64 protein-coding genes (2 of these 64 cut by a window edge) are annotated in these 55030 nt (G+C 61.2%); 32 read left to right on the top strand and 32 right to left on the bottom strand.

Translation table 11 applies throughout. The annotated features are described in order from the left end of the window. Both QO231_RS03260 and murJ read left to right on the top strand, forming a co-directional pair. Positions 1–51: the 3' portion of a [protein-PII] uridylyltransferase gene (locus tag QO231_RS03260; protein ID WP_316773848.1), read on the top strand. It extends 2751 nt beyond the left edge of the window; only the last 51 of its 2802 coding nucleotides appear in the window; its start codon lies off the left edge, out of view; the stop codon is at positions 49–51. 103 nt (positions 52–154) lie between these two features. Continuing rightward, positions 155–1747: a murein biosynthesis integral membrane protein MurJ gene (murJ, locus tag QO231_RS03265; protein ID WP_316773305.1), complete on the top strand. Its 1593-nt coding sequence runs from the start codon at positions 155–157 to the stop codon at positions 1745–1747. A gap of 20 nt (positions 1748–1767) precedes the next feature. On the opposite strand, the gene QO231_RS03270 is transcribed toward murJ, so the two are convergent. Beyond that, a complete protein-coding gene (locus QO231_RS03270) occupies positions 1768–2454 on the bottom strand; it encodes a rhomboid family intramembrane serine protease (RefSeq protein ID WP_316773306.1) in 687 nt (228 codons plus the stop codon). A gap of 101 nt (positions 2455–2555) precedes the next feature. Here QO231_RS03270 and trpS point away from each other — a divergent pair, with 101 nt between their 5' ends. After that, complete coding sequence (gene trpS / locus QO231_RS03275; RefSeq protein ID WP_316773308.1) at positions 2556–3581, top strand: tryptophan--tRNA ligase; 1026 nt, start codon at positions 2556–2558, stop codon at positions 3579–3581. 98 nt (positions 3582–3679) lie between these two features. Next, positions 3680–4162: a VOC family protein gene (locus QO231_RS03280; RefSeq protein WP_316773309.1), complete on the top strand. Its 483-nt coding sequence runs from the start codon at positions 3680–3682 to the stop codon at positions 4160–4162. 586 nt (positions 4163–4748) lie between these two features. Here the strand turns inward: QO231_RS03280 and rpmD are convergent. From rpmD to ypfJ, 13 genes are all read right to left on the bottom strand, one after another. After that, positions 4749–4937, bottom strand: coding sequence for a 50S ribosomal protein L30 (gene rpmD, locus QO231_RS03285; protein WP_316773311.1), 189 nt, complete (start codon positions 4935–4937; stop codon positions 4749–4751). Positions 4938–4949: 12 nt separating this feature from the next. Further along, positions 4950–5522, bottom strand: a complete 573-nt coding sequence (gene rpsE / locus QO231_RS03290; RefSeq protein ID WP_316773313.1) for a 30S ribosomal protein S5 — start codon at positions 5520–5522, stop codon at positions 4950–4952. 102 nt (positions 5523–5624) lie between these two features. Then, positions 5625–5984 (bottom strand): 50S ribosomal protein L18, encoded by a 360-nt coding sequence (gene rplR / locus QO231_RS03295; protein WP_316773315.1) that lies wholly within the window; start codon positions 5982–5984, stop codon positions 5625–5627. A gap of 11 nt (positions 5985–5995) precedes the next feature. Next, positions 5996–6529 (bottom strand): 50S ribosomal protein L6, encoded by a 534-nt coding sequence (rplF, locus tag QO231_RS03300; RefSeq protein WP_316773317.1) that lies wholly within the window; start codon positions 6527–6529, stop codon positions 5996–5998. Positions 6530–6539: 10 nt separating this feature from the next. Beyond that, positions 6540–6932 carry a 30S ribosomal protein S8 gene (gene rpsH / locus QO231_RS03305; RefSeq protein ID WP_316773319.1) on the bottom strand — a complete coding sequence of 131 codons (393 nt, stop codon included), beginning with the start codon at positions 6930–6932 and terminating at the stop codon, positions 6540–6542. A 13-nt stretch (positions 6933–6945) separates the two neighbouring features. Then, positions 6946–7251, bottom strand: a complete 306-nt coding sequence (gene rpsN, locus QO231_RS03310) for a 30S ribosomal protein S14 (RefSeq protein ID WP_199024039.1) — start codon at positions 7249–7251, stop codon at positions 6946–6948. 18 nt (positions 7252–7269) lie between these two features. Then, positions 7270–7833 (bottom strand): 50S ribosomal protein L5, encoded by a 564-nt coding sequence (rplE, locus tag QO231_RS03315; protein WP_316773324.1) that lies wholly within the window; start codon positions 7831–7833, stop codon positions 7270–7272. Continuing rightward, positions 7826–8137: a 50S ribosomal protein L24 gene (rplX, locus tag QO231_RS03320; RefSeq protein ID WP_316773326.1), complete on the bottom strand. Its 312-nt coding sequence runs from the start codon at positions 8135–8137 to the stop codon at positions 7826–7828. The genes rplE and rplX overlap by 8 nt, the downstream gene beginning before the upstream one ends. 2 nt (positions 8138–8139) lie before the next feature. Next, entirely contained in the window at positions 8140–8508 is a 369-nt protein-coding gene (gene rplN / locus QO231_RS03325; RefSeq protein ID WP_013963207.1) for a 50S ribosomal protein L14, read from the bottom strand. Between the two features lie 70 nt (positions 8509–8578). Then, positions 8579–8809 carry a 30S ribosomal protein S17 gene (rpsQ, locus tag QO231_RS03330; RefSeq protein ID WP_249706690.1) on the bottom strand — a complete coding sequence of 77 codons (231 nt, stop codon included), beginning with the start codon at positions 8807–8809 and terminating at the stop codon, positions 8579–8581. Between the two features lie 13 nt (positions 8810–8822). Beyond that, on the bottom strand, positions 8823–9032 hold the full coding sequence (gene rpmC / locus QO231_RS03335; protein WP_316773337.1) for a 50S ribosomal protein L29: 210 nt from the start codon (positions 9030–9032) through the stop codon (positions 8823–8825). Positions 9033–9865: 833 nt separating this feature from the next. After that, entirely contained in the window at positions 9866–10483 is a 618-nt protein-coding gene (locus tag QO231_RS03340; protein WP_316773339.1) for a 2OG-Fe(II) oxygenase family protein, read from the bottom strand. A 151-nt stretch (positions 10484–10634) separates the two neighbouring features. Continuing rightward, on the bottom strand, positions 10635–11471 hold the full coding sequence (gene ypfJ, locus QO231_RS03345; protein ID WP_316773341.1) for a KPN_02809 family neutral zinc metallopeptidase: 837 nt from the start codon (positions 11469–11471) through the stop codon (positions 10635–10637). Between the two features lie 367 nt (positions 11472–11838). Between ypfJ and QO231_RS03350 the strand changes: the two genes are divergently transcribed. The 4 genes from QO231_RS03350 (at position 11839) to recR (ending at position 15086) form a co-directional block, all read left to right on the top strand. Beyond that, positions 11839–13587, top strand: coding sequence for a DNA polymerase III subunit gamma/tau (locus QO231_RS03350; protein ID WP_316773343.1), 1749 nt, complete (start codon positions 11839–11841; stop codon positions 13585–13587). After that, positions 13563–13970 (top strand): hypothetical protein, encoded by a 408-nt coding sequence (locus tag QO231_RS03355; protein WP_316773345.1) that lies wholly within the window; start codon positions 13563–13565, stop codon positions 13968–13970. The genes QO231_RS03350 and QO231_RS03355 overlap by 25 nt, the downstream gene beginning before the upstream one ends. Positions 13971–14035: 65 nt before the next feature. Next, positions 14036–14380, top strand: a complete 345-nt coding sequence (locus tag QO231_RS03360; protein WP_316773347.1) for a YbaB/EbfC family nucleoid-associated protein — start codon at positions 14036–14038, stop codon at positions 14378–14380. A gap of 112 nt (positions 14381–14492) precedes the next feature. Beyond that, on the top strand, positions 14493–15086 hold the full coding sequence (gene recR, locus QO231_RS03365) for a recombination mediator RecR (protein WP_316773349.1): 594 nt from the start codon (positions 14493–14495) through the stop codon (positions 15084–15086). Positions 15087–15107: 21 nt separating this feature from the next. Here the strand turns inward: recR and uxuA are convergent, their stop codons facing one another. Beyond that, the gene (gene uxuA / locus QO231_RS03370) at positions 15108–16343 is read right to left on the bottom strand and encodes a mannonate dehydratase (RefSeq protein WP_316773351.1); all 1236 of its coding nucleotides are present in this window, start codon (positions 16341–16343) and stop codon (positions 15108–15110) included. Positions 16344–16442: 99 nt separating this feature from the next. On the opposite strand from uxuA, the gene QO231_RS03375 reads away from it, so the two are divergent. From QO231_RS03375 to QO231_RS03395, 5 genes are all read left to right on the top strand, one after another. Beyond that, positions 16443–17189, top strand: coding sequence for a GntR family transcriptional regulator (locus QO231_RS03375; RefSeq protein WP_316773353.1), 747 nt, complete (start codon positions 16443–16445; stop codon positions 17187–17189). Beyond that, entirely contained in the window at positions 17186–18157 is a 972-nt protein-coding gene (locus QO231_RS03380) for a TRAP transporter substrate-binding protein (protein ID WP_316773355.1), read from the top strand. Before QO231_RS03375 ends, QO231_RS03380 begins: the two co-directional genes overlap by 4 nt. A gap of 66 nt (positions 18158–18223) precedes the next feature. Further along, on the top strand, positions 18224–18727 hold the full coding sequence (locus QO231_RS03385; RefSeq protein WP_316773357.1) for a TRAP transporter small permease: 504 nt from the start codon (positions 18224–18226) through the stop codon (positions 18725–18727). Positions 18728–18731: 4 nt separating this feature from the next. After that, positions 18732–20009: a TRAP transporter large permease gene (locus QO231_RS03390; RefSeq protein ID WP_316773359.1), complete on the top strand. Its 1278-nt coding sequence runs from the start codon at positions 18732–18734 to the stop codon at positions 20007–20009. Positions 20010–20019: 10 nt separating this feature from the next. After that, positions 20020–21084 (top strand): L-idonate 5-dehydrogenase, encoded by a 1065-nt coding sequence (locus tag QO231_RS03395; RefSeq protein WP_316773361.1) that lies wholly within the window; start codon positions 20020–20022, stop codon positions 21082–21084. A gap of 21 nt (positions 21085–21105) precedes the next feature. On the opposite strand, the gene QO231_RS03400 is transcribed toward QO231_RS03395, so the two are convergent. Together QO231_RS03400 and QO231_RS03405 are read right to left on the bottom strand one after the other, a co-directional pair. Further along, on the bottom strand, positions 21106–22257 hold the full coding sequence (locus QO231_RS03400) for an amidohydrolase family protein (protein ID WP_316773363.1): 1152 nt from the start codon (positions 22255–22257) through the stop codon (positions 21106–21108). A 185-nt stretch (positions 22258–22442) separates the two neighbouring features. Further along, positions 22443–24542 carry a TOMM precursor leader peptide-binding protein gene (locus tag QO231_RS03405; RefSeq protein WP_316773364.1) on the bottom strand — a complete coding sequence of 700 codons (2100 nt, stop codon included), beginning with the start codon at positions 24540–24542 and terminating at the stop codon, positions 22443–22445. A 123-nt stretch (positions 24543–24665) separates the two neighbouring features. On the opposite strand from QO231_RS03405, the gene QO231_RS03410 reads away from it, so the two are divergent. Together QO231_RS03410 and QO231_RS03415 are read left to right on the top strand one after the other, a co-directional pair. Then, positions 24666–27959 carry an AAA family ATPase gene (locus tag QO231_RS03410; RefSeq protein WP_316773365.1) on the top strand — a complete coding sequence of 1098 codons (3294 nt, stop codon included), beginning with the start codon at positions 24666–24668 and terminating at the stop codon, positions 27957–27959. 150 nt (positions 27960–28109) lie between these two features. Then, complete coding sequence (locus tag QO231_RS03415; protein WP_316773367.1) at positions 28110–28451, top strand: BMA_0021/BMA_0022 family TOMM bacteriocin; 342 nt, start codon at positions 28110–28112, stop codon at positions 28449–28451. A 251-nt stretch (positions 28452–28702) separates the two neighbouring features. Here the strand turns inward: QO231_RS03415 and QO231_RS03420 are convergent, their stop codons facing one another. From QO231_RS03420 to QO231_RS03445, 6 genes are all read right to left on the bottom strand, one after another. Continuing rightward, positions 28703–29500: an N-acyl homoserine lactonase family protein gene (locus QO231_RS03420; protein WP_316773369.1), complete on the bottom strand. Its 798-nt coding sequence runs from the start codon at positions 29498–29500 to the stop codon at positions 28703–28705. Continuing rightward, on the bottom strand, positions 29497–29787 hold the full coding sequence (locus QO231_RS03425; protein ID WP_316773371.1) for a putative quinol monooxygenase: 291 nt from the start codon (positions 29785–29787) through the stop codon (positions 29497–29499). Before QO231_RS03425 ends, QO231_RS03420 begins: the two co-directional genes overlap by 4 nt. Positions 29788–29926: 139 nt before the next feature. Continuing rightward, entirely contained in the window at positions 29927–30706 is a 780-nt protein-coding gene (locus QO231_RS03430) for a heme ABC transporter ATP-binding protein (protein ID WP_316773373.1), read from the bottom strand. Beyond that, a complete protein-coding gene (locus QO231_RS03435) occupies positions 30703–31779 on the bottom strand; it encodes a FecCD family ABC transporter permease (RefSeq protein WP_394356561.1) in 1077 nt (358 codons plus the stop codon). The genes QO231_RS03430 and QO231_RS03435 overlap by 4 nt, the downstream gene beginning before the upstream one ends. After that, on the bottom strand, positions 31776–32639 hold the full coding sequence (locus tag QO231_RS03440; protein WP_316773374.1) for a heme/hemin ABC transporter substrate-binding protein: 864 nt from the start codon (positions 32637–32639) through the stop codon (positions 31776–31778). Before QO231_RS03440 ends, QO231_RS03435 begins: the two co-directional genes overlap by 4 nt. Further along, entirely contained in the window at positions 32639–33691 is a 1053-nt protein-coding gene (locus QO231_RS03445) for a hemin-degrading factor (RefSeq protein WP_316773375.1), read from the bottom strand. The genes QO231_RS03440 and QO231_RS03445 overlap by 1 nt, the downstream gene beginning before the upstream one ends. Before the next feature lie 341 nt (positions 33692–34032). Here QO231_RS03445 and QO231_RS03450 point away from each other — a divergent pair, with 341 nt between their 5' ends. The 9 genes from QO231_RS03450 to QO231_RS03490 all read left to right on the top strand — a co-directional run bounded on the left by QO231_RS03450 (position 34033) and on the right by QO231_RS03490 (position 40633). Beyond that, positions 34033–34206, top strand: a complete 174-nt coding sequence (locus tag QO231_RS03450; RefSeq protein ID WP_316773377.1) for a hypothetical protein — start codon at positions 34033–34035, stop codon at positions 34204–34206. A gap of 23 nt (positions 34207–34229) precedes the next feature. Beyond that, positions 34230–34376, top strand: a complete 147-nt coding sequence (gene hemP, locus QO231_RS03455; RefSeq protein ID WP_316773851.1) for a hemin uptake protein HemP — start codon at positions 34230–34232, stop codon at positions 34374–34376. Continuing rightward, positions 34373–34858 carry a hypothetical protein gene (locus QO231_RS03460; RefSeq protein ID WP_316773380.1) on the top strand — a complete coding sequence of 162 codons (486 nt, stop codon included), beginning with the start codon at positions 34373–34375 and terminating at the stop codon, positions 34856–34858. Before hemP ends, QO231_RS03460 begins: the two co-directional genes overlap by 4 nt. 13 nt (positions 34859–34871) lie before the next feature. Further along, on the top strand, positions 34872–36134 hold the full coding sequence (locus QO231_RS03465) for an imelysin family protein (RefSeq protein WP_316773381.1): 1263 nt from the start codon (positions 34872–34874) through the stop codon (positions 36132–36134). Positions 36135–36157: 23 nt separating this feature from the next. Beyond that, entirely contained in the window at positions 36158–36433 is a 276-nt protein-coding gene (locus tag QO231_RS03470) for a (2Fe-2S)-binding protein (RefSeq protein ID WP_316773383.1), read from the top strand. Continuing rightward, positions 36399–36887 (top strand): bacterioferritin, encoded by a 489-nt coding sequence (gene bfr / locus QO231_RS03475; protein ID WP_316773384.1) that lies wholly within the window; start codon positions 36399–36401, stop codon positions 36885–36887. Before QO231_RS03470 ends, bfr begins: the two co-directional genes overlap by 35 nt. 126 nt (positions 36888–37013) lie before the next feature. After that, the gene (locus QO231_RS03480; protein ID WP_316773386.1) at positions 37014–38579 is read left to right on the top strand and encodes a di-heme oxidoreductase family protein; all 1566 of its coding nucleotides are present in this window, start codon (positions 37014–37016) and stop codon (positions 38577–38579) included. Further along, positions 38579–39559 (top strand): imelysin family protein, encoded by a 981-nt coding sequence (locus tag QO231_RS03485; RefSeq protein WP_316773388.1) that lies wholly within the window; start codon positions 38579–38581, stop codon positions 39557–39559. Before QO231_RS03480 ends, QO231_RS03485 begins: the two co-directional genes overlap by 1 nt. A gap of 3 nt (positions 39560–39562) precedes the next feature. Beyond that, positions 39563–40633 (top strand): DUF1513 domain-containing protein, encoded by a 1071-nt coding sequence (locus QO231_RS03490; RefSeq protein WP_316773389.1) that lies wholly within the window; start codon positions 39563–39565, stop codon positions 40631–40633. On the opposite strand, the gene QO231_RS03495 is transcribed toward QO231_RS03490, so the two are convergent. The 4 genes from QO231_RS03495 to dgcN form a co-directional block, all read right to left on the bottom strand. Beyond that, positions 40630–41583, bottom strand: a complete 954-nt coding sequence (locus QO231_RS03495; RefSeq protein WP_316773390.1) for an alpha/beta fold hydrolase — start codon at positions 41581–41583, stop codon at positions 40630–40632. The genes QO231_RS03490 and QO231_RS03495 overlap by 4 nt on opposite strands. A gap of 127 nt (positions 41584–41710) precedes the next feature. Beyond that, a complete protein-coding gene (locus tag QO231_RS03500) occupies positions 41711–42571 on the bottom strand; it encodes a D-amino-acid transaminase (protein WP_316773393.1) in 861 nt (286 codons plus the stop codon). A gap of 2 nt (positions 42572–42573) precedes the next feature. Continuing rightward, positions 42574–43539 (bottom strand): N-acetyl-D-Glu racemase DgcA, encoded by a 966-nt coding sequence (dgcA, locus tag QO231_RS03505; RefSeq protein ID WP_316773395.1) that lies wholly within the window; start codon positions 43537–43539, stop codon positions 42574–42576. Between the two features lie 68 nt (positions 43540–43607). After that, positions 43608–44609 (bottom strand): N-acetyltransferase DgcN, encoded by a 1002-nt coding sequence (dgcN, locus tag QO231_RS03510; protein ID WP_316773397.1) that lies wholly within the window; start codon positions 44607–44609, stop codon positions 43608–43610. A 316-nt stretch (positions 44610–44925) separates the two neighbouring features. On the opposite strand from dgcN, the gene QO231_RS03515 reads away from it, so the two are divergent. Beyond that, positions 44926–45882 carry an L-malyl-CoA/beta-methylmalyl-CoA lyase gene (locus QO231_RS03515; RefSeq protein ID WP_316773399.1) on the top strand — a complete coding sequence of 319 codons (957 nt, stop codon included), beginning with the start codon at positions 44926–44928 and terminating at the stop codon, positions 45880–45882. A gap of 73 nt (positions 45883–45955) precedes the next feature. Here QO231_RS03515 and irrA read toward each other — a convergent pair whose 3' ends face one another. After that, positions 45956–46375 (bottom strand): iron response transcriptional regulator IrrA, encoded by a 420-nt coding sequence (irrA, locus tag QO231_RS03520; protein WP_316773401.1) that lies wholly within the window; start codon positions 46373–46375, stop codon positions 45956–45958. Between the two features lie 176 nt (positions 46376–46551). Here irrA and fabA point away from each other — a divergent pair, with 176 nt between their 5' ends. Genes fabA through QO231_RS03535 form a run of 3 tightly spaced genes read left to right on the top strand, consistent with a single transcriptional unit; the run spans position 46552 to position 49132 of the window. Continuing rightward, on the top strand, positions 46552–47064 hold the full coding sequence (fabA, locus tag QO231_RS03525) for a bifunctional 3-hydroxydecanoyl-ACP dehydratase/trans-2-decenoyl-ACP isomerase (protein ID WP_316773404.1): 513 nt from the start codon (positions 46552–46554) through the stop codon (positions 47062–47064). A gap of 37 nt (positions 47065–47101) precedes the next feature. Beyond that, a complete protein-coding gene (gene fabB / locus QO231_RS03530) occupies positions 47102–48331 on the top strand; it encodes a beta-ketoacyl-ACP synthase I (protein ID WP_316773406.1) in 1230 nt (409 codons plus the stop codon). A 9-nt stretch (positions 48332–48340) separates the two neighbouring features. Beyond that, positions 48341–49132 (top strand): enoyl-ACP reductase FabI, encoded by a 792-nt coding sequence (locus tag QO231_RS03535; protein ID WP_316773408.1) that lies wholly within the window; start codon positions 48341–48343, stop codon positions 49130–49132. Positions 49133–49135: 3 nt separating this feature from the next. Here QO231_RS03535 and QO231_RS03540 read toward each other — a convergent pair whose 3' ends face one another. The 4 genes from QO231_RS03540 to QO231_RS03555 all read right to left on the bottom strand — a co-directional run bounded on the left by QO231_RS03540 (position 49136) and on the right by QO231_RS03555 (position 51833). Further along, positions 49136–50413, bottom strand: coding sequence for a tetratricopeptide repeat protein (locus tag QO231_RS03540; RefSeq protein ID WP_316773410.1), 1278 nt, complete (start codon positions 50411–50413; stop codon positions 49136–49138). Positions 50414–50521: 108 nt separating this feature from the next. After that, positions 50522–50953, bottom strand: a complete 432-nt coding sequence (locus QO231_RS03545) for an FKBP-type peptidyl-prolyl cis-trans isomerase (RefSeq protein ID WP_316773412.1) — start codon at positions 50951–50953, stop codon at positions 50522–50524. A gap of 130 nt (positions 50954–51083) precedes the next feature. Then, positions 51084–51434, bottom strand: coding sequence for a hypothetical protein (locus QO231_RS03550; RefSeq protein ID WP_316773414.1), 351 nt, complete (start codon positions 51432–51434; stop codon positions 51084–51086). A gap of 9 nt (positions 51435–51443) precedes the next feature. Beyond that, the gene (locus QO231_RS03555; protein ID WP_316773416.1) at positions 51444–51833 is read right to left on the bottom strand and encodes a VOC family protein; all 390 of its coding nucleotides are present in this window, start codon (positions 51831–51833) and stop codon (positions 51444–51446) included. 123 nt (positions 51834–51956) lie between these two features. Here QO231_RS03555 and QO231_RS03560 point away from each other — a divergent pair, with 123 nt between their 5' ends. The 4 genes in view from QO231_RS03560 to pcaD are tightly spaced (at most 36 nt apart) and all read left to right on the top strand, a layout consistent with a single transcriptional unit that may run on beyond the window. Next, positions 51957–52646: a haloacid dehalogenase type II gene (locus QO231_RS03560; RefSeq protein WP_316773418.1), complete on the top strand. Its 690-nt coding sequence runs from the start codon at positions 51957–51959 to the stop codon at positions 52644–52646. Beyond that, entirely contained in the window at positions 52643–53473 is an 831-nt protein-coding gene (locus QO231_RS03565) for an alpha/beta fold hydrolase (protein WP_316773420.1), read from the top strand. The genes QO231_RS03560 and QO231_RS03565 overlap by 4 nt, the downstream gene beginning before the upstream one ends. Next, positions 53470–54447 (top strand): threonine ammonia-lyase, encoded by a 978-nt coding sequence (locus QO231_RS03570; protein WP_316773422.1) that lies wholly within the window; start codon positions 53470–53472, stop codon positions 54445–54447. The genes QO231_RS03565 and QO231_RS03570 overlap by 4 nt, the downstream gene beginning before the upstream one ends. 36 nt (positions 54448–54483) lie before the next feature. Then, positions 54484–55030, top strand: partial view of a 3-oxoadipate enol-lactonase gene (gene pcaD / locus QO231_RS03575; RefSeq protein ID WP_316773423.1) — the 5' portion only. The gene runs 242 nt beyond the window's last position; only the first 547 of its 789 coding nucleotides appear in the window; its start codon is at positions 54484–54486; its stop codon lies beyond the right edge, outside the window.

The following is a 55030-nucleotide window of genomic DNA, read 5'->3' on the forward strand; positions in this document are numbered from 1 at the left end:
GCCAAGCTGCGCAAGGCGATTGCAGATGGTTCGGACAGGGCGGATACCTGACATGTGGTGCTGCCCTGCAGGGTTGGGTATGACCACCGCGCCCGCGTCAACGATGCGCCATCAGTACCGCAGAAGCCTTCCGCCAGTCTGAAAGGACCCGCCCTTGAAACCCATTCGCCTGATGTCAGGCTTTCTGACGGTCGGTGTCTGGACCCTGCTCAGCCGGGTTCTGGGCTTTGTGCGCGATATCCTCATCGCAGGCTGGCTGGGAACCGGGCCCGTGGCCGAGGCCTTTCTGGTGGCCTTCAGCCTTCCCAACATGTTCCGCCGGTTCTTTGCCGAAGGCGCATTCAACACCGCCTTCATCCCCCTGTTCTCCAAGAAACTGCAAACAGGTGGGAATGCCGAGACATTTGCCAATGATGCCTTTGCGGCACTGGGGTCGTTGCTGATCGTGTTCACGGTTCTGGCTCAGGTCTTCATGCCCTGGCTTGTGTTGGCGATGGCCAGCGGCTTTGCCGGGGATGAGCGGTTCGGCCTTGCGGTTCTGTTCGGGCGCATCGCGTTCCCCTACATTCTGTTCATTTCCCTTGCCGCCCTTCTGTCGGGTGTTCTGAATGCAACCGGGCGTTTTGCAGCCGCAGCGGCGGCGCCGGTCCTGTTGAATGTCATCCTGATCTCAGCACTCCTGATCGCTGAATCCGGCATCCTGAACGTTGCGACACCTGCCGAAACCGTCACAGGATCACCGCATCCCGGTATCCATCACGGTACGTTTCTGGTTTGGGGCGTCCTGGTTGCCGGTGTCGCGCAACTGGCGCTGCTTTGGTACGCGGCCGGCCGTGCGGGCTTTCGCATTCGGCTGCAACGACCCCGCCTGACACCCGACCTCAAGCGGCTTGCAATCATCGCCCTGCCGGCGATGCTGGCTGGTGGCGTGGTTCAGATCAACCTGCTGGTCGGCCGTCAGGTGGCGAGCTTTTTCGAGGGTGCGATTGCATGGCTCAGCTATGCGGACCGGCTCTATCAGCTGCCTCTTGGGGTCGTCGGGATCGCGGTGGGTGTCGTCCTGCTGCCCGACCTGTCGCGCCGCCTTGCCGCCAGCGACGATGACGGCGCACGGTCCGCGCTCAGCCGCGCAGGTGAGGTATCGCTGGCGCTGACCATTCCGTCGGCTGTCGCCCTTGTGGCGATCCCCTACCCGCTGATCTCGGTCCTGTTCCAGCGCGGGGCCTTTGACGCGACCGATGCAAGCGCGACCGCACTGGCCGTCGCCGTGTACGGGTTGGGCCTCCCTGCCTTCGTATTGCAAAAGGTGCTGCAACCGCTCTACTTTGCCCGCGAGGACACCCGAACCCCGTTTCGATATGCGGTGGTATCGATGATCGTGAACGTTGTGGTCGCCGTTTCGATGGCCTATCTGCTCGGCTATATCGGTGCCGCGATCGGCACCACGGTTGCCGCGTGGGCGATGGTGCTGCAACTGGCGCGCGGTACACGTTCGATGGGCGACGTCGCGCGATTTGACGCAAGATTTCATCGCCGGCTATGGCGCATCTGCGTCGCCTCTGCGGTGATGGGGCTGGTGCTCGTGGCGAGCGGCATGCTCCTGTCGCAAGCGTTGCACATGGCCTACTGGCGTTACCTGGCACTGGCCGGGCTGATCCTTGTGGGTATCGTCGCTTACTTCGGGGTCGGCCAACTCATCGGAGCCTTCCGTCTTGCAGATTTCCGAAACGCCCTCCGCCGCAACTGACGACTGCCGCATCTCCCGTGCTATTTGCGTTGGACAAGGCCGCGCAACCGCGCCAGTCCGCCCGGCGCGAGAACGACGGACAAACCAAACCCGGTTGCAAAGCCCGCCAGATCGGCGACCCAGTCCGGGCTGCCGCCAAACAGCAGGCCAAACACCAGCTGGATTCCCATCAGAAAGCTGATCAGGGTAAAGGCGCGCGTCTGGTTCGCCCCCACGCGCGACAGCGACATCCACAGCATATAGGTAAAGGCCCCGATCAGCCCGTATACCGGTGGAAACCCACCGATCAGCGGAGCAGGGTCATTCAGGATCAATGCATATGCCAAAGCACCACCGACCCCGGACAGCACAAAGATCACCAGAAACGCAATACTGCCAAAGACCTCGGCAACCATCTTGCCCATTGCCAGAAGGAAGACCCCAACAAATAGCGAATGGGTAAAGGAGGCATGGACAAACGGATAGCTGACAAACCGGATCAGATGCTCCGCAGGCCAGCGATGGTTCTCCATCATCCAGTCAAAAACAGCACTCGAAAACGCATAGGTCTGCATCGCGTCCAGCCGCCAGCCAACCGCCGTCGGACCGCCGATGATCCCGTGTGATCCAAGCTGGAACACCAGCTCGATCCCCATGATGAAAAAGAACATTGCCACCACCACGGGCGGCATCGGATTCACCGCGGGAACATTGCCCTGTTCATTCATCTGCCCGGACTCCTTGCGGCCTGTATTCAGCGCCTGTTGACGATACCCCGCCTCATGGGTAAGCGAGGCCGATAGGATTTGCCAGACGGGAGTTACCTGTGATGACCGAAACCAGTTTTCAACCCCGCGTTTTCTCGGGCATCCAGCCTTCGGGCGACCTGCACCTTGGCAATTACCTCGGTGCGCTGAAACGCTTTGCCGAGATGCAGGACGAAGGGATAGAGGCGATCTATTGCATGGTCGACCTGCATGCGATCACCGTTTGGCAGAACCCCGAGGATCTGCGGCGCAGCACCCGAGAGCTTTGCGCCGGATTCATCGCGGCGGGTATCGATCCGCAAAAATCCATCCTGATCAACCAAAGCCAGGTGCCCGAACACGCGCAACTGGCGTGGATTTTCAACTGTGTCGCGCGGATCGGCTGGATGAACCGCATGACCCAGTTCAAGGACAAGGCCGGCAAGAACGCCGAAAAGGCCAGCCTCGGGCTCTATGCCTATCCGTCGCTGATGGCCGCCGACATTCTTATCTATCACGCCACCCACGTGCCGGTGGGCGAGGATCAAAAACAGCATCTGGAACTGACCCGCGATATCGCGGCCAAGTTCAATCATGACTATGGGGTAGATTTCTTCCCGATCACGGAGCCGGTCATCGAAGGCACCGCCACCCGCGTGATGAGCCTGCGGGATGGCACCAAGAAGATGTCGAAATCCGATCCATCCGACATGAGCCGGATCACCCTCACCGATGATGCGGATTCCATTGCCAGGAAATTCCGCAAGGCCAAGACCGATCCCGAGCCCCTGCCCGACACGATCGAGGGCCTCGCAGACCGGCCCGAGGCCCGAAACCTCGTGAACATCTACGCGGCACTTGCCGACAAGACACCGGAGCAGGTGATCGCGGAATATGCCGGACAGCAATTTGGCCGGTTCAAACCCGCCCTCGCGGATCTCGCAGTAGACCGGATGGCGCCGATCTCCACAGAAATGGCGCGCCTGATGGCCGACCCGGCAGAGATCGACCGCATTCTGGAACTTGGGGCCACCCGCGCCCGCGAGATCACCGCGCCGATCCTGCGCAAAACCTATGATATCGTCGGCATGGTCGGCCCGACGGTCTGAGCACTGCGGCCTGTGCATCAGCGCAGGTCGGATGCGCGGTGCTCTGGGCTTACGCACCGTCCTTTCCCGATCCATAGTACCGGAGAAAGGACCCAGTCATGACCAGCCCGCTGCCCGCCGAGACCTGTATCGGCCATGTCCATCTGAAAGTCTCCGATCTTGACCGCGCCATCGCCTTTTATCGCGGTGTTCTGGGGTTCGAGGTCACCCAAAGACGCGGCTTGCAGGCTGCCTTCCTGAGCGCTGGCGGTTATCATCACCATATCGGCCTGAACACCTGGGAAAGCGCCGGGGCCACACCTCCGCCGCCGGGCCATACGGGCCTCTATCACACAGCCTTCCTGTTCCCTGACCGCGCGTCACTGGGTGCGGCGCTGAAACGGGTGCTGGACGCGGGCATCCCGCTGGACGGTGCCGCCGATCACGGCGTCAGCGAAGCGCTGTATCTGCGTGACCCCGACCAGAATGGCGTCGAACTCTATCGTGACCGCCCCCGCGCGGAGTGGCCCCGCGATGCACAGGGGAATCTGGCGATGGACACCGCCTCGCTGGATCTGGATGCGCTGCTGGCCAAAGCCTGACCTGGCAAACAGCGTTGATACGGTGTTCGGGAATTGGCTGCCGTAGGCTGCGAGAACCAGACCTGACGCTACGTTTGTGGGGCCTCAACGTGAGCAGCGAGCAATTTCTTTGCAGATTCTGCTCTCAGTGGCCTCTCCTAAAGACGCCCAGCCTGAGCCCGAGCTTCGCATACGCAATCAAAAGCCCTAAAAGCGGAGAGAAGAACCCAATGTAGCCAGTTACGTTTTCGACGCAATCGCCAAAGTCGGTTTGACCTGCCGGCAAGCCTTTGTGATCCCAAGCGTCAGCGAACACAAACGCGGACACAACCGAACTGACAAACGAGGGTACACCAAGATAAACAGTCCAAAGGATCCAATCGCGTATGAAAATTCCAGCATGCCGCAGGATTTTCCCGATTTGTGAGGTGGGACTGCTCATGTCTTAGACCTCGCTACAGGCACTCCGCATAACGATGACGCCTAGACGATTCGGCAGATATGCAAAGCCGTTCAAAGCAAACCACACGGTTTACCGAAATCACGAAAAAGAAAACGCCCCGGATTTCTCCGGGGCGGTTTGTCACTCGGTCCAGAACATCGAGGCTCAGTCGCGCTCTTCGATGATCTCGACCATGTGCGGGATGCTGTTGACCATGCCGCGTACGGAAGGCGTGTCTTCCAGTTCGCGGGTCTTGTGCATCTTGTTCAGGCCCAGGCCGATCAGCGTTGCGCGCTGTTTGGCGGGGCGGCGGATCGGGCTGCCGATCTGCTTGACGACGATGGTTTTTGCCATGTTCCCGTCTCCTTACGCTTCTGCGGCTTCGGCCACAGGCGCTTCGTCACGCTTGGGCAGGATGTCCGACACTTTCTTGCCACGACGCTGTGCGACCGCACGGGGACTGGACTCTTTGCGCAGCCCGTCGATGGTGGCCCGGATCATGTTGTAGGGGTTCTGGCTGCCGATCGACTTGGATACAACATCCTTGACGCCCAGCATTTCGAACACGGCACGCATCGGACCACCGGCGATGATACCGGTACCTTCAGGTGCTGTACGCATGACGACCTTGCCGGCGCCATGACGGCCTTCCATGTCGTGGTGCAGGGTGCGGCCTTCGCGCAGTTGCACGCGGATCATCTGGCGCTTGGCCTGCTCGGTGGCCTTGCGGATGGCCTCGGGGACCTCTTTCGCCTTGCCTTTGCCAAAGCCTACGCGGCCCTTCTGATCGCCAACGACGACGAGCGCAGCAAAGCCGAAACGCTTACCGCCCTTGACGGTCTTGGACACGCGGTTGATCGCAACCAGGCGATCTGCGAATTCCGGAGTCTCGTCGCGCTGATTGCGGCGACCGCCCCGTTGATTTGGTTCTCTGGCCATGCAGGCCTCCTGTTCTTCGGTGCTCGGCACCATTGTCTCAATCCTGGTGAGCGAGACGCCCCCGGATCATCGAGGCGGCCCCGTAGGAGCCGCCTGCAAGTCTTAGATCTTGAGGCCACCCTCGCGGGCAGCATCGGCCAATGCCTTGACCTTGCCGTGGAACAGAAAGCCGCCACGGTCGAAATAGGCTTCTTCAACGCCCGCTTTCTTGGCGCGCTCGGCGATGGCCGACCCCACCTTGCTGGCTGCTTCGATGTTGTTCTTGCCGACAACGCCCAGGTCCTTTTCGAGCGAAGATGCTGCCGCCAGGGTGACGCCATTCACATCGTCGATCAGCTGGACGCTGATGTTCTTGTTGCTGCGGTGCACCGACAGACGCGGACGTCCGGCGTTGACTTTGCGCAGTTTGTTCCGAACGCGCAGGCGGCGCTTCAGAAACAGGGTTCTTTTGCTGTTTGCCATATCCTGGGTCCTTACTTCTTCTTGCCTTCTTTGCGGAAGATGAACTCGCCCTTGTAGCGGATGCCTTTGCCCTTGTAGGGTTCGGGCTTGCGCCAGGAACGGATGTTCGCGGCGACTTGACCAACCAACTGTTCGTCAATGCCCTCCACAACGATTTCGGTCTGCTTGGGCGCGGTAACGGTCACACCTTCCGGTGCGACATAGTCCACGTCATGGGACAGGCCAAGGTTCAGCCTCAGCGTGGTGCCCTGCATGGACGCACGATAACCAACACCCTGGATCTCCAGCTCTTTCTTGAAGCCGGTGGTGACACCGGTCACGAGGTTGGCAACCATGGTGCGGGACATGCCCCACTGCTGGCGCGCCCGCTTGGAGCTGCCGCGCGGCGTGATGGTGACCACGTTGTCCTCAACACTGAGGCTCACGTCGTCGGTGGCGCTGAAGCTGCGCGAACCTTTCGGCCCTTTGACTTCAATGGTCTGACCCGACACAGAGGCGGTGACGCCGCTGGGCAGCTCGACCGGTTTCTTACCAATACGAGACATCAGACTCTCCTTAGAATACGGTGCAGAGCACTTCGCCGCCGACATTGGCGTTGCGTGCGGCTGCATCCGACATCACACCCTGAGGGGTGGAGACAATCGACACACCCAGGCCCTGACGAACCTGCGGAATGTCCTTGACGCCCATATAGACGCGGCGACCGGGTTTGCTGACCCGTTTCAGTTCACGAATGACGGGCTCGCCTTCATAATACTTCAGGCTGATCTCGATGGCCGGGTGGCCGTCGGCACCAGTGGTTTTCTCGTAACCGCGGATGTAACCTTCGTCCGCCAGCACGTCCAGAACCCATGCCCGCAGCTTGGAAGCCGGAGTGGATACGGTGGATTTGCCGCGCATCGACGAGTTGCGGATCCGGGTGAGCATGTCTGCGATAGGATCGTTCATATCTGTCTCTCCCTTACCAGCTCGATTTCACCATGCCGGGGATCTGACCGGCAGAGCCGAGATCCCGCAGCGCGATCCGCGAAATTTTCAGTTTGCGATAATACGCGTGCGGACGACCGGTCAGTTGGCACCGGTTGTGCAGGCGTGTCGCCGAACTGTTGCGCGGCAGTTTGGCAAGCTTGAGGCGCGCCTTGAAGCGCTCTTCCATCGGCTTGCTTTCGTCATTCGCGATCTCTTTCAGCGCGGCACGCTTGGCGGCGTATTTCTTCACCAGCGCTTCCCGCTTCTTTTCGCGTTCGATCATTGCTTTCTTAGCCATGTCTAATCCTTCCCGCGCTTATGAATTGAAAGGCATGTTGAAAAGCTTCAACAGCGCTTTGCCTTCAGCGTCGGTGTTCGCTGTGGTGGCGATGATGATGTCCATCCCCCAGGTTTCGTCGACCTTGTCGAAATCGATCTCGGGGAACACGATGTGTTCCTTCAGACCCATGGCATAGTTGCCACGGCCATCGAACGATTTGCCCGACACACCGCGAAAGTCGCGCACGCGCGGCATTGCGATGGTGATCAGACGATCCAGGAATTCGTACATCCGGTCGCCGCGCAGGGTCACCTTGGCACCGAGCGGCATGTCTTCACGCACCCGGAAACCAGCGATGGATTTCTTCGCGCGGGTCGTCAGGGCCTTCTGGCCTGCGATCGCGGTCAGGTCTTCCTGTGCCGACTTTGCTTTCTTGCTGTCACGAACAGCTTCTGCACCACAGCCGATGTTCAGGACGATCTTGTCCAGGCGCGGGATCTGCATGTCGTTCTTGTAGCCGAATTCTTCTTTCATGGCCGCCTTGATGCGGTCCCGGAAGTCAGACTTCAGACGCGGGGTATAATTAGCTGTATCAAGCATCGATCACGTCCCCCGTGGTTTTGGCAAAGCGCACCTTCTTGTCGCCTTCCACCTTGAAACCCACGCGGGTGGGTTTGCCATTTGCGTCGACCAGAGCCAGGTTGCTCAGCTGGATCGGCATCGCCTTGGGGATGCGACCGCCTTGGCTGGTCTGGCTTTGACGGGTGGCGCGGATGGAGATGTTGACACCTTCCACGACGGCCTTGCCGGCTTTGGGGTCGACGGAAGTGATGGTGCCTTCCTTGCCCTTGTCCTTGCCGGCCAGCACGACGACCTTGTCGCCTTTGCGGAGTTTAGCAGCCATGGTTACAGCACCTCCGGAGCGAGCGAGATGATCTTCATGAAGTTCTTCGCGCGCAATTCGCGCACAACCGGTCCAAAGATCCGGGTGCCGATCGGCTCGTTGTTGTTGTTGAGGATCACAGCGGCGTTCCGGTCGAACCGGATGGCTGTGCCATCGTCACGGCGAACTTCTTTTGCGGTGCGCACGACAACGGCTTTGCGCACGTCGCCTTTCTTTACGCGGCCGCGTGGGATGGCTTCCTTGACCGAGACGACAATGATGTCGCCGACGGATGCGTATTTACGCTTGGAACCACCCAGGACCTTGATGCACTGAACACGGCGGGCGCCGCTGTTGTCAGCAACATCCAGATTGGTCTGCATCTGGATCATGTGGTTTCTCCCGACCTTTGGGGACTGATGGTCTGCCCCAGGGTTTCGTTATGCTGTCAGAACTGTCGGCTTACGCCTCCAGAACCTCCCAGCGTTTCGTCTTCGATTTCGGTGCACATTCGATGATGCGGACACTGTCGCCCACCTTGAACGTGTTCTTCTCATCGTGAGCCCGGTATTTCTTGGACTTACGGATGGTCTTTTTCAGAACCGGGTGTGTGAAACGACGTTCCACGGAAACGGTTACTGTCTGTGCGTTGGCGTCGCTGGTCACGGTGCCTGTGAGAATTCGCTTGGGCATCTGTCAGGCTCCCTTATTCGGCATCTGTGGCCGCAGCAGCGGCCTTCTGGTTCAGCACGGTTTTCACACGTGCAGCATTGCGGCGTGCCGCGCGGATTTTGGCAGCATTTTCCAGCTGACCGGTGGCCTGTTGAAAGCGCAGGTTGAAGCTCTCTTTCTTCAGGCTGGCCAGCTCCTCGCGAAGCTGATCCGGCGTCTTGTCGTGCAGTTCCTTGGCGTTCATCGCCTTCTTCCTTTTCTCAAAACACCAGAAGGCCCCGCGAAGGGTCACCCTTGACCTGGTGGATGAATGACAAAATGCGAATCCCCCGCCAATGGCAGGAGACCGCAAGATGCCGCTCTATAAGGGGTCAGTTGTTAGGGGGCAAGCGAAAGTTATCATTCAAATGCAATCGACCGCGATTCCGCTCGGGGTAGCCACTGAAACGAACCCGTTGACACAGCGTGCCTGGTTACAGCTACTGGTCCCACACTTTTCTTGCAAGGATCACAGCATGGCCAAGACCACCTTACACCTGTTAGCAACAGCATTTCTTTTCCGCCTGTAGTGGAGCAATGAACGGTGTTATCCGCGGAGAGGGCACGCCTGTCGTTTTTGAATATGACCAGGGGATGAGTTCAGACACTTATCGTGCGGTAATAGACGGAGAGAACTTTGCTGGAAAAGCGGTCTTTGCAGATGCTCGATCAAGTACGGCTTTCGGGACCGGCGGAACCGCTAGTGTATACTCCACAAGCGGAAATCTTATTGCTACTCTGTTTGGTGACAAGGGCTCTACACTAAGATGCCAAATGAATTATGCCGACAGTTCTGGTTTCACCACCGCTGGAGGGGTGGGTGTATGTCAGCACAGCGACAATCGCATTATCGATGTAGTTTGGTAAGTCGAGGTTTTCCGAGTTTACCCAAACGCTATTGAAGCCGATCAGTTTCAGCTTTGCGGTACTCGTTGATCGATATTTCTCCTCCCACCGGTGTGAATGTTGTCAAATCAACAGCGAATTACCACTCTGTCGGAAGCTTCGATTTGCCCGATATTTCGTCAATACGAAACATCAACCCCAACCATAGTTGAAACTCACGCTGACCCGCTCGCCGTCGACCATGTTCATCGGCACCTCGTGGCGCAGCCAGCTTTCCCAGAGCAGCACGTCTCCGACTTTCGGGGTGACATAGATGAACCTGCGCATCTCCTGGCGCGCGCCTGTCCTGCGCGTGGGGGCCGCCATCATCCGGGCCGAGCGCGGGTCTTCCAGCTTGAGCGCGCTCGCCCCCTCGGGCATCGCGACATAGGTGGTGCCGCTGACTACCGAATGCGGATGGATGTGGCTGGCGTGCATCCCGCCTTCGGGAAGGATGTTGATCCAGAGGTCCTCCAGCTTCAGCGCCCGGCCATCCAGATCAAACTCCAGGTCCTCGGCAAAGGCTGCGACATGTTTGTCCAGCGCCGCAACCAGATCGGCAAATATTGGAAACCGCCACGGCAAATCGGTCAGCGACGCATAGGAGGTATAGCCCGGGTATCCGTTCTCCTCGCACCAGTCCTGCCCCGCCTCGTCATCTCCGGCAATCGAAAAGCACGAGGTTTCAAGTTCGTCCGGAGAAATCTCACCGAACTCGTTCAACGCAGCACGGTAAAGTCGGGTGACAAAGAGCGATTCAATCTGTGGCATGCGCCCTGTCTAGACGAATGGCCCGGTCATGGCGAGCGGTCCAGGCCGGGCCGGCGAAATAATTTTTTCTCGGGTATTTGAAGCCGCTTGAACCTGGACCGTTCAAGCCATGTGCGACCACAGAGCGACAGCCAGAGACCGGCGCCCGCGCTCAGAGCCGGTCGGTGCCGAACGTGTCACAGGCGGCAACGCGGCGCTTTTCATAGCCGCGCCGGAACCATTTTTCACGTTGCGCCGAGGTGCCGTGGGTGAATGTATGTGGCTGGGGCACACGACCGGCCTGCCGTTGCAGGTGGTCGTCTCCGATCTTGTTGGCGGCGTTCAGCGCCTCCTGCAGATCTCCACGTTCCATCAATTCACCGACTGCGGCGGCCCAGACGCCCGACAAGCAATCCGCCTGAAGTTCAAGCCGCACGGTGAGGGCATTGGCCTCGCTCTGCGACGCCTGCCGCCGCGCCTGGTCGACCTGGCCCAGAATTCCCACCTGGTTCTGCACGTGGTGGGCCACTTCATGCGCGATCACGTAAGCGGCGGCGAAATCACCACTCGCCCCCAGCTGTTGCGACAGCGTGGCGAAGAAGGAAAGGTCAAGATACGCCTTCTGATCCGCCGGGCAGTAGAATGGACCGGTGGCACCTGATGCCCCGCCGCAGGGGCTTTGGGTGACATCAGAGAACAACACCATGACGGGTGGCGTATAGGTCGCGTCGAATTCATCACGGAATACCTGTGTCCAGACTTCTTCGGTGGTCGCGAGGACACGGGCCGCGAATTCGGCTTCCTGTTCTTCCTGCGGGCTAGGTGTGTAGGGCTGGCTGCGGCTTGCAGGTTGCTGTGTCAGGAGCGGCGTGACATCGATACCGGCAAAATAGCCAACCGCCAGCACCAGCAACAGGCCGACGCCACCGATTCCCCCAACCGCCTTGCCACGACTGCGACCGCGCCGGTCCTCGACATTCCGGCTGCTTTTTACACCACGCAAACGCATTGTTGTCCCCCAACTCTACCCGTTATCGGTTTCATCCTAGCATTCGGTCAGGTGCAGCACAAAACCTGTCGTTGCCGACCAACCGCCTCCTGCCAATTGTAAGTCATGTGCAATGCGGACGATCAAGCCGAGAGGCGCGCCAGATACAGCGAAGGCAAGATCGTGCTCGCCAATATTAGCATCCTCGCCAGTTGGATGGAGCGCATCCGGGTGCATTTGGCCCGCAAGTCGTCTCTGGCACGTTTGAACCTGCATGGATCGCGAAAGCCGTTGCCTCGCTGTCGCGGAGGCTCTGGCCTGTCAGCCATGGACGCCACCATCGCCGCCGTCTACCTTTCACCGAAATCCGAATCCGTTAGGACTGCTCATGACCGAGACCGACGCCCCCGCCTATCAGGTTCTGGCCCGCAAGTACCGGCCCGAGACCTTTGCCGATCTGGTCGGGCAGACTGCGATGGTGCGGACGCTGAAAAACGCCTTTGCCACTGACCGGATCGCGCAGGCGTTCATCATGACCGGCATTCGCGGCACCGGCAAAACCACGACGGCCCGGATCATAGCCAAGGGCATGAATTGCATCGGACCCGACGGCACCAGTGGGCCGACGACGGAACCCTGTGGCACGTGCGAGCATTGCGTGGCGATCATGGAAGGCCGCCATGTGGACGTGATGGAAATGGACGCAGCCAGCCGTACCGGCGTCAACGACATTCGCGAAATCATCGACAGCGTGCGCTATCGCGCGGCCTCGGCCCGCTACAAGATCTATATCATCGACGAAGTTCACATGCTGTCGACCAGCGCGTTCAACGCCTTGCTCAAGACGCTCGAGGAACCACCCGCGCATGTAAAGTTCATCTTTGCCACAACCGAGATCCGCAAGGTGCCGGTGACGGTTCTGTCGCGGTGCCAGCGGTTTGACCTGCGCCGGATCGAACCCGAAGACATGATCGCCCTGCTCAAGCGCATTGCCGCAAGCGAAGCCGCAGAGATCAGCGAGGATGCGCTGGCCTTGATCACCCGCGCGGCGGAAGGGTCAGCGCGCGATGCCACCTCGCTGCTGGATCAGGCGATCAGCCACGGGGCCGGCGAAACCACGGCAGAGCAGGTGCGCGCCATGCTGGGGCTGGCGGATCGGGGCCGGGTACTGGACCTTATGGACATGATCCTCAAGGGCGATGCCGCAGGGGCACTGACCGAGTTGGGCACACAGTATGCCGAAGGCGCGGATCCGCTGGCCGTACTGCGCGATTTGGCCGAGATCACCCATTGGGTGTCGGTGGTCAAGATCACGCCCGATGCGGCCGAGGATCCGACCGTATCGCCGGACGAGCGCGCCCGGGGAAGCGCGATGGCTAGCAACCTCTCGCTGAGAGTCTTGTCGCGGATGTGGCAGATGCTGCTGAAAGCGCTGGAGGAGGTCGCCGCCGCGCCCAATGCGATGATGGCGGCGGAAATGGCGATCATCCGGTTGACCCATGTGGCGGATCTGCCCAGCCCCGAGGAATTGATCCGCAAGCTGCAGAACAGCCCGCCACCTGCGCCCGGCGGCAATGGTGGCCTTGCGCAAGGCGCACGTTCGCCTGCGGCGGGCGGGGGGGCCTCGGCTGTCGCCTCGGCCCGCGTTGGTGGCGATGGCAGAGCACAGGTCGCACCGGCGGTGGCTCCGGACAATGCGCTTGCGCGATTTCCGACGTTTGAGCATGTTGTCGAGTTGATCCGCGCGAACCGGGACGTGAAACTGCTGGTCGAACTGGAAACCTGTATCAGACTGATCAGCTATCAACCGGGACGTATCGCGTTTTCACCCACCGAGACCGCACCAACCGATCTGGCGCAAAGACTGGGGGCACGATTGCAGGGCTGGACCGGCAACCGCTGGGCGATCAGTGTAAGCGCCACCGGCGGCGCGCCTACGATCGCCGACGTTCGGGATGCAGCAGACAACGCGTTGCGGGAGGAGGCAGAGGCACATCCGCTGGTGCAGGCGGTGATGAGCCGCTTTCCCAAAGCGCGGATCACAGCGATTCGCACCCCAGAGCAGATGGCCGCCGCCGCCAGCGCCGAGGCATTGCCAGAAGTCGAGGATGAATGGGACCCCTTCGAAGAGCAGTGATCGTCCTGCTGGCGACAGCCACCCCCGCGCTGGCAGAGGTCTGTGACAAGGAACGTCCCGGATGGACACCGGCAGATGGCCCCGCCACCGGCCTCGACGAGGTGGTGTTTCATGCCACTTCGCTACCGGGTCTTGGCATCCTTGGGGCGCTGACCCTGGCACTGCTGGTTGGCGGTCGACTTTACTGGACGTTGAGCGCCCTGTTCTCCGGGGTGATCGCGCTGGCTCTCTGGACAACGCACTCTGCCCCCGATGATATCACCCTCGCCGCGATCGCCGAAGGCTGCGTCGGGCCAAAGAGCCTGTCGATTGGGTTTTTGGCCGCGATTTTCGTTGTCGCGCTACTGGGGCTGACGCGCAACTCTTCACGTCGAACAGACTGAACCTTGCCCCCGGGAGGTCGCGCCCGTATCTAGAGGGCAACACGGACACCCACAGGAGACACCACATGCTCAAAGGACTCGGCGGACTAGGCGATATGGCCAAGATGATGAAAGCCGCACAGGAAATGCAGACCAAGATGACACAGTTGCAGGAAGACATGCACAGTCAGATGGTAACAGGAGTATCCGGCGCCGGTCTGGTCAAGGCGACCTGCTCCTGCAAAGGCGAGCTGAAAACACTGGATATCGATCCGTCGATCTTTAACAGCGACGACAAAGAAGTTGTCGAGGATCTGATCCTGGCCGCGATCAAGGATGCGCAGCAAAAAGCCAGCGACAAGGCTCAGGAAGAGATGGGCAAGCTGACGGAAGGCATGGGTCTGCCCAAGGACATGAAACTGCCGTTCTAGATCGAACCCCTTGCGGGTTCGAGCGGCATGTCAAAGCAGGAAATCCTTGATTTCCTGCTTTGACATGCCTCTGGATCGTCCGCTCCCTGCCCCTGCCCCGGACCCACGCCCCATGTCCAGCACCAAAGACATCGACGACCTGATCGAGCTGATGGCCAAACTGCCCGGCCTGGGGCCTCGGTCGGCGCGGCGGGCAGTTCTGCACCTGATCCGCAAGCGGGCGTTGCTTTTGACGCCATTGGCGGACTGCTTGCAGATCGTTGCCGAGACGGCGCGGGAATGCCTCAACTGTGGCAACGTCGGCACGACCGATATCTGTGATATCTGCACGGCAGAAAAACGCGCGACCGGAGAGTTATGCGTGGTCGAGGATGTCGCCGACCTGTGGGCGATGGAGCGGTCCGGAGTATTCAAGGGGCGGTATCATGTGCTGGGCGGCACTTTGTCTGCGCTGGACGCCATCGGGCCCGAGCAGTTGCGCATTCCGCGTCTGATTGATCGGGTTGCCAGCGAAGGCATCACCGAGGTCATCCTTGCGCTGAATGCCACCATCGACGGGCAGACCACGGCGCATTACATCGCCGACGAGTTGGATGGGCAGGTGCGCCTGACCTCGCTGGCACAGGGCGTTCCGATTGGTGGCGAATTGGACTATCTGGATGACGGCACGATCATGGCCGCGATGACCGCTCGCAAGGACCTTTAGGGTCCAGCCCCTCCGCATTCGTCAGCATGGCAACCAGCCTGCGGCAACATCCGCCACGACCCGCGGTTCCAATGCGGCAATGATACCGCGCAGTTCCGCGAGGCCCTTCAAGCGTCCGATGGAAGGATAACCCGGCTGTGCCCGGCGCCCGAGATCATCCAATATGTCCTGCCCATGATCCGGACGGAACGGGATCGACCAGTCGGCACGACCTGCGGCCTTGCGGCGCGCCTCTTCTTTCAGTGCCGCTTCCACCACCGCGACCATATCGGTATCGCCTCCAAGATGTTCGGCCTCATAGAACGAGCCGCGCAGGTTTGCGGACTCTCGCTTGACGTTTCGCAAATGCAGGAAGTGGACCCGTTCGCCAAGACGCTCCATCATGCCGGGCAGATCATTGTCGGGACGTGCCCCGAGTGAACCCGTGCAAAGGGTGATCCCGCTGGCAGGAACGTCCACCGCATCCATCACCGCCTTATAATGTGCTTCGGTCGACATGACCCGCGGCAGGCCCAAGAGCGGGAATGGCGGATCGTCGGGATGACAGCAGAGGCGCAGGCCCAGGTCCTGCGCAAGCGGCACCACCTCGGACAGGAAGTCGATCAGGTGTTGACGAAGCGTCTCTTCACCCATCTTGGCGTATTCGGAAAGATGCGCGCGCACGTCCTCAAGGCTGAATGTCTCAGCAGCGCCCGGAAGCCCGAATACGATGTTAGCGGTCAGTATCTCGATATCCGCCCCGGACATTTCCGCATGGCGGCGCGCGGCGACGTCCTGCAGCGCGTCGTCATAGTCTGATGCTGCCCCCGAGCGTTTCAGCACATGCAGATCAAAGGCGGCGAAATCGATCAGATCAAACCGCATGCAGGTCGCCCCGTTCGGCAGACGCCAGCCAAGGTCTGTGCGGGTCCAGTCAAGAACCGGCATGAAGTTGTAGCAGATGACTTCGATCCCGGCCTTGGCAAGGTTCCTCATGCTCTGCTTGTAGGTGTCGATATGCGCGCGCCAGTCGCCCTGCTGCTTCTTGATGTCCTCGCTGACCGGCAGGCTCTCGACAACCGACCAGACGAGGCCCGAAGGCCGGCCATCCGGCATGGTCGCGACCTCGGCCTGCCGCCTGGCGATCTCCTCGCTTGACCAAGTATCGCCCGATGGCACGTGGTGCAGCGCGGTGACAATTCCGGTTGCACCGGCTTGCGCGACATCGGCAATGCTCACGCGGTCCTGCGGTCCGAACCATCGCCAGGTTTGCTCCATGTCTTCCTCCGACCTACGATTTGGGGAAAGACTAGCATCAATCGTCATTGCTGACTAGTATGGAAGTATGGTAACTTACTCTAGGGAGAACGTCGAATCGTGAAAACAGAGCAAAATTCGACGTGGACGCTCGACCTCGCGGCGTCGATCACACCACAGATCACCCGCATCCTGCGCGAGCGCATCATTCAGAATGACCTGAAGCCCGGCGATCAGATTTCGGAATCCGAATTGGCGCGCGGCTATGATGTCAGCCGGCAGCCCGTTCGCGAGGCGTTTATCAAGCTCGCCGATCAGGGCCTTGTCGAGATCCGGCCTCAGCGTGGCACCATCGTCACCCGTATCGGATATTTCGCCGTTCTGGACGCGCGGTTCCTGCGCGAAGCCATAGAGGCCGATATCGCCAAGATACTTGCCACTGACCCGAACGCCGCGCCGATCGCAGACCTTCGCCAGCAGCTTACTAGGCAAGTGACCATTGGTCGTGATGACCCGACCGCGTTCATGCAGCTGGACGAGACCTTTCACCGCACACTTGCGCAGGCCGCCGGAAAGGCGGGTGCCTGGAAGCAGATAGAGGGTCTGAAATCGCAGATGGACAGGGTTCGGTATCTGTCTCTCGGCGAAATCCGGGTGGACAAGCTCATTGAACAGCACCGCGCAGTGGTCGACAGGATCGAAGCCGGTGATATCGCCGGTGCCAATTCCGCCATTCGCTTTCACCTGCGCGAAGTGCTGAACGATCTGCCTCAGATCATCCAGGGCAACCAACAGTTTTTCGATCTGCCGGACGGGGACATGCCCCCGCCGGTCAATGCACCGATCCAAGGAGGAAACATCGCATGAATTCCAATTTCAAACTCACCGCGCTCGCCGCAGCCGTCACAGCGCTGGTCGCAGGGCCGCTCTCGGCACAGGACATGACGCTCAAACTGGGCCATCTGGCGAATGAAGATAACTCCTGGCACTTGGCTTCGGTCAAGTTCGGCGAAGAACTTGCGGCGCTGACCGATGGCCGGATCGTCGTAGAAGTCTTTCCCAACGAGTCGCTGGGCAAGGAGATTGACCTGATCAACGGCATGCAGCTGGGTACGGTCGACATGACCATCACTGGCGAAAGCCTGCAGAACTGGGCGCCCAAGGCGGCGTTGCTGGCGGTTCCCTATGCGTTCAAGACCATTGACGACATGGACGCCTTTGCCTCCGGCCCGATCGGCGATGAGATCAGCCAGCAGATCATCGAAAACGTGCAAATCCGCCCCATCGCCTATTTCGCACGGGGCGCGCGCGACCTGACCAGCAACCGCCCGATCACCAGCCCGGCGGATCTGGATGGGCTGAAAATGCGCGTTCCGAACGTGCCGCTGTTTGTGGATGTCTGGAAGGCGCTTGGCGCGAACCCCGGTCCGATGGCGTTCTCGGAGGTCTTTACCTCGTTGCAGAACGGCACGATCGAGGCACAGGAGAATCCGCTGGCGCTGATCCGTTCGGCGAGCTTCTATGAAGTTCAGAGCCATGTGAACCTGACCGACCACGTGCGGTCGTGGATCTATCTGACCATTGCCGAATCCACCTGGGCCAAGCTTTCGGATGATGACAAGGCCGCCGTGCTGGAAGCTGCGGCACGTGCGCAGGCCTATGAACGCGAAGTGTTCGAAAAGAGCCTCGCAGATGATCGCGCCTTTCTCGAGGAAAAGGGCATGACGTTTGTAGACGTTGACGCCGCCGCCTTTCAGAGCGCAGCCAAGGAAGCTGTTCTGGCCAACGTCAATGACGAGATCAAGCCGGTCGTCGAAGACCTGTTCTCGCAGTAGCCAGGCCAAAAAAGACCAGGCCGGCATCGTGAATTCCCGGTGCCGGCAAACCAAGAGGGAACGCAGTTGGGATATTCTGAAAGACTGATCCACGCCGTGGTCTTGCTGGCGCGCGTCGGCGCCGGATTGGCCTTTGCGGTATTGATGGGGGCGGTTTTGATCCAGGTCGCCGGACGGTTGACAGGGTACTCTCCCGTCTGGACCGAGGAACTGACCCGCTATGCGTTGCTCTACATGATCGCCTTGGGCGCGGGGCTCGCCTTCCGCACCGGCGATCTGGTCAATGTCGACGTGATCAGCGAATCCCTGCCGGGTCAACTTCCCCGCCTTCTTCGTCTTTTCGCGGCGCTCTGCACCGCAGGTCTCGCCGCGTACCTGCTGCCCCACGCCTGGAAATACGTGGCTATCGGCAAAATGCAGACAGCCCCTGCCCTCGGGATCCGGATGGATTTCGTGCACTTTACCGTTTGGTTGATGCTGGCCGGGTTGGCGTTGTTCGGTACGGTGCGGGTCGTCGGGATGCTCTTTGGCATCGAAAACGGAAAACCCGGAACCTCCGAAGAGGACTAGGCCGATGGATATGGCAATTCTGTTCTCGGTTTTTGTCGCCGGCCTTGTGCTGGGCATACCGGTTGCGATCACTCTCGGGCTGTCATCGCTTGGCTACATTTTGGTCGCGGGCCTGCCGCCGGTCGTAATGCCCCAGAAAATGTATGCCGGAATGGACGTCTTTGTCCTGCTGTCGATTCCGGGCTTCATTCTGGCCGGAAACCTGATGAACCAGGGCGGGATCACCAACCGAATCATCCGGTTCGCAAATGCCATCGTCGGCTGGATCCGGGGTGGTTTGGGGCTGACCAACATCGCCGCGTCGATGCTGTTCGGTGGTATCACCGGCACCGCGGTCGCAGACGCCGCATCGCTGGGCGGCGTCCTGATTCCCGGCATGAAAAAGGCAGGCTACCCGGCCGACTTCTCCGCTGCAGTCACGGCGGCATCCTCAACGGTCGGCCCGATCATCCCGCCATCGGTACCGATGATCATCGTGGGTGCGCTGTCCGGTATTTCCGTCGGCAAAATGTTTCTGGCCGGCGCTATCCCGGGCATCTTGATGGGGGTCGCGATGATGGTGACCGCTTATGTCATCTCGGTGCGCAAGGGCTATCCGCATCAGCCATGGCAGGGGCTTGGCGAGGTCGCACGGTCGTTTGGTGGCGCGATCTGGGCCATTGCGATGACGTTCCTGATCATCTACGGGCTGTTGTCCGGCCTTGCCACGCCGACGGAAACGGCGGTCGTTGCCTCGGTCTATGCCTTTCTCGTCGGGGCCTTCATCTATCGCGAACTGCCGTTGCGTGCGGTTCCCGGCATCGTGATCGACAGCGCCGTATCCGCTGCCGGTATTCTCGCGCTGGTCGGCTTCGCCAACGTCTTTGGCTGGATCCTGGTGTCCGAGAGAATTCCGCAGGCAATTGCCAGCGGCGTCCTCACGATAACCGACAACAAGTTCTTCGTGATCCTCCTGATCAACCTGCTCTTGCTGTTCGTCGGCATGTTCATGGAAACGATTGCGGCGCTTATCATCCTTTTCGTTCCGCTCCTGTCCTTGGCCGAGGCTGTCGGAATCGATCCACTCCACTTTGCGACCTTTGCGGTGCTGAACCTGATGATCGGGCTGACCACGCCTCCGGTTGGCGTCTGCCTGTTTGTCTGCGCCAATATCGCGCGACTGCCGCTGGCGCCGGTGGTCAGAGCGATCCTGCCATTCCTCTTGACCAACATCATTGTGCTGCTCGCGGTTTCATATTTTCCGCCGCTCGCCACGTGGTTGCCCTCTGTCCTGATCCCCTGAGAGAAGCCCCATGAAAACCCGAGTTTGCCGTCTGTATGGCCAGAATGATCTGCGCATAGAAACCGAGGACATCGCCGCACCCGGTGCGGACGAAGTTCTGATCGGCATTGCTGCCGGAGGCATCTGTGGCTCTGACATGCATTACCTGTCTGACGGCGGCATCGGAACGATCCGCGTGCGCGAACCGATCATCCTTGGCCACGAGGCCTCGGGCCGTGTGCTTGCCACGGGCGACGACGTTGCAGGATTGTCCGCCGACGATGCGGTTGCGATCAATCCCAGCCGGCCTTGCGGGCACTGCACCTATTGCGCCAAGGGTTTGCGGATGCACTGCCTGAACATGCGCTTTAGCGGGTCCGCCATGCTGATGCCGCACCAGCAGGGCCTATTCCGCGACCGCGTCATCGTTGATGCGAAACAGTGCAGCAAGCTGCCTCAATCCGCCGATCTGGGTGCTGTCGCCTGTGCCGAACCCCTGGCGGTCTGCCTGCATGCTGGAAAGATGGCTGGCGACATGGCGGGCAAACGGGTGCTTGTCACCGGCGCCGGTCCCATTGGACTCCTCTGCCTGGCAGTCGCCTTGCGGACCGGCGCTTCGGACGTCGTCGTCACAGACCTTCATGACGCAACGCTTTCGGTTGCAACCGAAATGGGCGCGACAGGGGTGATCAATGTTGCCAAGGCGCCGACCGAGATGGAGCGCTATTTCGAAGAAAAAGGCCACTTCGACATCGCGTTCGAGTGTTCGGCCGCCGCGCCCGCGATCAAGACGGCCATTGCTGCCCTTCGTCCGCGTGGCATTTTGGTTCAGGTCGGCGTCGCCGGCGACACGCCAATGCCGGTCAATGCGATGGTCGCCAAGGAAATTCGCGTTCAGGGAACGCATCGGTTTGACGAAGAGTTCGCCCAGGCGGTCGATGCAATCGTCACCGGGCGCATCAACGTCACGCCGATCATCACCAAGCGCTATCCGTTGGAACAGGCCCAAGAAGCCTTTCGCATGGCATCCGACCGCAGCCGCGCCGTCAAGGTTCATCTTACCTTTGACGACAGCCACGCCGCATCACGCGGATAACGCCGTCGGCGCGATCACCCGTCAACTTAGCCCGAAAAACTTACGCGCATTGGTCCCGATTGCGCCGCGCAATCGGGCCTCTGGCAGATCCAGTGCCAGCGCCTCGGCGACGATGTCATCGCCGTGGTCCAGATGTGGAAAATCGCTGCCAAACACCAGATGCTCTTCGCCGAGATAGGCGATCGTCTCGTTCAGGAACGGCTCGTCCGGCTCAAACCCGATGATACATTGTGCCTTGAAATACTCCGACGGCTTTTTTCTGATGGTCTGCGCGACCTCGCCTGCGAGATGGGCATATTCAAGCTCGTCCAGACGCCACAGCCAATGCACCATCCATCCGGCGCCCGCCTCGAGAAACGCGACCTTCAGATCCGGGTTGCGCTCAAACGTTCCGCTTTCCAGCAACGACAGGAACGCCATCATCTGCTCCATCGGGTGCGAACAGGCATGTTGCGAAAAGCGCGAGGAAAACCTGTCGGCGCCCGCCGTTTCGGTACGCGCATGCGCGGCTTCGTGCACCGCGACACGCAACCCGTTTTCAGCGCAGAACGTCCAGAACGGCGCATCGGCCTCGTCGCCCAGCAGGCGACCGGCAATCGGATTGGGGCGCACGACGACGGACGTCCAACCCTGATCGAGCGCGAACTTCGCCTGATCGATCATCGCCTCCGGGTCATAGCGCGCAATCAGCGCTGCCCCTCGCAGGCGTTGCGGATCCGCTGCACACAGATCGGCCAACCACCTGTTATAGGCCTCGGCAAAGGCGGCCGCGACATGAGGTTCGCGGTGCGGCATCGCGACGAGATAGCCAGCGTAGGACGGCAACAGCAATGCCGCATCGATCCCGTCCTTATCCATCGCCCCCAGATGCCCGGCGGCGGTCGCGCCGAGCGCGAGATCCTCGGGGCGATCGACGGCGGCGGCGGCAATCTCGATCTTGGCGCTCTTGGAAATGTCCATGACCGGCTCGCCACTCACCATAAGATCCGGCGGAAGGTGCAGCGGGCCAGATGGGCCCTCCACGGTCATCCGTTCCGACAGTGGTTCGCCGCGATCCAGATAGGCCAGCATCGGGATATAGTCGGACATATGCGACGGCAGGTATTCCTGCCACAGATCCAGCGGTTCGTGCACGTGACGATCCGCGTCGAATATCCAGAACCCATTGCGCACGATGCCTGCCCCTCATTGCTTTCAACGTCATGGCAAGGAAACAGCAAAACGCACTCGCTGCAATCCAATAGAGCGTTTCGCGTTTAACTTGGATCATCTGGTGTCACCTAACGCGTTGAAATCTATGATTTCAGGAAGCGTTAGGTGATTCAGGTTTAACGCGGAACGCTTTAGGCACCATATCCTTACAAAAACAGGTGGGTGGGGTTGAGGTCTGCCTCGGTCAGCGGTGTGTCTCGCCATCCCATTTGAACCGGCACGTCATAGAGACGCCCCGGCCCGAAACGCGGCCAGAAATGGCGCAGACCCGGTGCAAAGACCTTAACCACCGGCAGCATGGTGTCTGGCCGGGTCTGGTTCAGGATCAGCATTTCAATGCCTCGTTCCCGTAGTCGGTCCGTGGTCCAGTCGATCAACCCCCCCAATGTTGCGACACTGCGTGTCGGAGCATCCTCGAGAACGGCCTCGCCTTGTGGAAACAGGAAAGTCTCATCCGCATCTGCCATGCACGCCCACGGAGGCGGCCCGTCCCGGCCATTCGCACGAAACAGTTGCACGAGCTCCGTCATCGCCCGTTCGATGGCAATCGCGCTTTCAAAATGGCACCCGAACCCGATACACCAGCGTCCGTCGCTCTTGGCCCGCGCGACCGCCGCCAGACAGGGTATCGTAAGATCACCGGTCAGATCGAGCAGCCAGCAATCCCAACCCTGATCGACGAACCCCTGTGCCAGTTCCCGCACCCGTGGGTCCGCAACCCTGCGCGGATCAAGAGCCGGACGAGGAATGCGGTTGTACCACCAGATCGCGGTGCTGTCGCGCTCCACCAATTCCAGAAAGGCCTGAACCGCAGCCTCGGCAAGGGTCGATCCGGCAGCGCACCCATTCGGATCAAACCGACCGAAACGCGGCTCTGGCGCGTTGGCAAAGCACAATTCGCGCAGCATCCATTTTGGGCGCTCCTGAGAAACCGACCAGACCGGAACCCAGTCCAACGCGCGATCCTCTGCGAACACCTCTGGAACATGGCGCCGGTCATCCCGGCTCAGCGCGTTCCATTTTGCGCGGTCCCGGTATTGCGCCGCGCTGAACTGCCAAACCGCGTTGGGGTGTACGGCGGCGTCCCCCAAGGCCTCGAACGAAGCGCGGCGGGTTTCGAACCCTTCCGGGAACTGTGCCGACATCCGTTCGACGGCCTCACACAATGCGCTCGCCTGCGCCTGCGCATCGGTCAGCCCCTTGCCAAGCGCCACACCGTGGAACGCATCGGGATCGGGTGCCTTGGCACGCGGGATGATCGGATAGGACACGGCCCAGACATGCCGCGCCTGCGATCCCGCGCTCGTCGGGTCGCTTGTGTCCAGCGAACCGGCGCTGCTGATGAGGCCGGTCAAATCGCTCACGAGCGGATGGAGGGACGCCACGACATCACCAACGTCGCGGCTCCTGTATCCGCCGAGGCGACGACTGACCGGTGTCTCGTCACGCAGATCGAGTTCTGGTCGAGGCGCGTGGTTGCAGGTGCAGGAAAATTCATGCACCCGCCGCCCCTCTGGTCCAATCTCGAGGAGTCCCGACAGGCTGGCGCGCCCGTCCCGCAGGACATCAATCGCCGCAACGGCGGTCGCAGCGGCGCACTCTGCCAGTTCCATACGTTCGGGATACGGATGACCCGTCTTGGTGCCACCCTGCTGTGCAAGATAGGTCTCGACCGGCCTGTTCAACCGCAGGCGCCGCAGCAGACACACTGGGCAGGCATCGTGACCGGACCCAAAGAGAGGCCCGAAATAGCTGCGCTGCCCGACCAGTTTGACCGGCAGCCATGGCACCTGCTGCACCGCGAACTCGGCTGACAGCGGTCCCAGGTAGTCGGAACACAGGATCAGGGTCACCGGAGCCAATTCCGGGCCTTCGGCGGCATCCAATGCCGCGCGCATCACCGACAAGGCAGCCGCGTTGTCTGATCGCACACGCAGTGATCCGACGGCTTCGCAAAGGCCCCCTTCGCCCTGCGCTGGCGGCCAAACCTCTGGCCGGCTCTCGAGGACGCCCTGCGCCTGCAGCCTGCTCAACGCATAGAGCACCTGTGCCGGGGGGAAATCCGACAAATCAGCCACGATCTCCTGTGCCTCACGCGCCCCATTCGCCTTGGACAGAACCGCCGAGACAAGCGGTGACGCCGTATGCTGGCTCCCGCGTTCTGTCACCAGAAACACCCCGCCACCCGGCGCATCCATCACCCGGACGCCCGTGGGCACCGCAAAAAACTCGGAGGGAGTGATCATATTTCGAACAACCCTAAATGGAACTGTATGTATACACGCAAATGTTAATCCGCTAACAACTTACGTAAACTACAGATCTGCGCTCGGAAAGGCCGAGACGCAGGCGCCACGACTAGGGATGCAATGTCTACGGAACTAAAGGAATTTCTGGCCGCGGTCGGGCTGAACCATCGGTTTGACGATTTCGTCGCCAATGGGATCGACATGGATGTCATCGCCGAATTGACGGCCGAAGATCTCAGCGAACTCAACCTGAACATTGGTGAACGCAAACGGTTGCTCAAGGCCGTTCGCACCGCCACCCCGTCAGAACCAGAAACAGCGCCGGTTTCGGGGCCCGAACGCCGCCAGCTTACGGTCATGTTCGTCGACCTTGTCGGGTCCACCGCGCTGTCAACCTCCCATGATGTCGAAGACCTGCGCAGTGTCGTCGGCGACTATCAGACCTGCTGCGCCGCCATCATCGAAAAGCACAGCGGCACCATCGCCAAATACATGGGCGACGGCATACTCGCCTATTTCGGCTATCCGAGCGCCGCCGAACATTCGGCAGAGCACGCCGCGCGGTGCGGGCTGGAACTGATCCGCGAGGTCAACCGGCTGACGCCGTTACCGAATGTGCAGCTCTCCTGCCGGGTCGCTGCGGCAACCGGCATGGTCATCGTTGGCGACCTGATTGGCAGCGGCGACTCGCAGGAACGACAGGTCCTGGGTGAAACCCCCAATCTTGCAGGGCGGTTGCAATCGCTCGCCAATCCCGACCAGATGGTGATTTCCAACAGCACACATCAATTGCTCAAGGGGCTGTTTGAATGCAGTTCTCTTGGCAAACACGACCTCAAAGGGTTTGGTGAGCCGCTCGAGTGTTTCACCGTTGATGCTGAACACGAGATTGAAAGTCGGTTCCGTGCCACGCGGGAAGGGCGCAGCCTGTCTCCGCTGCGCGGTCGCGAAAAGGAATTGGAAGCGCTGGTTGAGCAATGGGAGGCCTGTCGCGACGGCCACCTGGAATCCGGACTTCTGGTTGCCGAGGCCGGTATCGGAAAATCCCGGCTGATTGCAGAGCTCGTCGAACGTATCTCCCCGAGCCCGCACGAAGTGATCGAACTGGCCTGCCATCCGCAGTTCAAGAACTCAGCCCTGCACCCTCTGAAGAGCTTTGCCGAACGCCTGTTCGATTGGAAGCGCGCCGATGATGCCAAGGCCCGGTTTACCAAACTTCAGGACTATCTGGACCGTCATAACATGGCCAAGGACACCGTGACGTTCGCGTCGACGCTGGGCCTTCCCGCAGACGGGCTGTATGAACCGCCGACAGAATCTCCACAGGTCCAGCGAACAGCGCTGGCGCGGGGTCTGGCACGGCTGCTTGCAGGGAGGGCGAAGTCCGCGCCGCTGCTTATCCTGTTCGAAGACCTGCACTGGGCCGACACGACGACACTGGAGGTGCTGGAGCCATTGCTGGCGGGCCTGAAGGACTCGCCGGTGTTCCACGTTGCGACGACACGTACCGCCGACGGGCTGGCCCTTGCGCAGGACCCGACCGTTACGGTCCAGCATCTTGGCGGGATCAGCGGCGATGCCGCCATCAAGCTCACCCACAGCCTGACCGGCGGCAAGGTACTGTCCAAGGAACTGTCGACCCATATTCTGGCGCAGGCCGAAGGGAATCCGCTGTTCCTCGAAGAACTGACCAAGAGCCTCATGGAATCCGACTCCATCAGCGAAACGGATGGTGTTATCCAGATAGATCGCAACTCGGTTCACTCCGAAATCCCCACAACGCTGCAGGATTCGCTCATGGCGCGTCTGGACCGGGTCGCCACGGCCAAGGAACTGGCCCAGATCGGTGCGGTGGTCGGCCGCGAATTCAGCCTTGATCTGCTGTCTCATGTCTGCGGGCAGCCTCCCAACATCGTGGTCGCGGGGGTCTCCGTTCTGGAAGAGGCCGAACTGGTGTTTCCGGTCGAGGACAAATCCGAAAAGACCTGGATCTTCAAACACGCGCTGATCCAGGAAGCGGCTTATGATAGCCTGCTGCGCAGCCGTCGGCGTGAACTGCACGGGTTGATCGCGCAGGCCTATGAAACCACCCGACCGGATGAAGTCACCAGTCAGCCAGAGGTCCTGGCACACCATCTCGGACAGGCCGGCGAACATGATCGCGCAATTGAATTTGGCCTTGCCGCCGGGATGGCCGCGCTTGTCCGCTCGGCAAACGCCGACGCCGTCGCGCATGGCAGAAAGTGCCTGGACTGGGTGGCGCAGCTGCCCGATGATCAGGATCGCGGCCGGCTCGAGCTCAAGATCCAGGCGATACTGACTCCTGCCCTGATGCAATCCCAGGGCTATTCAGCCCCGGATGTAGAGGAGAGCACCAGCCGGGCACTCAAGCTGCTGGAACTGCACGGAGATCTTCCAGAAGCCTTCCCAAATCTCTGGGGGCTGAACATGTATCACCATGTGCGGTCCGAACGGAAACACGCGCGTGACGTCGCCGAACGATTCGTCGGTCTGGCAGAGAGAGTCGGCGATGGCAGCCAGCTGGTTGCCGGCCTCCCATTGCTGGGTCAATGCAGCTGGATCGAAGGCAATCTTGCCGATGCCGAAGCCAAACTTCGCCGTGGCATGGACCTCTATGATGTCGAGGCGCATGGCATGCACGGTGCGATGTATGGTCTGGATTCGCACAGCTACAGTCGCCTGACCCTGTCACAGGTTCTGTGGATGACCGGGCGCAAGACCGAAGCGACGGCCGCCGCCGACGACGCGCTTTCCCATGCGCGGTCGCTGAACCATACCAATACCATCGGGATGTCCCTGCTCTACCGGATCATGCTGAAACAGCAGAACGGGATGCGCGACGAGGTGGCCCAGGATGCCGCGGAGGCGCTCGACTACTGTGCCCGTATGGGGGTCAGCACGCCGACGTCCTACATCGCGATGATTGCCAACTGGGCCCAAGGTGATGTTGCCGCGTCACAGGAGATCTACAAGGTCCACAACATGATCGGCGCACAGCTTGGCATGACTTACTACCGCAGCCTTGGAGCCGAGAACGCGATTGACGCGGGGGACATGGATACCGCCGGCGAGATCCTGAGTGTCGCGCTGGATCAGGCCCGCAATACCGGCGAGGGATACTGGCTGCCGCAACTGCTGCGCCTTCAGGCCCGCATCGACTCCGATGCGACCGTCGCCCGCCTCAGAGAGGCCAGCGAGCTTGCACGTGCATCCGGCGCGTTGATGCTTGACGCCCTGGCGATTGTCGACACCCTTTCACTGGGCGATGCCGAGGACGCTTCTATCCTGCGCGCCCGCTTGCAAGAGTTGATCGAGACACACAAAATCGAACTGCCCACATCTGCCGTGAGGGTCTTGACCAAGCTCAAGACCCTCGCGGCAGACGTGAACTAGACGCGAAGATGCACGCCGGATGATTGGCTGGCATCACGACAGGACCCGTAGGATCAACAACAGGGAAGGTGAATATCAATGACTTGGTTCCTAAAAGACTCGGACAATGCCCTCGGACACGATTCAAAGCCCGGAGCGCTGGAATCAACAATGCACTGGCAGGTCATCTGGCCCCGTGCAATTGCCCTGGCCTGGGAAAACGCCGAATTTCACGCACAACTCAAGGCTGACCCACGCGCAGCCATTCGCGACAAGTTCGGCTATCATCTGATGGATGATCTTGATCTCACGATTGAAGATGCTCCGGCAGACGCCGAGTTTGATCTGTCTCAGGCGACGAATTCACCCGATGCTGACCGCGACCCTTGGGCCAGCCTGCCGCATATGAAACTGACACTGTGCATTCCGCCCGCGCCGCCGGTCGAACTGCAGGGTGTGGCGATCACCTCATATCAGGATACCGGTCGCACCTATCCGTTCAGTTGCTGTTGAACGCTGCGGCCCGGCATCGTGCGTGACCACAATGTAGTGGTTTTCGATTCCGCCTGGGGGTTGCACCTCTCAAAACCCATGGTGGGCCTGACATTATCCTCGGTCGGGCCTGCATCGCCTTCACAAATTGATCGCGGCTCGCCACCGGACCCGGCGTGATCACCGGCAGTCCGCTTGCATGACTTGGGCTTGACGGCATCGAACCTGCAAGCGGGGATTCGCGCCCGGGAAATGGGGACGGACGCCACACGCTACATTTCGACGGCCCTGCAAGGTCCGACATCCAGACGCGAGATGTGCCGTGCCATCGCTTCAGGGAAATAGCTGCACACCAGCGGGTCATGGCCGGGAATGATAAGTTCCGGTGCCGAGGCCAGACGTCGCAACGTGTCAAATCCGTCCAGCATATCCTGCAGGTCGACGACAATCGGAAACGGCTTTCGGGCAAACACGTTCTCATAGAAATGCGACGCATCCGAGGCCAACACCATCCAGCCGACCTGCGTGCGCACCCGAACGCATTGCAGTCCCCGGGTATGCCCACCGACGCAATGCACGGTAACCCCTTCGGCAATCTCGGCATCGCCTTCGTGATACACGACCTTTCCGGCATACAGCCGCTTGATCGCCTCGCAGATATGCGCGGCCGTGTACGGCATGTTCAGCGGTCCATGGCACATGCACGGCCCGGTCGCATAGGCCATTTCTGCCGCCTGAAGGTGCAGCGTCGCATTGGGAAACAGGTGCAGCCCGCCCGCATGGTCATAGTGCAAATGCGTGACAATGATCCGAGTGACATCCTCGGGCGCAATATCGAACGGCTCTAGCGCCGCAACCGGATCAAGCCGGACGGGCCGCCCCCGTGCCTGTGCCTCGGCATCATCATACCCGGTATCGACAAGGATCACCTCGTCGCCACGCCGCAGCAGCCACATGAAATAGTCCATTGCGTGCGGCGCATCGTGATTGTCATCAAAGACAAAGCTGTCGCCACGTATTCGCCCACCGCGGTCTGCGTATTTGATGCAATAGATTTCCCAGTCGGTCATGTTGGCACCTGATCATAGGTCCTCACCTCTTTCGAGGTGACCATCCTCGCCACCTTGGCATCGAATTCTACGAAATGGCTACTGGTCGAATGGGTGTCGAAGGCGCTTCGATCCTCGTAAAGCTCGTACAGAAAAACCTCTTCCGGCCTCGCGGAGTCGGTGCAGACATCAAATCGATGGCAACCGGATTCCATGGCAAGCGATGTCGCCGCATTCTGCAACATCTCGGGCAGGAACGCCCCGTTGTACTCGGGCTTGATCCGAAACGTGACAACAACCGCAAACATCTGGCATTCCTCTCCGGCAGACACGTCATGTTCAATTGGCTTGAGCCGGAGAGATATCCGCCCTGTCGTATTTTGTTATGTATGCATTAGCGCGATGCACGGTCAACGTTTCGATCACCGCAGTGGACAGGTCGGACGATCAGGCCGCGCTATGGGGAAGGACGAAATGAGTTCCGTCTGGCGGAGCGCTGTTGACACGCAGAGCCGGGCCATAGGCCGCCGATAGCGTCGCATCGGTGAATACCCGGGGCACTGCCCCCGCGGCCGCGACACGCCCCCGTCGCATCAGCACGACATGGCTCGCGAACATCGCGGTGAGGTTCAGATCATGCATCACCGCGATCACGCCGCCACCACGTGCGCCGTAATCCTGCGCCAGCCGCATCACCATCAACTGGTGTCCGATATCCAGGCTCGCCACCGGCTCGTCCAGCAACAGCCACCGGGGCGCGCCATCGACCACCGGCTCCCACACCTGCAACAGAACCCGTGCCAATTGTACCCGCTGTTGCTCGCCGCCGGACAAGTCCTGATACATCCGCGCGCCGTAACCAACCAGCCCTACGGCCGCCAGAACCCGCCCGGGCAAATCTGCACGCGGCGTCGCCGCCCGTGCCACCTGGCCAAGTTGCACGATCTCGGACACTGCGAACGGAAAGGCGAGTGTCACAGATTGCGGCAACACCGCCCGAATGGAGGCCAGCTCGGACGCGCTATGCGCCGTGACATCACGGCCATTGATCCGCATCCGCCCACCATGAGGCAACTCTGCACAGAGTGCCCGCAGCAAGGTGGTCTTGCCTGATCCGTTGGGCCCGACAATCGCCGTGATGCCGCCCGCCCGGGCGGTGAAATCGACATCCGACAGGATCGTCCGCCCGCCCAATGTCACCGCTATGCTGCGCCCCTCAAACGTCATAGCGCCAACTCCGCACGCCTCTGCATCAATATCCACAAGAACACGGGCGCGCCGAGAACTGCGGTCACAATCCCGATTGGCAGCTCCGCAGGGGCGATCACGATCCGCCCCAGGATATCGGCGGCCAGGAGCAGGCTCGCGCCCAGCAACGCGGCGTTGGGCAACAGCGTCGCATGATCCGGCCCCGACCAAAGCCGCAACAGATGCGGCACCACGATCCCGACAAAACCGATGCCACCGGATACCGCCACTGCCGCCCCTGTTGCCGCGGCCACCAGCAGCACTGCCAGCGTTTTCAGCCGCTGAACCGGAATGCCCAGATGCGCTGCCGGGGCCTCGCCCAAGGCCAGCGCATTCAGCCCGCGCGCCAGAAACGGTGAGGCCGTCAGCGCGATCAGAATGATCGGCGCAGCCACCCCAACCCGCGCCCAGGTGGATCCGGCGAGTGATCCCAGTTGCCAGAAATTCAGATCGCGCAACTGCTGGTCATCCGCCGCATAGATCAACAGGCCCGATCCGGCCGCCGCCATTGCGCCGATGGCAATGCCCCCGAGAAGCATGGTCGCGACCGATGTTCGACCCGCGCGGGTCGAGATCCGGTAAAGCACCATGATCGTGATACCGCTTCCTGCAAATGCCGCAAGCGGTATCAGATGCGGGCCGATCACTACCGCAATCGAAGGGGGCAACGCCGCCCCAAGTACAATCGCGCTGATGGCCCCCAGTGCCGCGCCGGAACTCACCCCGACCAGCGCCGGATCGGCCAGCGGATTGCGAAACAGGCCTTGCAACACAGCCCCTGAAACAGCCAGCGCCGCCCCCACAAGGATTGCCATGATCGTGCGCGGCAGCCGGATCGTCCAGAGGATCGCGCTGTCCACCGGGGCGAGCGCCCGCCCTTGCACCAGATCGGCCAGCGCCAACCAAAGCGACGTGCCCGCCGCCCCCATCGCGAGGCTTGCCGTGGCCATCACCAGTACCACCAGGACCAGCCAAATTCCCAGACGGCGGGCAACGGCCCGGCGATCAGGAACCATCTCTGCATCCGATGTCTGTACCGTGGCGACCATCATTGGTCCGCAGCACCATAAATACGGTCGGCCAATTCTGTCACCGCTTGCGCCGTGCGCGGCCCAAAGCCCAGCAGGTATTGCCCATCCATTCGGATCAGCGCCATTTCCTGACCGGCCGGTGTCGCGGCAAAGGCCGGCAAAGAAAGCACTGCGGCGTCTTCCGCCATTCCAGTGCCGCGCCGATCCATCATCAGGATGATGTCAGGTGTCGCGGCAATCACCGCCTCTTCGCTCACCGGCTTGTAGCCGCTGAACCCGTCCATCGCGTTGACCGCCCCGGCCAGTTCGATCACGGATGATGCCTCGGTGTCGTGTCCGGCGGCCAGAATGCGCCCGCCTTGCAGGCTCAGCACGAACAACACCCGTTTGCGCGATGCCTCCGGCACTTCAGCGGCGCGTTTGGCAACGGCCTGCATCTGAACGGTGACCTCTTCTGCCAGCGTGCCCGCCGCGTCGCCTGCGCCCAACGCCTCTCCGACGGCGCGGATCTTGGCGGCAATGCCTTCGGACGTCGGCACATCCGGGATCAGAACCAAAGGCACCTCCGCCTCGCGCAACATCTCCAGCGTTTCGGGCGGCCCGGCATCCGCCTCGGCCAGGATCAGCCCCGGATTCATCGCCAGCACGCCCTCGGGAGACAGCGCGCGGACATAGCCAACGTTCGGCAGCGCCTGCGCCGCCTTTGGATAGGTAGAGGTTGTATCCCGCGCCACCAATCGGTGCTGTTCGCCAAGTGCATAGATGATCTCTGTGATCGAGCCGCCTGCGGACACCACATTTGCGATGTCGGCCTGTGCCGTACCGGACGCGACGGCCAATACCGTCGCCGCCCACCGGCATGTCGTCTTGATCCGCCGCATCAGGCGGTCTCTATAGCAAGATCGGGCAGGCCGGCAACGATGTCGCGCCAGGCCGGGCGGTCGTCCTTGCCGTCCTTGCCAACACCAAAGATCTGAAAGATCAGCCTACCTTCTGCATCAAAGGCCTCGACCGACACCGCCGGGCCGCGCTTGGTTGGCTTGTCCACCGCCCAGACTTCGGCCACGTGATCCTGCCGAAGATGCAGGTTGAACCCGGTGTCCAGAACATTCTGCCAAGGCCCTGTCGGTTTGAGTGTCTGGATCGGCCCGGAATGGATTTGGATGCAGCCCCGGTTGCCGACAAACACCATGACCCCGATGCCTGCGACCTGCACCGCCTGAAGCATGTCCTTCACCGCATCGGGTTCGAGTTGGCGCACAAAGGGCACACCTGCAATACGGTAGGCGCCAAGCCGGTTCATCCGCAGGCGCGCGGTCAATGTCAGGAACTGGTGGGTGTCGGTCAGCCGGGCCCATTCCTGGCGCAACACGTCAAGCTTGTCGGGATTGGAGCGCGCCACCTCGACCGGTGCCCGCGCACTTACGGCCAGCGTTTCCGATTGATCCTCGTGCCGCAATTTGTCCACCCAGATGCCCCATTTATCGACATTCGATCCGTCGCGCAGGAAAATCTTGTGGACGGCGTCGCCCGCCGCATCAAACACCTGCAGGCTGCGACTTACGCCGGCCTCTGTAGCCTTTTCCACAGCAAAGGCATGTCGCCAGTGCTTTGGAAAGATCCGCAGATCGATGTCATCGTTCAGTACCATCGCGGCATGCGCCCCCGAATGGTAATTGGCATATGTGCCACTCTTTTCATGCACCACGGACCTGTTGCGGGTCAGCGCCATCACCTCGCCTAATGCGCAGGCGGCGGCCATGAGCCCGTCAGGGTCCGGCACAAGGCGAGTTGCGCTGCGCCCGACCCGCGCGGAAACAAGCTGAGCCTCCGAAATGCCAAGACTCCCGGCGAGATCGCTTTCGCGGGTCCTTGGGTTGTCCATTTCCGCTCTGCGGATTTCCTCGGGAGTCGGGATGCCATCCAGTGCCATTTGAACCTCTGTCATTTTGCTGGTTTGGGAGGACGTCTGGCTTGGGAAGCAACTTTGTGCACCCATGGCTGGATTGCCGACGGGATCGACGGCTCATAATGTTGATTCTTTTAGTCGGCTTTATCAACCCCTGCAAGCAGTCATTGGGGTCAGCATAGGTGAGACGGCCCCAGCCAATGGTGCGAAGTTCATCCAAGAAGGTATGAAACTGACACTGAAATTAATCTGAGTAAAAGAATCGGGTTTACAAAGCCCAGCATTTTAGTCAGAAATATTCTCGAACCCCAGCCACCCTGTATGGATCAAGGCAGCCCGGACCCTGAGCAATGAGAGGAATGGTGATGACATATCCAACACCCTTGCGTCCTGCGTCCGACGACCGCCCCGCACAACCCTGCACCCAGGACATGGCCGCGGCGTCCTGGCCGGATTTGCTGCAACTCGCATCAGAGACCGTCGACCCGGATACCGCCCTGGTCGAACAACTCCGGCGCCGGACGGAGGCGCAACAATGAACAGTTCTGCCTCCACGCCCAAGATGATCGACATCAATGCCTTGACCGAAACGCCCGGTTACGACGTGCGGTCGCTCACCAATGGCGGCGATCAGGCCCTGCTGGTTCTGGATGGCCAGGTCTATTCCCTGCGCATCACCCGCGCCGGCAAGCTGATCCTGACAAAATGAGCCAGCATTTCGTCCCTTCCCGCGGCGCGGCACCGGTTGGCCAGATGCAGGAACTGCCGCCCGTCGAACGCATCGCGATCCTGTTTCTCAGGGCCTGGTGCGATGGCGGCACTGAAAAGGCCCAAATGGCTGCGGATTTCCGGCGCGTGCTCGGCCCCGAGGAGGGCGACCTTCGCTACGAGGATTTCAACACCTTGCTGCGGATGCTGCTGCGCTGCGGCCGGTGCCCGCTGATGCGGCACGGGCTGAGTTGCCAGTGTTTCGGCGGCCATGAAAGTGCCTTTGCCCAGATGATAACCGCCGCCGCGAGGCAGGATCGCGAAGACGCGCTGTTGTTTGCCACGACACTGCTATCGGGCGGTGCCGCTTGGCATGCGGTGCAATTGGCCGGCAACCTGGGTCCGGTCCTGCTGCAAATCGCGCGAGCCATGCCGACTGACACCGCCGACACGACCACGCAACCCCGCCGACATCTGCACTAACGGAGCGCTCCAAATGAAATGTCTCACCCTGCCAGTCCTGGCGGCCTCAGCCCTGACAAGCCTACCGGCCTTTGCCGCAAGCAAGGCCGAGGTGCTCGACACCTATGCCAACATTGCTGAGGCAGCCTATGGGGACAGCCTCGCAACCGCCCGCACCTTGCAGAGCGCCGTTGACGCCCTGATCACCAATCCGTCAGCCGACACACTCGATGCCGCGCGCGCTGCATGGCGTGCCGCGCGTGTGCCCTATCAGCAGACCGAAGCCTTCAGGTTCGGCAATGCCATCGTTGATGACTGGGAGGGCAAGGTGAACGCGTGGCCGCTGGACGAAGGCCTGATCGACTATGTCGACCCGTCCTATGGCGGTGCGACCGACGAAAATGCCTATGCTGGGCTGAACGTCATCGCCAACCCCACCTTTACCCTGTCGGGCGAAGAGATCGACGCCACCGACATCACCCCCGAACTTCTCGAAACCACGCTGCACGAGGCGGATGAGGTCGAGGCAAATGTCGCCACCGGCTATCACGCCATCGAATTCCTGCTCTGGGGCCAGGATCTCAACGGCACCGCGGCGGGTGCCGGCAACCGGCTCTGGACGGATTATGCCACCGGCGACGACTGTACCAACCAAAATTGCGACCGCCGCGCCGACTATCTCAAGGCGGCGACCGATCTGCTGGTCAGCGATCTGGAATGGATGACGGCGCAATGGGGCACCGATGGCGAAGGGCGCATTACACTGGCGGCGGATCATGACGCCGGCATCAAGGCGATCCTGACCGGCATGGGCAGCCTCAGCTACGGCGAACTGGCGGGCGAGCGGATGAAGCTTGGCCTGATGCTGAACGACCCCGAAGAAGAGCACGATTGCTTTTCCGACAACACCCATATGAGCCACTATTACGACGGTCTCGGCATTCGCAACGTTTATGTCGGCGAATACACCCGCGTCGATGGCGGCGTCGTGTCGGGCCCCTCGATCTCTGATCTCGTATCCAAGATCGACGGCACGGTTGACACCGAGTTGCGCGAGAGCCTGGACGATACATCGAGCGAACTCGGCCTGCTGCGCACAGCCGCCGAATCCGGGTTCAGCTATGACATGATGCTTGAGCGCGGCAATACCGAAGGCGAAGCGATCGTCATGGCCGTCGTGGACGCACTGGTGGCCCAAACGCGGTCGATCGAGCGGGCGGTGACAACGTTGAACCTTGACCAGATCGGATTTGAAGGGTCTGATAGCCTCGATAACCCAGATGCCGTTTTTGAATAGTTTTGGTTTTAGGGGTCAACGACATGATTATCTGTCATTGCAACTCGATTTCCGATCATGACATCCGCAGCGCCGTGGACTGGATGCGCGCGTCGGACCCGGACACCATCATCACGCCCGGCAAGATTTACCGCGCACTTGGCAAGCGCGCGGATTGCGGGGGGTGCCTTCCAGTGTTTCTTGACACCATGAAGTCCTGTGACACAATCGGAGTCCCAATGGAATTGCGCGGACTTGCCGCGCATCGGCACAAGGACATCTCCGATGAAAGGCGACAAAAAGGTAATCGAGTATCTTAACAAGGCACTGCGCAGCGAGTTGACAGCGGTCAGCCAATACTGGCTGCACTATCGCCTGCAGGAAGATTGGGGATTTGGCCGTATTGCCGACAAGTCGCGCGAGGAAAGCATCGAAGAGATGCACCACGCGGACAAATTGATCGAGCGGATCATTTTTCTCGAAGGCCATCCGAACCTGCAAAAGCTCGACTCCTTGCGGATCGGTGAGAACCTGAAGGAGACGCTCGAAGCGGATCTCGCCGCCGAGCATGAAGCGCGCTCCCTCTATATCGAGGCGCGCGACCACTGCGAAAGCGTGTCCGACTATGTGAGCAAGGGACTGTTCGAAGAGCTGATTGCAGATGAAGAAGGCCATATCGACTATCTCGAAACCCAACTGGGACTGTATCAGTCCCTGGGCGAACAGGGCTATGCCCTGCTCAACGCCAAGCCGGCGGACGAGGCCGAAGAGTAGGGCCGGTCGGAGTGATCCAGCGTATCCGGAACTCGGGCCGCAAAATACCAGCAGTGAAGAGGCATCAACAGGTGATGCCTCTCTGACACAGGGGCGGCCCGCGCTCCCAGCCAAGACCGAGACATCATGACCACGATACCGGATATTGCGCGGCCACTTGCCGCATTTGTCCTTGTTTTCGCCAGCACAGCGTCCTTTGCCGCTCCGCGCCTGGAGCCGACAGAGCCCAATCTTGACATCGTGCCCCGTACTGAGGCCGAGGCCGCTCGTGTTGCCAGGGTCACGGCCGCGCCTGTGGGTTTCGATGCGGCCGAACCGTTTGAGGCACGTCCCGCCGGGGCCGCCACCGTGCGGGCGCGCAGCGACAGCAATGCGTTTTCACAGCCCTCGGCCAATATCAGCTTTGAGCGCGAGCTGGAGTTCAAGGTGGGCAATGGTCTCTTTCGCAAACTCTGGGTTTCGTCCCCGTCCTCGACACAGGGGTCTGACGGACTTGGCCCGCTCTACAATGCCCGGTCCTGTCAGCGCTGCCACCTCAAGGACGGGCGCGGTCATCCTCCAAATGGACCCGACGACGAAGCGGTGTCGATGTTCCTGCGCATCTCGGTCCCTGCCGCGCCGAATGACGCCATGTCCCAGATCGAGACCTATCTGACGGACATCGGCGATGATGCGCCCCGCACTCGTCCCGATCCGGTCTATGGCGGGCAAATGCAGGATTTCGGCGTCGCCGGCCACCCGGCGGAATACCGGCTCGACATCACCTATGATGAAATCAAGGTGCCGCTGTCGGACGGCGAAGTGGCCTCGTTACGCGCGCCGACCTATGGTGCGGCCAATCTTGGCTATGGCCCGCTTGGAGACGGCGCAATGCTCAGCCCACGCGTCGCACCGCAAATGCTTGGCCTTGGATTGCTCGAAGCGATCCCTGCCGCAGATATCCTCACCGCCGCCGATCCCGATGATGCGGATGGCGACGGAATTTCCGGTAAGGCCCAGATCGTCTGGTCAGACGAATTCGACCAACCAATGCTTGGTCGTTTTGGCTGGAAAGCTGGCGCGCCAACCGTCAAACATCAGTCCGCCGCCGCCTTTGCCGGGGATATCGGCATTTCCAGCCCGCTGTTTGCCGCTCCCGCCGGAGACTGCACAGAGGCGCAGTCCGATTGCCTGGTCGCGCCACATGGGGATGGCGACGAGCGGATCACTGAAATCGACACCGAAGGGCTCGACCTCGTCACGTTCTACTCGCGCAACCTCGCGGTCCCGGCCCGTCGGGACGAAGGTGATCCACAGGTGCTGCGCGGAAAGGAACAGTTCTTTGCCGCCGGTTGCGCCGCCTGCCACACGCCGAAATTCGTCACCCATCGCCTGATCGATCAGCCAGAACAGAGCTTTCAACTGATCTGGCCCCATACGGACCTGTTGCTGCACGACATGGGCGACGGGCTGGCTGACAACCGCCCCGAAGGCCGCGCCAACGGTCGCGAATGGCGCACCGCGCCGCTCTGGGGAATAGGGATGACCGAAACGGTCAGCGGCCACACCTATTTCCTGCATGATGGGCGTGCCCGCTCCCTGCTCGAAGCGATTCTCTGGCATGGCGGCGAAGCACAAGCCGCCCGTGACACGGTGATCAACATGCCCAAACCGGATCGTGACGCGCTGATCCGCTATCTGGAAAGCCTGTGATGCGCCTTGCTCTTGCCTTTGCCCTGCTCGCCGCCCCTGTTCTCGCTGGAACAAACGAGGCGATTGAGGCCCATATCCTGCCCGGTGCCGCCGCCTTCGCAACCACCTCTGCCGATCTGGCAAGTGTCGCCAACGCCGATTGCCGTGCAGAGGCGTTGCGCGCACCGTGGAATGCCACGTTCGACGCCTGGCTCGGCATCAGCCATCTGACCTTTGGCCCGATTGAAGAGAATGGCCGCACGCTGGCCATCGCCTTCTGGCCCGATACACGCGGCCTGGTGCAGAAAACTGTGGCGCGCCTCATCGCTGACCAAGACCCGGTGGTCGACGAACCGGAGGGGTTCGCGCAGGTCTCGGTCGCCGGGCGCGGACTCTTTGCGCTGGAACGGCTGCTCTACGATCCCGCTCTTGCCGACTATGGCGAGGACGATTACAATTGCGCTCTGGCCCGCGCCATCGCCACCGACCTGGCCCGGATGGGCGCCGCCATAGACACCGAGTGGCGGCAGGACCATGCGGCCCGCCTGAAAACAGCGGGCGAAGCGCACAACCAAACCTATCTCAGCCCGGATGAAGCAGCACAAACTCTCTATACCGCGCTGATGACCGGGCTGGAGTTCACCGCCGATCAGCGGCTTGGCCGTCCCATGGGCAGTTTTGATCGCCCTCGTCCCAACCGGGCCGAGGCGCACCGATCCGGCCGCTCCCTGCGCAACGTGACCCTCTCTCTCACCGCACTGCAGGATTTCGCACACGCATTGTCAGACACACCGACCCCGCACACCGATGTGGCCTTTGCTGAGGCATTGCAGGCCGCCCAACGCCCCGGTCCGATCCTCGCCGATGTGTCCACCGTTCAGGGCCGCATCCGCGTCGAGGCCGTGCAACAGCGGGTGCGCGCGATCCGCGATGCGGTCGAACAGGAAATCGGCAGCGCGCTTGGGGTCAGTGCCGGTTTCAACTCGGCCGACGGAGATTAGGCGATGCAGAACCGCCGCCGCTTTCTGACCACAGCGCTCGCGGCGGCGACCCTGCCAAGGCTCGGCTGGGCCGATGCCGGCGCCCCGAGTTTCCTTGCCGCCGCCCGCGAGCCGGATGGCGCCTTTGCGCTCTTTGGCCTGTCACGCACCGCGACGCCGATCTTTCGCATCCCCCTGCCCGGACGGGGCCATGCCGCAGCCGCCCATCCTCTTGCCCCCGAGGCAGTGGCCTTTGCCCGCAGGCCCGGCCACTTCGCGCTGGTCATCGATTGTGCGCAGGGCCAGATCACCCATCATCTCAGCGCACCGGATGGGCGGCATTTTTACGGCCACGGCGCGTTCATCGCCGACGGCGACATCCTCTGTACCACCGAGAACGAGATCGACACCGGCGCGGGCCGCATTGGTCTCTGGTCGCGCCGCGAGGAATATCGGCGCATCGGCGAATTTTCTTCTGGCGGTATCGGCCCGCACGACATCCTGCGGCTCGACGGCGATGTACTGGCGATCGCCAACGGCGGTATCCGGACGCATCCCGCGCATGGCCGCGACAAGCTCAACCTCGAAACCATGCGCCCAAATTTCAGCTATCTCAGCGCCAACGGAGAAATACTCGAACAGGTCGAGCTCACCCCCGACCTGCGCCACGATTCGATCCGCCACCTTGCGGCCTCGGCTGACGGAACGCTGGCTTTTGCGATGCAATGGCAGCGTGATGTCGCCGACCCGGTGCCGCTTCTGGGGCTGCACAAGCGAGGCAATCCGGTCATCCTTGCCCATGCCGATCTTGCAGAGGCCATCGCCATGCAGGGCTATGCCGGCAGCATCGCCATTGACGGCACCCGCATCGCCATCACCTCACCCCGGGGCGGACGCGTTCAAATCTATGATCGCTCTGGCAACCTTCAGGCCGTTCAGCGTCGCGCCGATGCATGTGGTATCGCCCCGTGCGCCGACGGCGGCTTTGTCGTGACCGACGGGCTTGGCGGCACATGGTCGTTGACCGGCAACCGGCTACAAGCCAGCAGTAAATCCGACCTGGCATGGGACAATCACCTGATCGCAATCGGTTAGCCGACTTTACCCGCCATCCGGCTGATAAACTCGGCACAGTCCTGTGGCGCGGTCAGCGGGATCATGTGCCCGCGCCCTTCCAGCATTTCGAACTCCAGACCATGCGCCTGCATCGTATGCCCGTGCACCGCCGGGGACAGGATCACATCCGACGCGCCAAAAAGGATGCCGCCGGGAACACGCAACTCATCCTCATACCGCGCGGATTGCGTCTTGCCGACGTCTCGCAACGCCACAACATCCGATGACGCCGTCACAAAGGCCTCGGGGCGCAGCCCCAATGCTCCACCTGCGCCGATCATGAAATCCTCGCTTGGGGTTTCGGGATGGTACACGATCCCCAGCACCCGGTCCTTGGTTGCCGCCGCCATAGGCACGGCAATGGTTGCGCCGATCAGACGCCGAACCGCAGGCGATTTGACCAGCAGCCCCTTGAATACTTCGGGCACGACATCTTCATGCTGCGTCGCCGGGCACAGCAGCGCCAGCGCCCCAACCCGGTCAGGCCTGTCCATCGCCATCGCAAGCGAGACCGCACCACCCAGCGAATGCCCCACCAGAACCGGGCGTTCGACCCCCAGACGATCCAGCGCTTCGCCAATCATGCGCCCTTGTTCCGAAGGGGCCGCCAGCGCATCCGACTCACGGGTCGAATATCCACATCCGGGTCGGTCGACAACGATCACGCGAAACCTCTGGGCCAGCAGCCCCGCAAGCGCATAGGTGAAATGCTGCAACTGCCCGCTCAGCCCGTGGATCATCACCAGTGTCTGCGCGTCCTTCGGCCCGAGATCGACATAGTGAATGGTCCCGCCCGCAACCGGCACGATCTCGCCAGCCTGCGGCACCAAGTGCACGGCCTCCGCCGCCACCCTGCGCGTGCGATAGATCGACAGCGCCAGCAAGGCAACAATGGCCAGAAGCAGGACAGACAGGATGGTTGTGATCATTGGACAAGCTCCAGCGCGTTGCGTTTCACGGCAACCTAGCCCTGATTGCAGGGCCTGTCTGCCATCGAAATCGCGTTCAGATCAAACCGCACCAATCGCGCCGGGCCATTCCGCCATCCGACACGAACTAGACCGCTGCCTTGCGGCTTTCCTCCAGATAGATTTCGCGCAGTCGCACCGCGACCGGCCCCGGCTTGCCGCCGCCCAGTTCCGCGCCGTCAATCTCGACCACCGGCATCACAAAGGTACTCGCCGAAGTGATGAAGGCCTCGTCCGCTTCCTGCGCCTCGGTCACGGTGAAATTGCGTTCCTCGACCTGCATCTGAGCCTCTGCGGCAAAGCGCAGAACCGCCGCGCGCGTGATCCCATGCAAGATGTCATGCGAACGCTCTCGGGTGATGATCTTGCCGCCCTTGACGATATAGGCGTTGTTGCTGGTGCCTTCGGTCACGAACCCGTCCTGCACCAACCAGGCATCGTCAACGCCCGCTTTCTTGGCCATCATCTTGCCCATGCTCGGATACAGTAGCTGCACGGTCTTGATGTCCCGCCGGCCCCAGCGTGCGTCATCTATGGTGATGATCTTGATGCCCTTTTTGGCGGCCGGATTATCGGCAATATTGGGTTTGTTCTGGGTGAACAAGACGATGGACGACGGCGTTTCCTCCGGGTCCGGAAAGGCGAAATCGCGGTCGGCAGGGGCGCCACGGGTGATCTGCAAATAGATCATCCCCTGATCGATCCCGTTACGCGCCACCAGTTCCCGGTGGATGGCCAGAAGCGCGTCCCGGGTAACCGGGCTGGCCATTTCCAGCTCTCCCAGCGAGCGCTCGAGCCGTGCGGCATGACCGTCGAAGTCGATCAGCTTGCCATCCAGCACGCTGGTCACCTCGTAAACGCCATCCGCCATCAGGAAACCGCGATCGAATATCGAAATTTTCGCTTCGTTTTCAGGCAGGTAGTCGCCGTTCACATATACGGTTCGCATGTCTATCCCCACAGCTCGGCGCGTGGTGGATGCACCCCGGCGCCATCATAGATCAAAGGTTCCTGCCTGTCTTCGGCCAACAGAAGCGGCCCGTCAAGGTCCGTGATCATCGCGCCCTGTGCCACCAGCACCGCCGGGGCCATCGCCAATGATGAGCCGACCATGCAACCCACCATCACCCTGTACCCTGCCGCCAACGCCTCTTTGCGCAAGCGCAGAGCCTCGGTCAGACCACCGGTCTTGTCGAGCTTGATGTTGACCACATCATACTTGCGTTTCAGACCCGCCAGGCTTTCCCGATCATGGCAGCTTTCGTCGGCACAAACCGGAACCGGGCGCTCCAGTCCCAAGAGCGCCTCATCCTGACCGGCAGGCAAGGGTTGTTCCACCAGGTCAACGCCCAGCCGCACGAGGTGCGGTGCCAGATCCGCATAGACATCAGCCGACCAGCCCTCGTTCGCATCCACGATGATCCGTGCCTCCGGCGCACCTGCACGCACCGCCTCAAGGCGCGGCATGTCATCCGGTGTCCCCAGCTTGATCTTGAGCAGTGGTCGATGCGCGTGCTTCGCCGCCTGCGCCCGCATGGCCTCAGTTGTATCCAGTGACAGGGTATAGGCGGTGATCTCAGGCTTCGGAGCGGTCAGCCCGGCCAATTCCCAAACGCGCCGCCCTGACCGCTTGGCCTCAAGATCCCACAGCGCGCAATCCACAGCGTTACGCGCGGCACCTGCAGGCAGGAGATCGTACAGCCGCTCACGATCGATTTTGCCCGGCAGGCTCTCGATCTGCTCCTGCACGCTGCTCAATGTCTCGCCATACCGCGCATAGGGCACGCACTCCCCGCGCCCCGTTGCCTTACCGTCACTGACCGCACAGGTCAAAACCTGCGCTTCGGTGCGCGAGCCCCGGCTGATCGTGAACACCTGCGCCAGGCGAAAAACATCGCGCCTCACTTCAATCTGCACGCGCCCGCTCCTTCATATTTGTCAAAATACTCCCGCCGGAGGCTACACCAGCAGCCACGCAAGACTGCTTACAGGGACGCGAGCACCTCTGCCAGCCGGTCTGCACCCTGCCGGAAAGGATCAACTGCGGGCAAGCCCATCCGCGCCTCGACCTCCGCCAGATAACCCTGCGCCTCGTCTTCACCCATTTTCTGGGTGTTCACCGAAATCCCGACGACCTGACATGCGGGGTTCGCCACCCGCGCCAGCGGCAACACCGTATCGCGCAGCGTTTCGAGCGCTGGCAACGCATATCCCGGCAGGCCTCGCATGTGCGGGCGATTGGGTTCGTGGCTCAGGATAAGCGCATCAGGCTGTCCCCCATGGATCAACGCCATGGTCACGCCGGAATAGGAGACATGAAACAGGCTCCCCTGCCCTTCGATGATGTCCCAATGCTCGTCATCGTTGTCCGGTGTCAGGTATTCGATCGACCCGGCCATGAAATCCGCGATCACGGCGTCCAGAGGCACGCCATGTCCGGTGATCAGAATGCCGGTCTGCCCGGTGGCGCGAAACGTACTCTTCATGCCCTTGCGCCGCATCGCCTCGTCCAGCGCCAGTGCAGTATACATCTTGCCCACGGAACAGTCGGTTCCCACCGCCAGCACGCGCTTGCCGGACCGTTTCACGCCATTTGCAATCGGATAGCCAACCGATGGCACCCGCACATCGTGCAGCGTGCCGCCAAAGGTTTGCGACGCTGCAACCAGATCGCCTTCATCGCGCAGCAGGTTGTGCAACCCGGAGGCCAGATCATATCCCATCTCCAGCGCGGCGATCAGCACCTCTTTCCACGCCGGGCTGATCACACCGCCCCGGTTCGCCACGCCGATAACCAGCGTCTTTGCCCCGGCTGCGCGTGCCTCTTCCAGCGTCATGTCAGTCAGGCCGACATCTGCCTCGCATCCCGCGAGTCGGATTTGGCCCACGGCGTTTTCCGGGCGCCAGTCCTTGATCCCCTGCGCCACCTTGGCGGCCAGTTGGTCGGGCGCATCTCCGAGAAATAGCAGGTATGGGGTTTCGATCATGCGGAGCGTCCTTTTTTGATGAATCACTGTTTTCGGTAGACTTCACGATCACTGCCGGGATTGTATGCGGATCTGACTTCGGGACATAAAAATATCGGGAAACAATTCTAATATTTGCGTATTATTTGCAAGAATCTACGATTCTTTGGATCAGAACATCAAGTTTCTTCGTTCGACATAAACGACCCAAGCAACGCCGAGACAGAGCAAATCCAGTGGGTTTCTGCGACTGCACAATATCGCTTGCGCGCCGCAGCGTAATTTAATACCTCCAGACGCATCAAAATCGTAATTTCCTTACCCAAGAGGCCCGATCATGAGCTTTCGTTTGCAACCCGCTGCCCCGGCCCGTCCAAACCGCTGCCAATTGTTCGGCCCGGGTTCGCGCACGGCATTGTTCGAGAAGATGGCGAGCAGCGCAGCCGATGTGATCAACCTCGATCTGGAGGACTCGGTTGCGCCCACCGACAAGGACCAGGCGCGCGCCAATGTCATCGCCGCGATTTCCGATGTGGATTGGGGCACTAAAACGCTGTCCGTGCGCATCAACGGGCTGGACACCCCGTGGTGGTATCGCGACGTCGTGGACCTGCTGGAACAGGCGGACGAGCGGCTGGACCAGATCATGATCCCCAAGGTCGGCTGCGCCGGGGATATCTATGCGGTTGACGCGCTGGTCACAGCCATCGAAGCCGCCAAGGGGCGCAGCAAGAAGATCGATTTCGAAGTGATCATCGAAAGCGCCGCCGGCATCGCGCATGTCGAGGAAATTGCCGCCGCGTCTCCACGCCTTGTCGCGATGAGCCTGGGCGCAGCGGATTTTGCGGCGTCGATGGGCATGCAAACGACCGGAATCGGCGGCACGCAGGAAAACTACTACATGATCCGCGACGGCCAGAAACACTGGTCCGATCCGTGGCACTGGGCGCATACGGCGATTGTTGCCGCCTGTCGGACGCACGGTGTCCTGCCGGTCGATGGGCCGTTCGGTGATTTTTCGGATGACGAGGGATTCCGCGCACAGGCGCGCCGTTCGGCGACGTTGGGCATGGTTGGGAAATGGGCCATTCACCCCAAGCAGATCGCCCTGGCGAACGAAGTCTTTACGCCGTCGGACGAGGCCGTCGCCGAGGCGCGCGAAATTCTTGCGGCGATGGAGCAGGCCAAGGCCAATGGCGAAGGCGCAACGGTCTACAAGGGCCGCCTTGTCGATATCGCCTCGATCAAGCAGGCCGAGGTCATCGTACACCAATCAGAAATGATTGCGGGCTGACAGGACCAGGTGTGGCGGGCAGCACAGAGTGCCCGCCGCGCGCGACGCGCCAACCTGAAGCTTGCCTAAAGCCTTAGCGCGTCTTGCGCAGGCGGATCACCACATCGACCGAAGCGATCTCGGCACCCCTGGGGGCGTCCGGCACCTGCGCGATCACCAGTTGATCCGATGGGGCATCCGTTAGGCGCCCTTCATCTTCCCAGTAGAAATGCGGATGGTCATGCGTGTTCGTGTCAAAATAGCTCTTGGAGCCATCAACGGTCACCTCTTGCAACAACCCGGCTTCGCAGAACGCCCGAAGCGTGTTGTAGACCGTCGCGAGTGAGACCGCGGCCCCGGTGGATTGCGCCGCTTCAAACAGGCTCTCTGCGGTGACATGGCGATGCTTGCCATCTCCCACAAGTAACTCTGCCAGCGCCAATCGCTGACGGGTCGGGCGCAGGCCCGCCTCGCCCAGCCATCCAGCGGCATTTCCAATCGCAGTTGGGGTCATGATCACGTCCCGCTTCTTCGCATATGGTCTATATAAGGTGTCAGCCACACAAATTTCAATTGAAATTCAGTCGCAAGTGCGACGATACCTCAGGTTTTTCAAGCACGCAGTCCCCTTGCAGGAAGTGCAAACGCGATGTTAGACGGGACACAGAATTTGTGAGGAAAGGCAGCAGCATGGCTCAATATCCCAGCAGCTTTGACAAGGAAGGATTGCTGAAATGCGCGCGTGGCGAGCTTTTTGGCCCGGGAAATGCGCAACTGCCGGAACCTCCGATGCTGATGATGGATCGGATCACCGAGGTCAGTGACGATGGCGGCAGCCGCGGCAAGGGTCACGTGATCGCCGAATTCGACATCACTCCGGATCTCTGGTTCTTCGATTGCCATTTCCCCGGAAACCCCATCATGCCCGGCTGTCTCGGGCTGGACGGGCTGTGGCAGCTGACAGGCTTCAACCTGGGATGGCGCGGCATGCTGGGCCGTGGCATGGCGATGGGCGTTGGCGAGGTCAAGCTGAAGGGCATGGTGCGCCCGGACCGCAAGATGCTGACCTATTACGTCGACATGACCCGCATCATTGACCGCAAGCTCAAACTGGGCGTTGCAGATGGACGGGTTGTCGCCGATGGAGAAGAGATTTATTCCGTTAAGGACATGAAGGTGGGTCTGGCAACCGCCGAGACCTGAACGTGCCCGTCAAGGGCGACCACATAGGAGACCGCCGATGCGCCGCGTCGTAGTCACTGGGCTGGGCATTGTCTCGTCCATCGGAAACAATGCATCCGAGGTTCTTGCCGCACTCCGGGCCGGGACATCCGGGATCGAGTTCAGCCCGGACATGGCCGAACATGGCTTTCGCAGCCAGATTGCCGGAACGCTGAAGATTGATCCCGCGGAGCATGTCGACAAGCGGACCCTGCGTTTCATGGGGCCGGGTGCCGCCTATGCCCATATCGCGATGAGCGAGGCAATCGCGGATGCCGGTCTGGACGAGGATGATATCGTCAATCCGCGCACCGGTCTTGTCGCCGGCAGCGGCGGACCATCTACCAGCGCCATGCTGACCGCGCATCAGACGGTTCTGAAGAGCGGCGCAACCAAGCGGATCGGCCCCTTTGCCGTGCCCAAGTGCATGTCCTCGACGATTTCGGCCAACCTGGCGACGGCGTTCAAGATCAAGGGCATCAACTATTCCATCACATCGGCCTGCTCGACCTCGCTGCATTGCATAGGCAACGCCGCGGAACAGATCATGCTGGGCAAGCAGGACGTGATGTTCGCCGGTGGCGGCGAGGAGCTGGACTGGACGCTGTCGTGCCTGTTTGACGCAATGGGTGCCATGTCGTCCAAATACAACGATGCGCCGCAGACCGCGTCGCGCGCATTTGATGCCAATCGCGACGGATTTGTGATTTCCGGCGGCGGCGGCATTCTGGTGCTGGAAGAGTTGGAGCACGCCAGGGCACGAGGCGCCAGGATCTATGCAGAGGTCACGGGATACGCCGCGACCAGCGACGGGCATGACATGGTCGCGCCCTCTGGTGAAGGCGGCGAACGGGCCATGCGTCTTGCGCTGTCGACCCTGCCCGAGGGCCGCAATGTTGGCTATATCAACGCCCACGGCACCAGCACCCCGGTCGGCGATGTCGGAGAAGTGGAAGCCGTGCGCCGCGTGTTCGGTCAGGGATCGACCCCGCCGATCAGTTCAACCAAGTCGATGACCGGCCACGCGCAAGGCGCGGCTGGTGCGCTGGAGGCGATCTTCAGCCTGTTGATGCTGGACAATGACTTCATTGCGCGCTCCATCAACGTAGAAACGCTGGATCCGGCTCTGGATGCGTCCGAGATCGCGCTGGAAACCGTTACGGATGCGGGACTGGACAGTGTCATGACCAACAGCTTTGGCTTTGGCGGCACAAACGGTTCGATGATCCTGTCGAAATTCAAAGGGTAAGGACGGATCATGTCAGATGTCTTGCAGGGAAAACGCGGCCTCGTGATGGGGGTTGCCAATGATCGGTCGATCGCATGGGGCATCGCCAGGGCCATGCACGCGGCCGGGGCCGAGCTGGCCTTTACCTATCAGGGCGAGGCGTTTGGCAAACGGCTGGAGCCGTTGGCGGCGACGGTTGGATCCGACTTCATGGTGGATGTCGATGTCACCGACGACGCATCGCTGGACACCGCGTTCGAGAAACTGGCAGCGCGCTGGCCGACAATTGACTTTGTCGTGCACGCGATTGCGTTTTCCGACAAGTCCGAACTGACCGGCAGGTTTCTCAATACCAGCCGCGCCAACTTCAAGAACTCGCTCGACATCAGCGCCTATTCCTTCATCGATATCGCCCGGCGGGCCCATCCGCTGATGGTTGAAAACGGTGGTACGCTGATGACGCTGACCTATCAGGGCAGCAATCGCGTCGTGCCAAACTACAACGTCATGGGAGTGGCCAAGGCCGCGCTGGAATCCGCTACCCGCTATCTGGCAAACGATCTCGGACCCGAAGGCATCCGCGTCAACGCGATTTCACCCGGCCCGATGAAGACACTGGCCGGGGCGGCCATCGGCGGCGCGCGCAAGACCTACAAGCATACCGACCAGAACGCCCCGATGCGCAGCAATGCCACGCTCGAGGCGGTCGGCGGCACGGCGGTCTATCTGGCGTCAGACGCCGGGGCCTGCACCACGGGGGAAATCATCCGCGTCGATGGCGGTTTCCACGTTCTGGGCATGCCGCAACCTGACTTTCTCTGATCCTCAGGTCAAACCCGCGAGAGGGGGCGCGCCGGCAAGAATCGGGCGGCGAATTGCAAGACTGCGGCGGGCTTCATCTGCCAGCCCCAGTTTCAGGAGCACGTTGGCATAGGTCAGTTCGAGCAGATCGCGCTGCGCGCGGCTTCCACCGACACGCTCGGTCGCAGGCATCACGGCGATCAGTTCGTTCAGCGCACCGGCCCAGTTTTCGCGCGCAATTGCGCCCCAGGCCCGCGCCAGCGGTTTCACCAGATCGCCGGCAAACCCGGTCGCCGAGTCCGCAATATGGGCAAGCCGATCCCCCTGCCCGGCCATCGCATGGCTCAGCGCCGCGTGCAAATCGGCAAAACTCTGGCCTGTCTGCGGGAACATCTGCGCCGCATAATCGCTCAGGGTCAGCCAGCGGCCAGGGTCTACTGGCAGCCCGGCCAGTTCCGCCCGGTAAAGGATTGCGGCGGTATCGGTCAGGACGTTGATCGGCAGGCCCTTGGCCCCCCCCGGCGCGATGCCAGTGTCTACCGCCTGCCACATCGCATTCGCGTCACCCTGGTGCAGCGCCCAGAGCGCCACATGCCATTGCAGGTGTCCGTGCAACATGGACCGGTCATCGTAGTCGGCAAGCCACCCGGTCAGATAGGCGCGCCCGGCAATTGTCTCTCCTGCCTCGTACTGGGCATGCGCCTTGAAATGCGCGGCATTTGCGTTGCGTGGATTCAGGGCCAGTGAGTTTTCCATCAGGTCTCTGGAGGCCTCGACCTGCCCTGTCTCGCACAGGGACAGCGCATGCATCGACATCATCCACCAATCTTCGCCATAATGCGGCAGAAGCGACGATGTATAGGCCAGCAATTCTGCCTCGCGCCCGACCTCGCCCGAGAATCCGATCAGGCCGAACACGTTGGCACATAGCTGCGCGGCGAGCGCATCGCGCGGATGGGTTTGAACATGCGCCAGAACCGCCGCGCGGGCGCGTGGCGCCTGCCCCGACAACACCAATCCGATACAGTCGATATGCCGCCGCTCTCGGGTATCCGCATTGCGGACCAGTTCCTGTGCCCGCTGGTTCGCGGATTTGGCCTCGACAATCTGTGCAGACATCATCGCCGCGCGGGCGCAGGCTGCATGGCCAAGCGCAAAGTCCGGATCCGCGTTGACCGCCGCCCGGAAGGCCTCCAACGCGCCGTACTCTCCACCGAGAAACAGCTTCAGCCCGCGATCATAGTGATCCCGAGCTGCTTGCGACGATGTAGAAATCGCGTTCCCGTAGCTGTCTGCCAGCATCGTTGCTGCCTCCCAAATGGCGGGCCGGATGACCGGCAGTTTTCGGAAATCTACCCGAAAACGCCGGTCATCACTTGTCAAGCCGCCCGTTGCACAGTTTCCCGCAAATCAATCGGCGATGCCGACAAGTTCGATATCGAATGTCAGGTCGTGCCCGGCAAGAGGATGGTTGGCGTCCAACGCGACCTCAGTCTCTCCGACCTCGACTACGGTCACCGGCAGAACCTGGCCTTCGGGGGATTGCATCTGTAGTTGCAGGCCGACTTCAAGCGGGATCTCTTCGGGGATGCTCTCGCGTGCAACGGACTGCCTCATGCCGGGCTGGATCGGCCCATATGCGTCGGCACAGGGCACGTTGACGGTTTTCTTCTCGCCGGTCTCCATGCCGGGAATGGCGTCATCCAGCCCGGAAATGATCTGTCCCGATCCGACCTCGAATTCCAAAGGGTCGCGTCCTTCGGAACTGTCGAAGGTGCTGCCGTCAAGCAAGGTTCCGGTGTAGTGAATGCGCACGGTGTCGCCAGTTTTGACCTGAGTCATGGGGCTCCAATCTGTATGGGGGTGAATGTCAAAGGCCGCGTATCTGCACGGGTGCTTACGGCACGGGACCCTACAAGAGAGAGCGACGATGTAAAGCCCGGGGTCGATCTGCGGCACGACACGCCCTGGCCTATCGCCCAGGCGCATTGGTGGGCCACCTGAGAAGCCAGCGCGCCAGCAAGACACCTGCTAGAGGAAAGGCTATCGTGCGGCCGAAATCCAGCAGGCTCGCCCGCCATCGCCAGTAGCCCAGCGTGGCAACATCATCGCGCAGGTCCGCAAGTTCCATCGCCGCACCCAGTGCGATTGCGACGATCAAGGCCAGAACGAGCGGCCGCGTCCTGGGCCGATTGCGCACGTGAACCATCGCAGCAGCAAGCAGTCCAGCCCCGATCAGGTAGTGCAGTGTGTTTCGGTCCAGCGGAATGTACCCGGCCAACCAGAGCTTGAACGCCTGATAAGCGGATGTTTCGGCCTCCACACGCGCCTCTCAGCGTGCGGCCGCTGGAACGATCAAACCCAACAGCGCCCCGACACTGTCATGCACGATGGCGATGCGACCGACGTGGGGCACATCAAACGGGTCGCGTGCAATGCGACCGCCGCCAGTCTCGGTCTGGCGCAGCGCGTTTTCGAGATCATCGACGGCGACATATGTGACCCATTGTGATGAGGTATCGGCATGGCGCGCCATGCCGGACATGTCGAGCATTCCTGCAACTGGCTGCGCCCCAAGGTACGCCACGTGATAGTCGCCGCCATCCGCGGCCGGAGTTGTCTGATAGCGCCAGCCGCAGACCCGGCGATACCAGGCCTGGGCATGATCAATGTCATGCGTCATCAACTCGTTCCACCAGATAGCGCCGCGGAATTCGGACATGGTCAACCCCTTTCACGAAGTGAGATGGCCGCACCATACCTGAATTCCGCGCCAAAATCATCCGTGGCCGCCCTTTCCCCCTGTCACCAACTGTGACACGCTGCGCCAAAACCGGAGCGCGCCATGCCGATCACAACCTGTGTTTTTGATGCCTATGGCACGTTGTTTGACGTGTCGGCCGCCGCGCGGCTGGCCGCACAGGAGGATCGGTTTCCCAAGCTGGCTGACCGCTGGGCCGAGGTTGCCACCCACTGGCGGCTGAAGCAATTGCAATACACCTGGCTGCGTGCCGTGGCGCATGCCCATACCGATTTCTGGGAGGTCACACAGAACGGTCTGGACTGGGCGCTCGAAGCCACCGGGCTGGACGGCGATCCGGCGCTGCGCCAGCGCCTGCTCGATCTCTACTGGGAATTGCAGGCCTATCCAGAGGTGCCCGCAATGCTGGCCGCGCTGAAAGGGGCCGGGTTGCAGACTGCGATCCTGTCCAACGGGTCGCTGTCGATGCTGGATGGCGCGGTGCAGTCGGCGGGAATCGGCGATGTGCTAGATGATGTCCTGTCGGTGCAGACCGTCGGGGTCTTCAAGCCCGCCGCATCGGTTTACAAGTTGGTAGAAGACCGGTTCGCATGCCGCAAGGCGGACGTTCTGTTCGTATCCTCAAATGGTTGGGACGCCGCTTGCGCAACAGGCTACGGGTTTCACACGGTCTGGGTCAACCGGGCAAGCGAACCACTGGATCGGCTGCCCTGGACGCCCGCACATGTGCTGACCGATCTGAAACTCATACCTGACATGGCTCTTGATCAATGACGCATTTTGAAACCCCGGACGGCCTGCGCCTCTATTTCGAAGACACCGGAACCGGGCAGCCGCTCCTGTGTCTGCCGGGCCTGACCCGCAACACGCGAGACTTTGACTTTCTGAAGCCGCACATGACATCTTGTCGGATGATCGCGATGGACTATCGCGGGCGCGGGCAGTCGGAACATGCAAGCGACTTCAACAGCTATTCTGTCCCGCAGGAGGCGCAGGATGTCGTCGCCCTGCTCGACCATCTGGGGCTGGAAAAGGTCACGATACTGGGCACCTCTCGCGGGGGGCTGATCGCGATGGCCCTGGCCGCGATGCATCCGGACAGATTGGCGGGTGTGATCCTAAACGATGTCGGGCCGGTCATCGCGCCGGGCGGCATCGAGCGGATCATGGAATATGTCGGCCGTGTTCCGCCCTATCGCACACTGGATGAAGCCGCAGGGGCGATGGCAGCGGCATTGGGGCCACAGTTTCGAGACCTTACCGCCGAGGTTTGGCACAGGATGGCGGCGGCACAGTACGAAGAGACGGCAACCGGACTGACCTTGCGCTATGACCTGCGTCTGCGTGACGCGCTGCTGGCACAGGCCGAAGCCGGGCCACCCCCGGACCTGTGGCCATTGTTTGACGCCCTTCTGCCGCTGCCGGTCGGAGTTTTGCGCGGGGCAAACTCGGATATTCTATCGGCAGGGACCCTCGCCGACATGCAGGCGCGCCACTCCGGTCTGATCGCGACAACAGTCCCGAACCGGGGTCATGTGCCACTCCTGGACGAGCCTGCAAGCCTGGACCTGATCCATCGCATCCTGAAAGGCACAAAATGAGCAATCTGGAGATGATCGAAGCGGCCGCAGAGCGGCTGCAGGGTCACGCGCGGTGGACGCCGCTGTTGTCTTCGCCGTTTCTGGACGAGATCGCAGGTCGACGGGTTCTGGTGAAAGCGGAATGTCTGCAACATACCGGCAGCTTCAAGTTTCGCGGCGGCTGGTCTGCGGTATCGGCACTCTCCGCTGAGACGCGCGCGCGCGGTGTCATCGCATTTTCCAGCGGCAACCACGCGCAGGGCGTGGCATTGGCCGCCCGGCAACACCACGCACCTGCGGTGATCATCATGCCGTCGGATGCGCCCCGGATGAAGATCGACAACACGCGTGCCCTGGGGGCCGAGGTTGTTCTTTATGATCGGGCGACCGAAGACCGTGATGCCATCGGTGATCGTATCGGCATCGAGCGCGGCCTGACCCTGATCAAACCCTTTGACGAACCGCAGGTGATCGCAGGTCAGGGCACCACCGGACTTGAAATCGCGCGACAGGCGGCTGAGGAGGGCGTGACCCATTCGGACGTCCTCGTCTGTTGTGGTGGCGGTGGGCTGACATCAGGGATCGCGCTGGCGTTGGAAGGCCGGGCGCCAGGGTTGCGCGCGCGCCCTGTCGAGCCGCAAGGATTTGACGATGTCGTACGGTCGCTGGCCAGCGGTGGGATTGAACGCAACAACGGCATGTCGGGCTCTGTCTGTGACGCCATCCTGACACCGGAGCCCGGTCGGATCACCTTTCCGATCCTGAAGCGGCTTTGCGGGCCCGGCCTCGTCGTATCGGATGATGAGGCCGTGCGGGCCGTCGCGCTCGCCTTTGCGCGGCTCAAGATCGTGGTGGAACCCGGCGGTGCAGTCGCCCTGGCCGCAGCCTTGTTTCACGCTGACCAGATCGAGGGCGACGCGGTCATCGTTGTCGTAACAGGCGGCAACGTCGATGCGGGCGTGTTTCGCGATGCCCTGGCGAGATTTGGCGGCTAGCTCAAGTTCATGGATAGTCCTGGGAGTATCAGTTTCATGCAGATTGCCGATCTGGACGATGTTCAGCTTCACTATCGTATCGACGGCGACCCCGATGGGGCACCCGTGGTATTTTCGAATTCTCTGGGCACCGATCTGCGGCTTTGGGACCCGATCCTGCCACTGTTGCCCAAGGGCCTGAAACTCATTCGGTATGACAAACGGGGGCATGGCCTGTCGTCCTGCCCGGATGCGTCCTATTCGATGGGCGCGTTGGTCCGAGATGCCGAACAGCTTCTCGATCTTCTGAAAATACGGGATTGCGCGTTTGTCGGCCTGTCGATCGGCGGCATGATTGCCCAGGGACTGGCGGTAAAGCGTCTTGATCTCGTACGGGCCATGGTGCTGTCCAACACCGCTGCCAAGATCGGCACCGTGGACATGTGGACCGACCGGATCAACGCGGTCAAGGCAGGTGGAATCGAGTCGCTCGCCGATTCGGTCATGGAACGGTGGTTCAGCAAGGCGTTTCGCGCCACACCGGAGCTTGCCCTCTGGCGGAACATGCTGGTCCGCCAGCCTGTCAACGGCTATGCCGGATGTT

The sequence above is a fragment of the Sedimentitalea todarodis genome, assembly GCF_032595355.1.
Lineage (GTDB): Bacteria > Pseudomonadota > Alphaproteobacteria > Rhodobacterales > Rhodobacteraceae > Sedimentitalea > Sedimentitalea todarodis.

Coding starts and splice junctions, on each gene's coding strand:
- QO231_RS03270 (WP_316773306.1), bottom strand. CDS start 2,454: ATGAATGAACAGGGCAATGTTCCCGCGGTGAATCCGATGCCGCCCGTG.
- trpS (WP_316773308.1), top strand. CDS start 2,556: ATGACCGAAACCAGTTTTCAACCCCGCGTTTTCTCGGGCATCCAGCCT.
- QO231_RS03280 (WP_316773309.1), top strand. CDS start 3,680: ATGACCAGCCCGCTGCCCGCCGAGACCTGTATCGGCCATGTCCATCTG.
- rpmD (WP_316773311.1), bottom strand. CDS start 4,937: ATGGCAAAAACCATCGTCGTCAAGCAGATCGGCAGCCCGATCCGCCGC.
- rpsE (WP_316773313.1), bottom strand. CDS start 5,522: ATGGCCAGAGAACCAAATCAACGGGGCGGTCGCCGCAATCAGCGCGAC.
- rplR (WP_316773315.1), bottom strand. CDS start 5,984: ATGGCAAACAGCAAAAGAACCCTGTTTCTGAAGCGCCGCCTGCGCGTT.
- rplF (WP_316773317.1), bottom strand. CDS start 6,529: ATGTCTCGTATTGGTAAGAAACCGGTCGAGCTGCCCAGCGGCGTCACC.
- rpsH (WP_316773319.1), bottom strand. CDS start 6,932: ATGAACGATCCTATCGCAGACATGCTCACCCGGATCCGCAACTCGTCG.
- rpsN (WP_199024039.1), bottom strand. CDS start 7,251: ATGGCTAAGAAAGCAATGATCGAACGCGAAAAGAAGCGGGAAGCGCTG.
- rplE (WP_316773324.1), bottom strand. CDS start 7,833: ATGCTTGATACAGCTAATTATACCCCGCGTCTGAAGTCTGACTTCCGG.
- rplX (WP_316773326.1), bottom strand. CDS start 8,137: ATGGCTGCTAAACTCCGCAAAGGCGACAAGGTCGTCGTGCTGGCCGGC.
- rplN (WP_013963207.1), bottom strand. CDS start 8,508: ATGATCCAGATGCAGACCAATCTGGATGTTGCTGACAACAGCGGCGCC.
- rpsQ (WP_249706690.1), bottom strand. CDS start 8,809: ATGCCCAAGCGAATTCTCACAGGCACCGTGACCAGCGACGCCAACGCA.
- rpmC (WP_316773337.1), bottom strand. CDS start 9,032: ATGAACGCCAAGGAACTGCACGACAAGACGCCGGATCAGCTTCGCGAG.
- QO231_RS03340 (WP_316773339.1), bottom strand. CDS start 10,483: ATGCCACAGATTGAATCGCTCTTTGTCACCCGACTTTACCGTGCTGCG.
- ypfJ (WP_316773341.1), bottom strand. CDS start 11,471: ATGCGTTTGCGTGGTGTAAAAAGCAGCCGGAATGTCGAGGACCGGCGC.
- QO231_RS03350 (WP_316773343.1), top strand. CDS start 11,839: ATGACCGAGACCGACGCCCCCGCCTATCAGGTTCTGGCCCGCAAGTAC.
- QO231_RS03355 (WP_316773345.1), top strand. CDS start 13,563: ATGGGACCCCTTCGAAGAGCAGTGATCGTCCTGCTGGCGACAGCCACC.
- QO231_RS03360 (WP_316773347.1), top strand. CDS start 14,036: ATGCTCAAAGGACTCGGCGGACTAGGCGATATGGCCAAGATGATGAAA.
- recR (WP_316773349.1), top strand. CDS start 14,493: ATGTCCAGCACCAAAGACATCGACGACCTGATCGAGCTGATGGCCAAA.
- uxuA (WP_316773351.1), bottom strand. CDS start 16,343: ATGGAGCAAACCTGGCGATGGTTCGGACCGCAGGACCGCGTGAGCATT.
- QO231_RS03380 (WP_316773355.1), top strand. CDS start 17,186: ATGAATTCCAATTTCAAACTCACCGCGCTCGCCGCAGCCGTCACAGCG.
- QO231_RS03390 (WP_316773359.1), top strand. CDS start 18,732: ATGGATATGGCAATTCTGTTCTCGGTTTTTGTCGCCGGCCTTGTGCTG.
- QO231_RS03395 (WP_316773361.1), top strand. CDS start 20,020: ATGAAAACCCGAGTTTGCCGTCTGTATGGCCAGAATGATCTGCGCATA.
- QO231_RS03405 (WP_316773364.1), bottom strand. CDS start 24,542: ATGATCACTCCCTCCGAGTTTTTTGCGGTGCCCACGGGCGTCCGGGTG.
- QO231_RS03410 (WP_316773365.1), top strand. CDS start 24,666: ATGTCTACGGAACTAAAGGAATTTCTGGCCGCGGTCGGGCTGAACCAT.
- QO231_RS03415 (WP_316773367.1), top strand. CDS start 28,110: ATGCACTGGCAGGTCATCTGGCCCCGTGCAATTGCCCTGGCCTGGGAA.
- QO231_RS03420 (WP_316773369.1), bottom strand. CDS start 29,500: ATGACCGACTGGGAAATCTATTGCATCAAATACGCAGACCGCGGTGGG.
- QO231_RS03425 (WP_316773371.1), bottom strand. CDS start 29,787: ATGTTTGCGGTTGTTGTCACGTTTCGGATCAAGCCCGAGTACAACGGG.
- QO231_RS03430 (WP_316773373.1), bottom strand. CDS start 30,706: ATGACGTTTGAGGGGCGCAGCATAGCGGTGACATTGGGCGGGCGGACG.
- QO231_RS03435 (WP_394356561.1), bottom strand. CDS start 31,779: ATGATGGTCGCCACGGTACAGACATCGGATGCAGAGATGGTTCCTGAT.
- QO231_RS03440 (WP_316773374.1), bottom strand. CDS start 32,639: ATGCGGCGGATCAAGACGACATGCCGGTGGGCGGCGACGGTATTGGCC.
- QO231_RS03445 (WP_316773375.1), bottom strand. CDS start 33,691: ATGGCACTGGATGGCATCCCGACTCCCGAGGAAATCCGCAGAGCGGAA.
- QO231_RS03450 (WP_316773377.1), top strand. CDS start 34,033: ATGACATATCCAACACCCTTGCGTCCTGCGTCCGACGACCGCCCCGCA.
- hemP (WP_316773851.1), top strand. CDS start 34,230: ATGATCGACATCAATGCCTTGACCGAAACGCCCGGTTACGACGTGCGG.
- QO231_RS03460 (WP_316773380.1), top strand. CDS start 34,373: ATGAGCCAGCATTTCGTCCCTTCCCGCGGCGCGGCACCGGTTGGCCAG.
- QO231_RS03465 (WP_316773381.1), top strand. CDS start 34,872: ATGAAATGTCTCACCCTGCCAGTCCTGGCGGCCTCAGCCCTGACAAGC.
- QO231_RS03470 (WP_316773383.1), top strand. CDS start 36,158: ATGATTATCTGTCATTGCAACTCGATTTCCGATCATGACATCCGCAGC.
- bfr (WP_316773384.1), top strand. CDS start 36,399: ATGAAAGGCGACAAAAAGGTAATCGAGTATCTTAACAAGGCACTGCGC.
- QO231_RS03480 (WP_316773386.1), top strand. CDS start 37,014: ATGACCACGATACCGGATATTGCGCGGCCACTTGCCGCATTTGTCCTT.
- QO231_RS03485 (WP_316773388.1), top strand. CDS start 38,579: ATGCGCCTTGCTCTTGCCTTTGCCCTGCTCGCCGCCCCTGTTCTCGCT.
- QO231_RS03490 (WP_316773389.1), top strand. CDS start 39,563: ATGCAGAACCGCCGCCGCTTTCTGACCACAGCGCTCGCGGCGGCGACC.
- QO231_RS03495 (WP_316773390.1), bottom strand. CDS start 41,583: ATGATCACAACCATCCTGTCTGTCCTGCTTCTGGCCATTGTTGCCTTG.
- QO231_RS03500 (WP_316773393.1), bottom strand. CDS start 42,571: ATGCGAACCGTATATGTGAACGGCGACTACCTGCCTGAAAACGAAGCG.
- dgcN (WP_316773397.1), bottom strand. CDS start 44,609: ATGATCGAAACCCCATACCTGCTATTTCTCGGAGATGCGCCCGACCAA.
- QO231_RS03515 (WP_316773399.1), top strand. CDS start 44,926: ATGAGCTTTCGTTTGCAACCCGCTGCCCCGGCCCGTCCAAACCGCTGC.
- irrA (WP_316773401.1), bottom strand. CDS start 46,375: ATGACCCCAACTGCGATTGGAAATGCCGCTGGATGGCTGGGCGAGGCG.
- fabA (WP_316773404.1), top strand. CDS start 46,552: ATGGCTCAATATCCCAGCAGCTTTGACAAGGAAGGATTGCTGAAATGC.
- fabB (WP_316773406.1), top strand. CDS start 47,102: ATGCGCCGCGTCGTAGTCACTGGGCTGGGCATTGTCTCGTCCATCGGA.
- QO231_RS03535 (WP_316773408.1), top strand. CDS start 48,341: ATGTCAGATGTCTTGCAGGGAAAACGCGGCCTCGTGATGGGGGTTGCC.
- QO231_RS03540 (WP_316773410.1), bottom strand. CDS start 50,413: ATGCTGGCAGACAGCTACGGGAACGCGATTTCTACATCGTCGCAAGCA.
- QO231_RS03545 (WP_316773412.1), bottom strand. CDS start 50,953: ATGACTCAGGTCAAAACTGGCGACACCGTGCGCATTCACTACACCGGA.
- QO231_RS03555 (WP_316773416.1), bottom strand. CDS start 51,833: ATGTCCGAATTCCGCGGCGCTATCTGGTGGAACGAGTTGATGACGCAT.
- QO231_RS03560 (WP_316773418.1), top strand. CDS start 51,957: ATGCCGATCACAACCTGTGTTTTTGATGCCTATGGCACGTTGTTTGAC.
- QO231_RS03565 (WP_316773420.1), top strand. CDS start 52,643: ATGACGCATTTTGAAACCCCGGACGGCCTGCGCCTCTATTTCGAAGAC.
- QO231_RS03570 (WP_316773422.1), top strand. CDS start 53,470: ATGAGCAATCTGGAGATGATCGAAGCGGCCGCAGAGCGGCTGCAGGGT.